Annotated in this window: 46 protein-coding genes and 8 pseudogenes (1 of these 54 running past the window's edge); 44 read left to right on the top strand and 10 right to left on the bottom strand. The window is 46.3% G+C overall.

What is annotated here, in order from left to right; all coding sequences use genetic code 11:
• The 8 genes and pseudogenes from aspA to L693_RS0120600 all read left to right on the top strand — a co-directional run.
• On the top strand, window positions 1-494 hold the final stretch of the coding sequence (gene aspA, locus L693_RS0120635) for an aspartate ammonia-lyase (protein ID WP_025719571.1). The gene continues 916 nt to the left of window position 1, outside the view; 494 of the gene's 1,410 nt are visible here — the last part of the coding sequence; the start codon falls outside the window, past its left edge; its stop codon occupies window positions 492-494.
• Between the two features lie 166 nt (window positions 495-660).
• Window positions 661-1,251: a restriction endonuclease gene (locus tag L693_RS0120630; RefSeq protein WP_025719570.1), complete on the top strand. Its 591-nt coding sequence runs from the start codon at window positions 661-663 to the stop codon at window positions 1,249-1,251.
• A 170-nt stretch (window positions 1,252-1,421) separates the two neighbouring features.
• Window positions 1,422-2,426 carry a BMP family lipoprotein gene (locus tag L693_RS0120625; protein ID WP_025719568.1) on the top strand — a complete coding sequence of 335 codons (1,005 nt, stop codon included), beginning with the start codon at window positions 1,422-1,424 and terminating at the stop codon, window positions 2,424-2,426.
• Window positions 2,427-2,452: 26 nt separating this feature from the next.
• Window positions 2,453-4,118: pseudogene (locus L693_RS0120620) on the top strand (methyl-accepting chemotaxis protein).
• A 242-nt stretch (window positions 4,119-4,360) separates the two neighbouring features.
• Window positions 4,361-6,637, top strand: a pseudogene (locus L693_RS0120615) (AraC family transcriptional regulator).
• Window positions 6,638-6,764: 127 nt separating this feature from the next.
• The gene (locus L693_RS0120610) at window positions 6,765-7,772 is read left to right on the top strand and encodes a tripartite tricarboxylate transporter substrate binding protein (protein ID WP_025719566.1); all 1,008 of its coding nucleotides are present in this window, start codon (window positions 6,765-6,767) and stop codon (window positions 7,770-7,772) included.
• 48 nt (window positions 7,773-7,820) lie between these two features.
• Window positions 7,821-8,789, top strand: coding sequence for a 2-keto-3-deoxygluconate transporter (gene kdgT, locus L693_RS0120605; RefSeq protein WP_025719565.1), 969 nt, complete (start codon window positions 7,821-7,823; stop codon window positions 8,787-8,789).
• 135 nt (window positions 8,790-8,924) lie between these two features.
• Window positions 8,925-9,278 carry a hypothetical protein gene (locus L693_RS0120600; RefSeq protein WP_025719563.1) on the top strand — a complete coding sequence of 118 codons (354 nt, stop codon included), beginning with the start codon at window positions 8,925-8,927 and terminating at the stop codon, window positions 9,276-9,278.
• A gap of 117 nt (window positions 9,279-9,395) precedes the next feature.
• Here the strand turns inward: L693_RS0120600 and L693_RS0120595 are convergent, their stop codons facing one another.
• Both L693_RS0120595 and fdhF read right to left on the bottom strand, forming a co-directional pair.
• Window positions 9,396-9,878, bottom strand: coding sequence for a DUF1641 domain-containing protein (locus L693_RS0120595; protein WP_025719561.1), 483 nt, complete (start codon window positions 9,876-9,878; stop codon window positions 9,396-9,398).
• A 13-nt stretch (window positions 9,879-9,891) separates the two neighbouring features.
• Window positions 9,892-12,834, bottom strand: coding sequence for a formate dehydrogenase subunit alpha (gene fdhF / locus L693_RS0120590; protein WP_025719560.1), 2,943 nt, complete (start codon window positions 12,832-12,834; stop codon window positions 9,892-9,894).
• Between the two features lie 692 nt (window positions 12,835-13,526).
• Between fdhF and moaA the strand changes: the two genes are divergently transcribed.
• The 8 genes from moaA to L693_RS0120550 all read left to right on the top strand — a co-directional run bounded on the left by moaA (window position 13,527) and on the right by L693_RS0120550 (window position 21,007).
• The gene (gene moaA / locus L693_RS0120585) at window positions 13,527-14,540 is read left to right on the top strand and encodes a GTP 3',8-cyclase MoaA (RefSeq protein WP_025719558.1); all 1,014 of its coding nucleotides are present in this window, start codon (window positions 13,527-13,529) and stop codon (window positions 14,538-14,540) included.
• Window positions 14,541-14,578: 38 nt separating this feature from the next.
• A complete protein-coding gene (fdhD, locus tag L693_RS0120580; RefSeq protein ID WP_025719557.1) occupies window positions 14,579-15,391 on the top strand; it encodes a formate dehydrogenase accessory sulfurtransferase FdhD in 813 nt (270 codons plus the stop codon).
• 45 nt (window positions 15,392-15,436) lie between these two features.
• On the top strand, window positions 15,437-15,685 hold the full coding sequence (locus L693_RS0120575; protein ID WP_025719556.1) for a MoaD/ThiS family protein: 249 nt from the start codon (window positions 15,437-15,439) through the stop codon (window positions 15,683-15,685).
• 58 nt (window positions 15,686-15,743) lie between these two features.
• Entirely contained in the window at window positions 15,744-16,448 is a 705-nt protein-coding gene (locus L693_RS0120570; RefSeq protein WP_025719554.1) for a molybdenum cofactor biosynthesis protein MoaE, read from the top strand.
• Window positions 16,449-16,487: 39 nt separating this feature from the next.
• Complete coding sequence (locus L693_RS0120565) at window positions 16,488-17,567, top strand: thiazole biosynthesis adenylyltransferase ThiF (protein ID WP_025719553.1); 1,080 nt, start codon at window positions 16,488-16,490, stop codon at window positions 17,565-17,567.
• 75 nt (window positions 17,568-17,642) lie between these two features.
• Window positions 17,643-18,464: a molybdate ABC transporter substrate-binding protein gene (modA, locus tag L693_RS0120560; RefSeq protein ID WP_025719552.1), complete on the top strand. Its 822-nt coding sequence runs from the start codon at window positions 17,643-17,645 to the stop codon at window positions 18,462-18,464.
• A gap of 27 nt (window positions 18,465-18,491) precedes the next feature.
• A complete protein-coding gene (gene modB / locus L693_RS0120555; RefSeq protein WP_025719550.1) occupies window positions 18,492-19,157 on the top strand; it encodes a molybdate ABC transporter permease subunit in 666 nt (221 codons plus the stop codon).
• A gap of 314 nt (window positions 19,158-19,471) precedes the next feature.
• Entirely contained in the window at window positions 19,472-21,007 is a 1,536-nt protein-coding gene (locus L693_RS0120550; protein ID WP_025719549.1) for a right-handed parallel beta-helix repeat-containing protein, read from the top strand.
• Between the two features lie 239 nt (window positions 21,008-21,246).
• On the opposite strand, the pseudogene L693_RS32175 reads toward L693_RS0120550, so the two are convergent.
• A pseudogene (locus tag L693_RS32175) lies at window positions 21,247-22,556 on the bottom strand (amidohydrolase family protein).
• A 158-nt stretch (window positions 22,557-22,714) separates the two neighbouring features.
• Here L693_RS32175 and L693_RS0120540 point away from each other — a divergent pair.
• Both L693_RS0120540 and L693_RS0120535 read left to right on the top strand, forming a co-directional pair.
• The gene (locus L693_RS0120540; RefSeq protein WP_025719548.1) at window positions 22,715-23,143 is read left to right on the top strand and encodes a MarR family winged helix-turn-helix transcriptional regulator; all 429 of its coding nucleotides are present in this window, start codon (window positions 22,715-22,717) and stop codon (window positions 23,141-23,143) included.
• Window positions 23,144-23,263: 120 nt separating this feature from the next.
• Window positions 23,264-23,611, top strand: coding sequence for a DUF2294 domain-containing protein (locus tag L693_RS0120535; RefSeq protein ID WP_025719546.1), 348 nt, complete (start codon window positions 23,264-23,266; stop codon window positions 23,609-23,611).
• 110 nt (window positions 23,612-23,721) lie between these two features.
• Here the strand turns inward: L693_RS0120535 and L693_RS0120530 are convergent, their stop codons facing one another.
• Window positions 23,722-24,150, bottom strand: coding sequence for a DUF4395 domain-containing protein (locus tag L693_RS0120530; RefSeq protein WP_025719544.1), 429 nt, complete (start codon window positions 24,148-24,150; stop codon window positions 23,722-23,724).
• A 199-nt stretch (window positions 24,151-24,349) separates the two neighbouring features.
• On the opposite strand from L693_RS0120530, the gene L693_RS0120525 reads away from it, so the two are divergent.
• Both L693_RS0120525 and L693_RS32480 read left to right on the top strand, forming a co-directional pair.
• Window positions 24,350-24,802 (top strand): AAA family ATPase, encoded by a 453-nt coding sequence (locus L693_RS0120525; RefSeq protein WP_025719543.1) that lies wholly within the window; start codon window positions 24,350-24,352, stop codon window positions 24,800-24,802.
• Window positions 24,803-24,906: 104 nt separating this feature from the next.
• Window positions 24,907-25,510, top strand: a pseudogene (locus tag L693_RS32480) (siderophore biosynthesis protein).
• 228 nt (window positions 25,511-25,738) lie between these two features.
• Here the strand turns inward: L693_RS32480 and L693_RS0120515 are convergent.
• On the bottom strand, window positions 25,739-26,227 hold the full coding sequence (locus tag L693_RS0120515; protein ID WP_025719541.1) for a hypothetical protein: 489 nt from the start codon (window positions 26,225-26,227) through the stop codon (window positions 25,739-25,741).
• 240 nt (window positions 26,228-26,467) lie between these two features.
• Between L693_RS0120515 and L693_RS0120510 the strand changes: the two are divergent.
• The 8 genes and pseudogenes from L693_RS0120510 to L693_RS0120475 all read left to right on the top strand — a co-directional run.
• A pseudogene (locus L693_RS0120510) lies at window positions 26,468-26,800 on the top strand (hypothetical protein); the annotation flags it as partial.
• Window positions 26,801-27,071: 271 nt separating this feature from the next.
• Window positions 27,072-28,541, top strand: coding sequence for a hypothetical protein (locus L693_RS0120505; protein ID WP_025719538.1), 1,470 nt, complete (start codon window positions 27,072-27,074; stop codon window positions 28,539-28,541).
• Between the two features lie 211 nt (window positions 28,542-28,752).
• The gene (locus tag L693_RS0120500) at window positions 28,753-29,634 is read left to right on the top strand and encodes a hypothetical protein (protein ID WP_025719537.1); all 882 of its coding nucleotides are present in this window, start codon (window positions 28,753-28,755) and stop codon (window positions 29,632-29,634) included.
• A 193-nt stretch (window positions 29,635-29,827) separates the two neighbouring features.
• Window positions 29,828-34,429: a fibronectin type III domain-containing protein gene (locus L693_RS0120495; RefSeq protein WP_025719536.1), complete on the top strand. Its 4,602-nt coding sequence runs from the start codon at window positions 29,828-29,830 to the stop codon at window positions 34,427-34,429.
• Between the two features lie 398 nt (window positions 34,430-34,827).
• A complete protein-coding gene (locus L693_RS0120490; RefSeq protein WP_025719535.1) occupies window positions 34,828-36,144 on the top strand; it encodes an ABC transporter substrate-binding protein in 1,317 nt (438 codons plus the stop codon).
• 39 nt (window positions 36,145-36,183) lie between these two features.
• Complete coding sequence (locus L693_RS0120485) at window positions 36,184-37,068, top strand: carbohydrate ABC transporter permease (protein WP_025719533.1); 885 nt, start codon at window positions 36,184-36,186, stop codon at window positions 37,066-37,068.
• Window positions 37,068-37,895, top strand: a complete 828-nt coding sequence (locus L693_RS0120480; RefSeq protein ID WP_025719531.1) for a carbohydrate ABC transporter permease — start codon at window positions 37,068-37,070, stop codon at window positions 37,893-37,895. Before L693_RS0120485 ends, L693_RS0120480 begins: the two co-directional genes overlap by 1 nt.
• A gap of 35 nt (window positions 37,896-37,930) precedes the next feature.
• A complete protein-coding gene (locus L693_RS0120475; protein ID WP_025719530.1) occupies window positions 37,931-38,518 on the top strand; it encodes a glycoside hydrolase family 32 protein in 588 nt (195 codons plus the stop codon).
• A 207-nt stretch (window positions 38,519-38,725) separates the two neighbouring features.
• Here L693_RS0120475 and sigK read toward each other — a convergent pair whose 3' ends face one another.
• Window positions 38,726-39,427, bottom strand: coding sequence for an RNA polymerase sporulation sigma factor SigK (sigK, locus tag L693_RS0120470; RefSeq protein WP_025719529.1), 702 nt, complete (start codon window positions 39,425-39,427; stop codon window positions 38,726-38,728).
• A 253-nt stretch (window positions 39,428-39,680) separates the two neighbouring features.
• Here sigK and L693_RS0120465 point away from each other — a divergent pair, with 253 nt between their 5' ends.
• The gene (locus L693_RS0120465; RefSeq protein WP_025719527.1) at window positions 39,681-40,151 is read left to right on the top strand and encodes a DUF523 domain-containing protein; all 471 of its coding nucleotides are present in this window, start codon (window positions 39,681-39,683) and stop codon (window positions 40,149-40,151) included.
• A gap of 92 nt (window positions 40,152-40,243) precedes the next feature.
• On the opposite strand, the gene L693_RS0120460 is transcribed toward L693_RS0120465, so the two are convergent.
• The gene (locus L693_RS0120460) at window positions 40,244-40,993 is read right to left on the bottom strand and encodes a YdcF family protein (RefSeq protein WP_025719525.1); all 750 of its coding nucleotides are present in this window, start codon (window positions 40,991-40,993) and stop codon (window positions 40,244-40,246) included.
• A 173-nt stretch (window positions 40,994-41,166) separates the two neighbouring features.
• On the opposite strand from L693_RS0120460, the gene L693_RS0120455 reads away from it, so the two are divergent.
• The 6 genes from L693_RS0120455 to L693_RS0120430 all read left to right on the top strand — a co-directional run bounded on the left by L693_RS0120455 (window position 41,167) and on the right by L693_RS0120430 (window position 46,480).
• Window positions 41,167-42,054: a DMT family transporter gene (locus tag L693_RS0120455; RefSeq protein ID WP_025719523.1), complete on the top strand. Its 888-nt coding sequence runs from the start codon at window positions 41,167-41,169 to the stop codon at window positions 42,052-42,054.
• Between the two features lie 302 nt (window positions 42,055-42,356).
• Window positions 42,357-42,848 (top strand): sigma-70 family RNA polymerase sigma factor, encoded by a 492-nt coding sequence (locus L693_RS0120450; RefSeq protein WP_025719521.1) that lies wholly within the window; start codon window positions 42,357-42,359, stop codon window positions 42,846-42,848.
• Complete coding sequence (locus L693_RS0120445) at window positions 42,841-43,899, top strand: hypothetical protein (RefSeq protein WP_025719519.1); 1,059 nt, start codon at window positions 42,841-42,843, stop codon at window positions 43,897-43,899. The genes L693_RS0120450 and L693_RS0120445 overlap by 8 nt, the downstream gene beginning before the upstream one ends.
• Complete coding sequence (locus tag L693_RS0120440; RefSeq protein ID WP_025719518.1) at window positions 43,886-44,407, top strand: hypothetical protein; 522 nt, start codon at window positions 43,886-43,888, stop codon at window positions 44,405-44,407. Before L693_RS0120445 ends, L693_RS0120440 begins: the two co-directional genes overlap by 14 nt.
• Before the next feature lie 131 nt (window positions 44,408-44,538).
• A complete protein-coding gene (locus L693_RS0120435) occupies window positions 44,539-45,315 on the top strand; it encodes an NAD-dependent epimerase/dehydratase family protein (protein WP_025719516.1) in 777 nt (258 codons plus the stop codon).
• Between the two features lie 202 nt (window positions 45,316-45,517).
• Entirely contained in the window at window positions 45,518-46,480 is a 963-nt protein-coding gene (locus tag L693_RS0120430; protein WP_049825233.1) for an ABC transporter permease, read from the top strand.
• Between the two features lie 170 nt (window positions 46,481-46,650).
• Here the strand turns inward: L693_RS0120430 and L693_RS31630 are convergent, their stop codons facing one another.
• Both L693_RS31630 and L693_RS0120420 read right to left on the bottom strand, forming a co-directional pair.
• Entirely contained in the window at window positions 46,651-47,055 is a 405-nt protein-coding gene (locus L693_RS31630; protein ID WP_025719514.1) for a hypothetical protein, read from the bottom strand.
• A 226-nt stretch (window positions 47,056-47,281) separates the two neighbouring features.
• Window positions 47,282-47,995 (bottom strand): annotated as a pseudogene (locus L693_RS0120420) (expansin EXLX1 family cellulose-binding protein).
• A 334-nt stretch (window positions 47,996-48,329) separates the two neighbouring features.
• On the opposite strand from L693_RS0120420, the gene L693_RS0120415 reads away from it, so the two are divergent.
• Window positions 48,330-49,046, top strand: a complete 717-nt coding sequence (locus tag L693_RS0120415; protein ID WP_025719513.1) for a metal-dependent hydrolase — start codon at window positions 48,330-48,332, stop codon at window positions 49,044-49,046.
• A gap of 95 nt (window positions 49,047-49,141) precedes the next feature.
• On the opposite strand, the gene L693_RS0120410 is transcribed toward L693_RS0120415, so the two are convergent.
• Window positions 49,142-50,221 carry a M42 family metallopeptidase gene (locus L693_RS0120410; RefSeq protein ID WP_025719511.1) on the bottom strand — a complete coding sequence of 360 codons (1,080 nt, stop codon included), beginning with the start codon at window positions 50,219-50,221 and terminating at the stop codon, window positions 49,142-49,144.
• A 184-nt stretch (window positions 50,222-50,405) separates the two neighbouring features.
• Between L693_RS0120410 and spoVAC the strand changes: the two genes are divergently transcribed.
• The 8 genes and pseudogenes from spoVAC to L693_RS28375 all read left to right on the top strand — a co-directional run.
• Window positions 50,406-50,909, top strand: a complete 504-nt coding sequence (gene spoVAC / locus L693_RS0120405; RefSeq protein ID WP_025719510.1) for a stage V sporulation protein AC — start codon at window positions 50,406-50,408, stop codon at window positions 50,907-50,909.
• Between the two features lie 69 nt (window positions 50,910-50,978).
• Window positions 50,979-51,661: pseudogene (locus tag L693_RS0120400) on the top strand (stage V sporulation protein AD); the annotation flags it as partial.
• Window positions 51,658-52,014, top strand: coding sequence for a stage V sporulation protein AE (gene spoVAE, locus L693_RS0120395; RefSeq protein ID WP_025682025.1), 357 nt, complete (start codon window positions 51,658-51,660; stop codon window positions 52,012-52,014). The pseudogene L693_RS0120400 and the gene spoVAE, both read left to right, overlap by 4 nt.
• A 228-nt stretch (window positions 52,015-52,242) precedes the next feature.
• A complete protein-coding gene (locus L693_RS0120390) occupies window positions 52,243-53,202 on the top strand; it encodes an AAA family ATPase (protein ID WP_025719508.1) in 960 nt (319 codons plus the stop codon).
• A gap of 3 nt (window positions 53,203-53,205) precedes the next feature.
• Window positions 53,206-54,453: a DUF58 domain-containing protein gene (locus L693_RS0120385; RefSeq protein WP_025719506.1), complete on the top strand. Its 1,248-nt coding sequence runs from the start codon at window positions 53,206-53,208 to the stop codon at window positions 54,451-54,453.
• Window positions 54,450-56,696 carry a DUF4129 domain-containing transglutaminase family protein gene (locus tag L693_RS0120380; protein ID WP_025719504.1) on the top strand — a complete coding sequence of 749 codons (2,247 nt, stop codon included), beginning with the start codon at window positions 54,450-54,452 and terminating at the stop codon, window positions 56,694-56,696. The genes L693_RS0120385 and L693_RS0120380 overlap by 4 nt, the downstream gene beginning before the upstream one ends.
• Before the next feature lie 143 nt (window positions 56,697-56,839).
• Window positions 56,840-57,370, top strand: a complete 531-nt coding sequence (locus L693_RS0120375) for a YqeG family HAD IIIA-type phosphatase (protein WP_025719503.1) — start codon at window positions 56,840-56,842, stop codon at window positions 57,368-57,370.
• Window positions 57,363-57,671, top strand: a pseudogene (locus L693_RS28375) (ribosome biogenesis GTPase YqeH); the annotation flags it as partial. The gene L693_RS0120375 and the pseudogene L693_RS28375, both read left to right, overlap by 8 nt.

Genomic DNA, 57,671 nt, shown 5'->3' with positions numbered 1-57,671 from the left:
GCCTGCCCGCTCGTCAGCCGGGATCATCCATTATGCCAGGCAAGGTCAATCCGGTGATGTGTGAGGTCATTAACCAAATTGCTTTTCAGGTCATTGGAAATGACCATACCATTTGTTTGGCTTCTGAGGCAGGGCAGCTGGAGCTGAATGTAATGGAGCCTGTGCTTGTCTATAACCTGCTGCAATCGCTGGAAATTATGAAGCAGGGCTTCAACGTCTTCCGCGTTCATTGTGTGGATGGAATTGAAGCCAATGTAGAACGTTGCCGTGAATATGTGGAGAACAGCGTAGGTATTATTACAGCACTTAATCCTCATCTTGGATATGAGGTTGTATCCCGTATCGCACGTGAGGCAATTACGACAGGAAAATCGGTACGTGAACTATGTTTGCTGTATAATGTTCTGACCGAGGAAGAACTGGACATTATTTTGGACCCATATCAAATGACTCAGCCCGGGATCGCTGGAGAGTCTTTACTGAAGCGTGAATAATTTTGCGGAGATAGAGTTTAGACAGCTTTGAGGCAAGACGAAGATAGGCCCCGTCGAATCTGGCGGGGCTTTTATGATGCTAACATGTGAACCAGGCGTAACACCAAGGACTTAGCAGTTAGGGATTATGCGGCTGCATGTTTTATTGTAGAAAAGGGGAAGAGGAATGTTGCTGGAGCAATTATCCGCATACAAGGAATTAGGGATAGGACTCATTGTAGTCCTCGTATTGCTTGCACTTATCATTAGGGGAGTCATACGGGGGCGCCGGAATCGGATTTTACGCGATCTGGACCCACGTAAAATCGGAATTCAGGACATTGATCGTATGGAGGACGGCTCGGAATTTGAGCTTTATTTGCAGCGGCTACTATCGGCCCTTGGTTATAAGGACATCTATAAAACAACTGGCAGCCGGGATTTTGGAGCGGATTTGGTTTTTACAGACCGTGAAGGCGCCAGAGTGGTAATCCAGGCCAAGCGCTATGGCATACAACATCCGGTAGGATTAGGCGCGGTGCAGGAAATTTACACCTCCATGCGTTATTATGCGGCAGACAAGTCTGTCGTGATTACCTCCGGGCGTTATACGGATTCCTGTAAAACACTTGCTGCTGTGAACGGAGTCAAATTATTAGATCGCAACGATTTGGTGGACATGATTGATTTGTTCAAGACGAAACGCCGCGAGGACGTCATGGATCTAATAGAAAGTAAAACTGAAGTGATTGCCTCCAAATGGAGTAAAACCAAATAGATTTGGGAACTGATTGTTAGGCGATGTTGTTCAAGCCTGGTGATCAGTTCTTTTATTTTCACATTAATAAAATAGAAGAACTGAATTTACAGAAATTATCATGGAAAAATATGCTATTACAACCGATATAAAATTGTTGGGGATTTCCAAATTATGCTGAGGTGATTGTCATGAAGAAGCGAGCTGTATTATTAACTTTTAGGTGGATTCCCATGGTCATCATTTTTGCATTACTGCTGGGTGCATGTGGGCAATCGGCAGCACAAACCAAGGCCCAGCCTATTAAGGTAGGGATCGTACTGTCAGACATTGGTCTGGGCGACCAATCTTACAGTGATGCTGCTTTTCGAGGCTTGATCAAGGCTCGGGATGAAGGGAAAATCGTTTTTGAATACCGGGAAATATCTGAGACCAAGACGTATGATGCTGCTTTTGAACAGCTTGCACAAGAAAAAGCTGATTTGATCATTGGATTGGGTTACATGGTGAAAGACAGTCTGGAGACCGCAGCCAAAAAATATCCAGACCGTAAATTTTTAATCGTGGATGAAAAATCGGATTTACCGAATGTGGCCTCCATCACCTTTAAAGAAGAAGAAGGCAGCTTTATGGCCGGAGTCGTTGCAGGTTTGACGAGTCGCACGGAACAGGTAGGCTTTATCGGAGGCGTGGAGTCTCCGTTGCTGAAAAAGTTTGAGGCTGGATATCGCGCCGGGGTCCAGTCGGTGAAGCCTGATGCCAATGTCACTGCTACATATGCGGGAGATTTCGGGAAGCCAGAGCTAGGCACGGAAATTGCACGTGATATGATCAATCAGGATCGGATTGATATTATTTATACAGCAGCAGGGCTTACAGGTGTAGGTGCGCTTCAGGAGGCACAAAAACAGCAAAAATTTGCTATCGGGGTCGACAGCGATCAGTTTTTTATTGCGGAAAAGGCGGTAGTTACCTCAATGATAAAAAATGTGGACGTTGCGATATATAAGACAGTTAAAAGCTTTGCAGATCATCAAAGAAAATTTACGGACAAGAATATGGTGTTCGGTCTTGCGGAAGAAGGCATAGGTTTGGCGCCCATTCGTATCGTGACACTGAATCCGGACCAGCAAAAGTTGTTGGAGGATTTGAGGGAAAAAATCAAGTCCGGCACACTTACTGTACCTACCCAATAATTTTTGCAAACGGAGGATGAATGCTGATGAAACTGCAAGGTAAACTGGTGTTGAACGCGATGGTTTCTCTGATTGCTTGCCTAGCTTTAGTGGCATATATTATTTTCGAACTAATCCGTATTAACTCACAAAGTAGTAATCTTGTTCCGGCTATGTTGAATGTCCAGCAGCTTAATGCTTATTTGATTCAGTCGGGGCAGGCCTTACAAAATTATTCTTCAACCATTTCTGAGAGCAATAAAGCCGATGTGCTAAACCAACTGACTCAGTCTGAAAAAAACGATTGCTGTGCTTTCACAGGACATGATGCAGACCGAAGCGCAGCAAAAGCGTTTGAATACGATTAAAACTAAATTCAGCGAGCTGAAGGCAGCAACGGAAAAAGCAATGAACACTCAGAACAGCCCAGAGTCCAAGCGGGAGGCCATGCGTGTACAAGGGATTCAAAACGATGTGTTTATGCTGGACCTGCTGACCAAGGCACGATATGACGAATACACAGAGGACTTGACCAAGAGCATACGTTTTACCTGGCAATTGGCCTTGGCAGGTGCAGTTCTTCTTATGGTGGCGGTCGGGCTATATAATACATATACCTCCAGGCAGCTTGCCCTCAGAACCCGCAGGTTAACGGATGCTGCGAAGCAAATTGCCGAGGGGAATTTGACTGTGCAAATCGCCCAAACGAAGGGACGCGATGAACTGGATGATCTGAACGAATCGTTCCGGGTCATGATTGGCAACTTGCGTAACATCGTCCTTTCCATTGACCAGGCGGGTAATCGTGTTGATCTAATGGCTCGGGATATTGACCAGCATAATGAAGCGATGAAGGAAATTGTGACCCAAGTCAGCACGTCAACAGAGGAGATGGCGATAGGCAGCCAGAAAATTGCCGAGGATCTGTCGACGACGGTTGGCGTTGTGGACGAGATGCAGCAGAAATTCGAGGCCAATCTGCTGGAGACGACGCAGTCGACTACGTATAGTGAGGATGCGTTGCGTGCCATTGAGCAGGGTACGCAGGTCATGAACGATCAACTGCGCATCGTTGTGGAAGATCGTTCAGCGATGGCTGAGGTGGAACAAACGGTCAAGGAGTTGGAGGCCAATGCAGCCGAGATTACAACCATGACCGGCTACGTATCTGAAATTGCCAGCCAGACGTCGTTGCTGTCCTTGAATGCTTCCATTGAGGCCGCGCGTGCAGGTGAAGCGGGAAAAGGCTTTGCCGTCGTAGCCAATGAAGTGAAAAAATTGGCAAATCAATCGGAGTCCGCTGTCAAGCAAATTTATACCGCTGTTGAGCGTATTATGCAGGCCATGAATAAGGTGAAGACTTCTGTGGCGCAAAGTCAGGAGCTGTTCCGTGAGCAGGAGAAGGCAACCTCCTCTACCGGAGAATCATTCACAGAGATTAGCGGCAAAGTGCAGCAAATTGCTGGCCAAGTCAGAAAGCTATCGACAGATATGAATGTTTCGCGAGAACTAAGCGTACAGGTGCAGCAAGCTATTGAAAATATGAGTGCTATCACTCAGCAGTCTGCCGCAGGAAGTGAAGAAATTACGGCATCCACGGTGGAACAGAAACGTTCCTTTGAGGAATCGGCTGAGAAGGTGAAAGAGCTTCGTCAGATTCGTGAGGAGATGCAGCGCGAGCTGGATCGTTTCCAGATGGAGAAGACGAGCTGATCAGTGGGGGATTGTCTGAGTTTTTGTTAAACAATGAATATAGGCAGTTGAAAAGAAGAAGTCTACCCTTGCCAAGGAGGACTTCTTCTTTTTTTGATTTTAAGGAGTGGTTTCTCTGAAGTTCCATTTTACAGAAGCAGGGAATTCCCTATCTGGTGTCAAATAGATTTAATTAGAGCTTGTTATTACATCTATATCCTGAGCAAGACAAGAAGGAAGCCCGGAAGGATGAAGTTACGGGAATGCTGCGACTTAAGCTACGACTAATGCTGAAAAATAAACAGACAAGACTGATTCTGGTGCTTACTCTATGCGTTTCGCTCGTAATCAGCGGGATTGGCCTGCTATCCTATTCAAGATATCGTGAAGGCTTGGATACCGAGTTGAACACACCTAATATAGAACTGCTGCAAATTAATCTGGATGTGACCAATCGTGCGTTTCGTGAGTCTGATAACATGGCACTTGATGCGGCTTATCATCCTGATGTGGAGGCCTTCGCTCGTGTCCAGGCAGATGGAAAATCGGTATCCAATCATGCCTCCATTATCAAACGGCTTCACAAATACTTGAAAGCCCTTTCTTCACACGAAGAGATTTGATTCAGTTGAGGTGATCTCATTGGAGAATCATGCTCTCGTATCCAGCAGTTACGGCTTCTTGCCTGATTGGAAACAGGCACCAGATACCACTTGGGTCCCCTGGATTCAGGACATTCACAGAAAACCGTTGCTGATTAAGCGGAGGTGGTATGGCACCGACCCCCAGCATGGAACCGTAGAGTTGCTTTCGCTCGCCAGGCCCATAGTAGAGGATGGACAGGTGATCGGTGCGGTACTGATCAATCTGGATTACGACCGTTTTTTCTCTAAACTTTATATTCATTTATCGAACTCGCAATACGTGTATGACCTGGAAGGGGAACTGATCTATCCCAAGCTGAGATCGTCTGTACCCTTAAAGGAAATGGAGGGGGTTTTGAAAGAACTGGACGTGAGTCCATATGCTTATGTAGAGATAGGGAGCATGGAATATATGGCGAACCAGACCTTTTCTGATGTAACGGGCTGGCGCTTGGTATCACTCGTTCCTATGGACAAGCTGCTAAAAAATGTAAAGCTGGCTCGCAATATGATGCTGTGGCTGGCCTTTATCTCTATACTGGCTGGGTGCTCAGCGGTCTATTATTACAAATTATGCGGCTTTTCGCCCCATGAAAAAGATTAATAGCCTGCTAAATTCGGGCCATAAAGGAACGCGCCAAGGAGGGTTGTACGACCTGGAACCTGTGATTAGCAAGCTGGTTGTAGAGTTCCACCGCAAATCACTGGTGGTAGAGCGAAGCCTGCCAGAGCTGCCCACGTGGGCCGCAAGTTTTCCAGAAGAGGATAAAATGCTGCTTAAGTATGCGCTGAACAATATCTTGCTGGAGACGCTGGAGCCTTACTGGAAAGCGGTAAGCGCCCCGGATGAGGAGAGTGGCTTTGTTGTGCTGCTACAATTCAGCGAGAGGGCATACGAAGCTGGTACGGAGGCTGCTGTCCAAGAGGGCATTGTGCTTTACAAAAGTGTAGCTAGGCTAATTCAGGTTGTCGGTGAGCATCTTCCTTTGACAATTTCTATTGGAGTTGGTCATGTAGTCAGAAACATTCAAGAGGCGCGGGAGTCCTTTATAAAAGGAAAAGAGGCCCTTAACTTGCGTTTGTATGAGGGATATGGACGTTCATATCCAAATATGGATTGCAACATATGCGTAGAAAAGGATAACACAGCGGATGTGCTACCCAAGAAGCAGGCTCAGGATTCAACGATGCTGGACGATCGGCGTATTGAAATGATTCGTGCTCTGGAGTCACAGGCACCGGGTGCAAGTGCCAAGTTGATGGGCCAATGGGTAGAAGAACTTCGTCTTCACAGGATAGACCCAGTCCAAGTTTACCTGTCTGTCCATGAATTGCTGGAAGATTTACTAAAATGGTGTGCGGCCCAAAGTGTGACACCGCCGGACAAGCTTGCCGATTACCATTGGAATCAGATTCTGACGCAGGATCTTCAAGACATTGAGGCATTGCTGGTCAACATTCTGACGAATATGGAAGAAAAATGGAATGGTCGCAGACGATCCAAGGATTTTGTACGTGTGCAAGAGATGATTGATTATATGGAGCATCACCTGCATGTAAACATAGGGCTTCAGGAGATTGCGGATCACGTTCGCATGAGCGTGTCTTCGGTAAGCAGCATGTTCAAGGAAGAGACGGGGAGCACCGTTTACGACTATTTGACTGGACTACGTATGAAAAAAGCATGTACATTACTGTGCGAAACCCAGCTGAAAAAATAGTGAAATTGCAGATCAGGTCGGGTATCGGAATGAGAACAGCTTTATTCGTGTATTCCGCAAGCATAAACAGGTGACCCCGGGAAAATTTCGGGAAATCAGCAAATGTTCCAATGAATATGCAGATCGACCAAAAGGTCAATATGCTGGTGTTTTAGAAGATAAATACGAAGATTAAGCGATAGCTGTGGCCCTCCACGTTGCGGTACATTGGCTTCATGTAAGCGAAAAACATGCCGAAAACGTTGGGGGGGAAAGCGGGTCTATGTTGGGCCCGGTCTATTTTTTGGAAAAGAGGGCACGTAATGAAGAAAAAGTCATTGCAAAAATATGTGTTGGTTGCGGCAGGAGTAGCTATGCTTTCTGCCTTGAGTATCAGTGAATATGTGGATCACCGTACCCTGCTGGATCACAGCAGTACATTTCCTGCGAAGCCCATTACGCTTGTTGTTCCTTATGCGGCGGGGGGCGGTATAGATATTACTGCTAGAGCGCTGGCAAAGGCCGCTGAAAAGCATCTCGGTCAGCCGATCATTGTCGTTAACCGGACAGGCGGCGGCGGCTCCGTTGGGCTGATGGAGGGGGCCGAGGCGCAGGCGGATGGCTACACCGTAACGTATCTGGTTGCGGAGCTGACGACGTTACCCCATTTGGGGCTGCTGCCGCTCACCTATGAGCGCTTTAAGCCGCTGCTTCAAACCAATATGGACCCTTCTGCTATTACGGTCAGGGCGGATGCGCCATGGAAGACAGCGGAGGCATTTCTGGAGGATGCAGGGGCCCATCCCGGTAAGCTGAAAATGGGCAATGCAGGCACAGGGAGCATCTGGCACCTCGCTGCCGCTATGCTGGAGCAGAAAAGCGGAGTCCGCTTCACTCACATCCCTTATGAAGGAGCGGGTCCAGCTGTTTCTGCTTTGATGAGCGGCTTCGTGGATGCTGTACCCGTTAGTCCCGCAGAAGTGAAAACATATGTGGACCAAGGGAAGCTTCGCATACTGGCGATCCAGGCAGACACCATTTCGGAAGCGTTTCCAAATGTGCCGACCCTACAGCAGGCCACTGGGCTGCGTGTACATTTTATTGGCACTTGGAGGGGGCTGGCTGTACCCAAGGAAACACCGGATGAAATTGCCCGAACGCTAGCAGATGCACTGATCAAGGGCACGAAGGACGAGGAGTTCAGGGAGGAAATGCGTAAGCATGGATTAGGATTGCGTGTCAAGGATGCAGAGGCATTCGCACGGCAGCTGAAGGAGAGCCATGATACCTTCGCAAAACTGATTCCCGATCTCGGCTTGAGCCGCAAGTAAACCGGTCTTGTTTTTGCATTGGCAAAAACGAAAGGGCTGAACGAAGTTATGAAAATTAAACAAAATATTGATAAAATTCCAGGGGGCATAATGCTGGTGCCGCTGTTTATCGGCGCACTATTTCATACGTTCACTCCATGGGCAGGAGACTACTTTGGATCTTTTACCAAGGGGGTGATGACGGGGACAGTAACGATTTTGGCCGTGTGTTTTTTTTGTATGGGTGCTTCCATTGATGTGCGGGCAACGGGTACGGTATTGCGTAAATCAGGCACGCTCGTATTGACTAAAATCGCAGTCGCCTGGGTGGTGGCGATCATTGCGTCCAGACTGCTGCCTGTGGGTGGTGTGGAAAGCGGGTTGTTTGCTGGTTTGTCCGTGCTGGCGCTGATTTCCGCCATGGATATGACGAACGGCGGGCTGTACGCCTCGATTATGCAGCAATATGGCTCCAAGGAAGAGGCAGGAGCATTCGTGCTGATGTCCCTGGAATCAGGCCCATTGGTGACGATTTTGGGCAGTACCGGATTGGCCGTTTTTGAGCCGCAGACATTTGTCGGCGCGGTATTACCATTTTTGGTCGGATTTGCATTAAATAATCTGGATCACGATTTTCGCAAATATTTTGGTAACGCAACGCAGGCCCTCATTCCATTTTTCGGCTTTGCACTTGGCTGCTCCATTGACCTGAGTGTCATTGTCCAAACAGGCGTGCTTGGTATTTTTTTGGGTATCTTTGTCATTATTATTACAGGTATTCCACTGATTCTGGCGGATAAATATATCGGCGGCGGCAATGGTACAGCAGGAATTGCAGCCTCCAGTACGGCAGGTGCAGCGGTAGCTAACCCGGTTATTGTCGCCAGCATCAAGCCTGAGTTTCTGCCTGTGGCGCAATCAGCAACGGCATTAGTTGCGGCTTCGGTGATTGTGACTTCCATTTTGGTGCCTATTCTGACGGCTTATTGGGCTAATTATATGAAGCGCAAGGGCGAATCCCAGGCTCAGGGCCTGTAAATCCGGGTGCGAACGTACCTAAATAAAGTTTCCATTACCCGGGAAATGCTTTTGCGGATAGACTACATTTCCTTGCATCACAAAACTTGTCCTAAAACGCTCCTGCAAACATACATATGTAAGCAGAGGAGCGTGATGGATTTGGAAAACAAGGTACGTCGCTACTATCAGTTAAAGCAGAAGCAAAAAGAAATTGAAGGCGAGCTGAGTGATCTGCGTAATGACATTACAAATCATTGCGCCCAACAGGGAGTGGCAGATTGGGAAATTGGCAGCTACCGGGTCAAGGTTGTGCAGCAGCATCGTAAGGAATATGATCACACCAAGCTGTATGATGCACTACCTGATCCACAGCTATGGCGCTTGTTTTCCAAGCCGGATACTGCGAAGCTTACCAGCTTGCTTAAACTGAAGGTCATCGCCGAGGAGCAAATAAAGGATGCTGTTTCTCTGAAAACGGTGACGCTGTTGCAGGTAGACAAAAAATAAATAAAAGAGCTGACCCCGTTTTCGGAGCCAGCTCTTTATACCTTATACTAAGATGTTCCCTGTCAATAACTATCCAGCCATTAATTCTCTGGTCGCTTCAGCTACATGCTATATTAGCTATTTATTGGATAATCCTTTTCCCATTCCTTTAAGAAAATGAATGCCAAAGCCCATCGCCCGGTTTACATCCGGGTCATTTAGTGCCTTCATAAGATCGCGCAGCCGAGTCTTTTTGTTCTGCTGTAGATGCCCTTCGGCTTCGTTCAGTCCTGAAGTCACGCAGCTTGCCAGCTTGTTCATCAGCTCGGGGTCTACCTCGGACAGCATTCCAGCAGCACTCATCAGATTGTTGATGATATTCGTTACAGGCTTGCGTGTCGCTTGTCCCACAGCGATTTTGGCGATGCTTTCTTTGGCTTTTAGCATAGACTGTGCTGCTTCGAGAAGACCGCTGTCGTGCAGCTCACGTACAATTTCGAGCGTCTTCTGCAATGCCGCCCCGTTGTCCGCCAGATCAGCAGTAAGCTGATCCAGCGATTGCTTTTGTCGTTCTTCTGTTGTCAAAACACGTTTTCTCACAATTGAAATAGGCTTAGCCATGGGTCCGACCTCCTTATTTTTGATCCACCAAATCGACGTAACCGGGACGATTCCACTTACGGTCCACTTCAACCCCATCTTGCGGATGCCGTTTTTTGTAACGTGGATTGATACGCGGTAGCGGATTTTGACCGTCTGCCTCCAAAATTTCCATCCGAACCTTGGCTTGTTTATAGGCAGGTGTGCGGGTAATCACGTCGAATGCTCCGCCGGTTAGCAGATTTACAGCTCCATCATGGCTGGTGGAGTGCATAGGTACATAAATTTCAGTTCCCTGTACCCGATCCGTGACCAGAACACGCAGCTTGACCGCGCCATATGGCGATTCCAATCGAACGAGCGATCCGTTCTTGACTCCGCGCTCCTCAGCCAATTCGGGTGACACCTCCACGAATACTTTGGGTAGCTTGAGCTGGATACCTGCTGATTTGGTTGTCATATTTCCTTCATGGAATTGCTCAAGCAGTCGACCGTTATTTAAGGTCAGATCGTATTCAGTCGGGTACTGTTTCGGGGGTACATATTCGAAAAGCCCCAAACGCGCTTTTTTATCCGGAAAATTAAATCCATTGGTATGCAGCAGCGGTGTATTGCCGCCATCTGGTGATCCCCAGTGAAAGCTGTTCCAGCCTTCCAATACATCATAATTACATTGGGAGAAGAATGGGGTCAGCGACGCCATTTCCGCAAAAATTTCACTCGGATGGCTATAATCCCAATCAAAGCCCATATGCTTGGCGAATTGGCTGAAAATCCACCAATCCGGTTTGCTGTCTCCTACAGGGCGAAGCGCCTCGTACAATCGCTGTACACGACGTTCGGTATTGGTGAAGGTTCCGTCTTTTTCCAGTGAAGGTACGGCTGGCAAAATGACATCAGCGAATTCAGCTGTCTTGCTCAGGAATACATCCTGTACGACCAGGAAATCCAGATTCGCCAGCATGTCCTGGGTGTGGTTGGAGTCCGCATCCACCCATGCCATCTCTTCTCCAGCGATATACATCGCCTTGAGCTCACCAGTTTCAATGGCCTCCAGCATTTGTATGTTGTCCAGTCCGCGTTGATCCGGAATTTGTACGCCGTAGGCCGCTTCAAACTTGGCACGAACGGCATCGTTTGTCACCGGCTGATATCCTGGGAAAATGTCCGGCATGGTGCCCATGTCAGCAGCACCCTGAACATTGTTATGTCCGCGAAGTGGATAAGCGCCTGCACCCGGACGCATAAAGTTGCCAGTCACCAGCAGCAGGTTGGCAATCGCAATCGAAGTGTAAGAGCCTGCGATGTTTTGCGTCACTCCCATGCCCCAGCAAATGGCTGTGCCGTCGGCTTCATGAATCATGGTAGCCACTTGAATCAGCGTCTCTTTGGAAATGCCAGTTTCCTGTTCGGCAAATTCCAGTGTGAAGGTCTCCAGCAATTTCAAATATTCAGGATAGAAATTTACATGTTCTTCAATGAATCTAGCATCATGCCAGTTTTGGTCGATGATGTATTTGGCTACAGCAGATAACCATACATAATCCGTACCTTGCTTCGGTCGGATGAACAGATCTGCGCGATCGGCCATTTCGTGCTTGCGCAGATCCACTGAAATCAGCTTTTGACCATGCAGCTTATGCGCGCGTTTGATGCGGGTAGCCAGCACCGGATGTCCTTCTCCTGGCGCACAACCGACCAGTATGACCAAGCCTGCTTGAGCAATGTCTTTAATCGTACCGCTGTCTCCGCCGATGCCTCCGGTGTATTGCAGCCCCCATGATGCAGGAGATTGGCAATATCGTGAGCAGTTATCGACGTTATTCGTCTGGAAGACCTGACGTGCCAGCTTTTGCATCAGATAATTTTCTTCATTGGTAAATTTGGACGAGGAAATAAAGCCGAGCGCCTTGCCGCCGTAGATTTCTTTAATAGCTCCCATTTTGCTGGCCATCAGGCTCAGTGCTTCTTCCCAGGTTGCCTCCACAAGTTCGTCCCCTTCACGAATTAAAGGTGTGGTCAAACGCTCATCGCTGTTCACAAAATCCCAGCCAAACTTCCCTTTGACACATGTGGATATGCCGTTGACAGGCCCCTTAGAGGTAGGTTGTACCTTTAAAATTTTGCGGCCTTTCGTCCATACCTCAAAGCTGCAGCCTACGCCGCAGAATGTGCAGACGGTTTTCGTTTTTTTCGTACGGGTTTCACGCATCGCTGCTTCCACCTCGGAAATGGCAAATATCCCGCTATAGCCTGGCTCCACTTCCTTGATTAGATCCACCATCGGATTTAATAAATCCTTATTCATACCGCTCATGAAGCCTGCTTCTCCCAGCATGGATTTCTCCATCAAGGCATTGCATGGGCAGACCGTTACGCATTGGCCACAGCTGACGCAGGAGGAATCATTAATTGCGACTCCGTCATCCCATTTGACGCGAGGACGTTCAGCTTCCCAGTCCAGAGACAGCGTTTCATTGACCTGAAGGTTTTGGCATACCTCTACGCACTGGCCGCATGCTATACATTGATTGGGATCATAGCGGTAAAAAGGATGGGACATATCCACTTCCGTCGGGTCGACTTTCGGTTGATACGGATATTTTTGATGTTCAATTTCCATCAGCTCTGCTGTATTATGCAAAGTACAATTACCGTTGTTGTTATCGCACACCGTGCAGTAGAGAAGATGGTTTTCCAGCAATCGGTCCATGGCCTCTGTTTGAGCCGCTTTCGCGCGATCCGAGTGTAAATGAATATTCATTCCATCCGCAGCCAGTGTCGAGCAGGAACGCATCAGCTTTCCGTCCACTTCGACGATACAGGTGTCACAAGTGCGGATCGGATCAACTTCGGGAACATAACACAGTTGGGGATGGGCAATGTCGTTTTCGTTAATGATTTCAAGAATTGTTGCACTGTTTTTCGCTTTCAGTTCCTGTCCGTTTAATGTAATTTTGATTGTATTATCAAGCACGGTTCAGGCTCCTTTCAGATTTTAATTTTAAAAATTAGGAATAAAAAACTCCACCATAAACACAAGTGCTTATGATCAAGCACTTGTGTTTATGGTGGAGTAGTACCCAAGCTCTAAGTCCTGGAGGCCAATCCGCCATGGGAGTATGTATTAATAACAAGCAGCACGCACCGTTTGTATATCAATAGCCTATTCATCATTTAGATATGTCATTTTCTGCATGTCATCTGGTGTAACTATAGCGTAAAATTTAAGATAGTTCAACGGTACATTATTAAAATTTTTAATTGAGGATGATTATCGCTTGAAAAATTCAAAAGTCATTGACAAACGTTCGGGGATTGCTAACAATAGGAGTGTAATCTATTGCAGAGCATTCGTGAATGGAGTGTACGTGGGTAATCGCGTATATTTTATTTGTCGCAGCGCTTGTTAGTTTGATTTTTCTATATCACATGATGGAGGATTCGTAAAATCCTGATGTAGATAAATTAACCGGCATTGGCAGATTCTTCGAGTTTCAAAGGCGAAGAAGTTTTTGCGATGCCGGTTTTTTGGCTATTAAGCTGAAATCAAGGCTCATATCAAGCACCACTGCATAGGCGGAGGGTGCTTGATCGCTGTTGCCCAGATTTCTGGAATGAAGCATCCGTTGTAGAAGTCTATAACGATGACAGATTGAGGTGAACGTAATGGCAAACCGCAGCGACGATCAATGGAATCGTCCGTTACGGGACTTGAGAATATCCGTTATAGACCGATGTAATTTTCGGTGTCGGTATTGTATGCCGGAAGAAATATTTGGGCACGACTATCCGTTTTTGCCAAAAGAAAAAATATTAACCTTTGAGGAAATTACACGCCTTTCCCGTATTTTTGTCTCGCTTGGCGTTACGAAGCTGCGCATCACGGGCGGTGAGCCGTTGCTGAGAAAGGACTTATCCTCGCTCATTCATTCGTTAACCGGGCTCGAAGGGGTCGAAGATATTGCAATGACGACGAACGGCGTATTTTTGCCTAAATATGCTGCGGCACTTCGAGAGGCTGGACTGACGAGAGTGACGGTTAGTCTGGATTCGCTTAATGATGACCGCTTCCGCCGAATGAATGGGGGCAAAAGCAGCGTAAAGGCCGTGCTGGATGGTATTGATGCTGCGGCTCAGGCAGGGATGCAGGTGAAAATAAACATGGTCGTGCAAAAGGGCTTTAATGATCAGGATATTGTGCCTATGGCCGACTATTTTCAAAGGAAAAAGCATATTTTGCGTTTTGTTGAGTTTATGGATGTAGGCAACACCAATGGCTGGAAATTGGATCAGGTCGTTTCCAAGCAGCAAATTCTTCATACCATTCATGAGCAAATGCCGCTGGAGCCCGTCCCGCCCCAATACACGGGCGAAGTGGCGACGCGTTATAGATATCGGGACAGAGACGGGGAAATCGGCATTATTTCGTCTGTTACGGACGCCTTCTGCTCCACATGTACACGGGCGAGAATTTCTGCCGAAGGCTCCTTGTACACGTGCCTGTTTGCCTCTCAAGGGTACGAGCTTCGTGCGATGCTGCGTTCCGAACAGTCTGATGATGAGATTAGAGCTTACATTGAGCGTATTTGGAGAGGGCGTACCGACCGCTACTCAGAGGAACGGTTGACCCATACGCAGCAAGTGTCGTCCAAAATTGAAATGTCACACATCGGCGGGTGAACCGAAGAGCGCCTGCCAGAAACAAGGGAGTTGAGCACATGGAAAAGCCGGCTGAGGTAAAACGCGAGATTCTGCGTTATCACGACGGTCAAATCAAGCGTTTTGAGGACATTGTGGTGACGGAGCATCCGGTGACAATCAAAATCAATCAGCAGGAATTTGCCACCATGGTTTGTACACCGGAGTATGTGGAGGATATGGCAGTAGGTTTTTTGGCCTCTGAAGGCGTCATTCAACAGTACGATGATATCGAAGATATTTGGGTTCAGGAGAAGGAAGGGTTTGTTCATATCAAAACCCGTCGGATGAACGAGTTTTATCAAAACTTTCATTCCAAACGGTATATTACTTCCTGCTGCGGGAAAAGCAGACAGGGCTTTTACTTTGTGAATGATGCTAAAGTGGCCAAAAGAATGAATGACACCCATGTGACGCTGTCGTTTGACGACTGCTTCCGCCTGATGAATTTAATGCAAAGTTCGGCACAAACGTTTCGGGAGACCGGCGGGGTTCATAATGCCGCATTATGTGACAAAAACGGGATCATTCTATCGAGAATGGATATCGGCCGCCACAATGCGCTGGATAAAATTTATGGATATTGCTTGAAAAATGATATTGTATTACACGATAAAATTATTGTATTCAGTGGACGCATTTCGTCTGAAATCCTGCTGAAGGTCGCGAAGATTGGCTGTGAAGTCGTTTTGTCCAAGTCGGCTCCCACTGAGCTTGCGCTTGAATTGGCTGAGGATCTGGGGATTACTACAGTCGGTTTTATAAGAAGTCATTCGCTGAATGTGTATACGCATCCTGGGCGGATTGATGAACTCGTTGAATCTAAAATATAATATGGAAATCCTCAATATGTACCTGAAAAGGGGTGAACATGTGAAATGAAATATCATATTCAAGTATTTGCAGGTCTTGCGGAACTGCTGGGAGGGCCGATGATTACGGTGCCTACTGATCAGGAAACGATGACCATTACCGCGTTAAAAAGCTTGTTGTCTGAGCGTTTCCCTGAGGCTGCCGCCCAGTTGCAAAGCTCTTTTGTTGCCAGAAATCAAGCCTACGCCGCTCTGGAGGATGTAGTAAGCATACATGATGAGATTGCGATCATTCCACCGGTTTCAGGAGGGTAGAATTTCATTGCAGGCTGGTTAAATTCGACAGATTAGATACAAAGGGGGCCAGATGCATATGCAGTACCGTATTCAACTATGCACGGCTATGGCGGAGCAACTTGGTGACGTAATCACGTTGGAGTTTTCACAGGAAACGGTGACGATTGCAGACATTCGAAAAGGGCTGTATGAGCAATATCCCGAAGTGGCTTCACAGCTACAGGGTTCTTTTTTTACCCACCATAAAAGGCTGGCTTCTCCAGACGAGCTTGTTCTTCCATCAGATACCATTGCTCTTCTTCAATCGGCGCCCGGAATGGAAACGGTCATTTCCAAATGTGGATTATTCGCGATCACATACGACCCGATTGATGCCGATGAAGTAGCCTCCAAGGTGCACGACCCTTCTCATGGAGCCTCGTTGACCTTTAATGGGACGACTCGGGAATATACGCAAGGTCAGCGAACTGTGCTGCTTGAATATGAGGCGTATGTCCCGATGGCGATGAATACGATGAAGCAAATTGGTGACGAAATTGCAGCGCGTTGGCCGTCTACACGTACTGCAATTACACATCGGCTTGGCACAGTGAGGATTGGGGAGACCAGTGTGGTGATTGCTGTTTCTGCTGCACACCGCGATACTTGCTACGAAGCCAGCCGCTATGCCATTGAACAGTTAAAGCAAATCGTACCGATTTGGAAAAAGGAAGTGTGGGAGGACGGCTCAGAGTGGAAGGGGCATCAGCTGGGTGGCTGGAACCCTCATAATACCCAATAGCTTCCGAATGAGAACGAGGACAGGGGGCGTAAATCAACGATGTCAGAAATGAACAAGGACCAGAAAACGGATGCTGATGTACAAGCGCATACGCATGCGTCTCATGCCCGTTATTCCAGACAGGAACTATTCTCGAAAATTGGAACGGCAGGCCAGCGAAATATCCGCAGTAAGCACGTGTTAATGGTGGGTGCTGGTGCACTGGGGACCGCCAATGCGGACATGCTGGTGCGAGCGGGCATCGGACGGCTGACGCTGGTAGACCGTGATTATGTAGATTGGAGCAATCTGCAACGCCAGCAGCTTTATGACGAAGTGGATGCCCGTGAACATATGCCCAAGGCGGTGGCCGCTCAGAAGCGATTGCAGCAAATCAATTCGGACGTGGACATCCGTGCGCTAGTCCGGGACGTATCGTTAGAGGAAATCGACGATATCGCAGCAGGGGTGGACCTTATCGTAGATGCCACCGACAACTTTGAGACACGTCTGCTTATGAACGATTACGCGGTCAAGCACCGAATCCCCTGGATTTACGGAGCGTGCGTAGGCAGTTATGGGACAACCTTTACCATCGTGCCGGGGCAGACACCATGCCTGCATTGCCTGCTCGGAACTGTACCACTCGGCGGTGCGACCTGCGACACGGTTGGTGTGATTAGCCCTGCTGTACAGATGGTAGCGGCTTACCAAAGCGGCGAGGCATTGAAGCTGCTCACCGGGGACGATTCAGCCTTGCAGAGCAAGCTGGTTTCCTTCGATCTGTGGAGCAATCAGCATCAAGCGATCCATATAAGCGCCATGAAGAAAGCCGATTGCCCGACATGTGGTGAGCATCCGGTGTATCCCTTTTTACAATCGGAGCATCAGGCTAAAACGGCTGTCTTGTGCGGACGAGATACGGTTCAAATTCGCCCGGCCCCGGGGGCTGTACGTGATCTGAACGAAGCGGCCCGCCTGTTATCCCGTCAGGGGGGCAAGGTGGAGCATAATCCATACTTGGTATCCGTTGTTATCGGGACGCATCGAATCGTTCTTTTTCAGGATGGACGCCTCTTAATCCATGGCACGAAGGACATCGCCGAGGCGAGATCTATTTATCACAAATATTTGGGTTAGCCAAATAGATTTGAACCTTTATGTGATGTAGATCGTCATCTCATTTCGGAATTTACAGGACAGGGGAAGAACAAGTTGAAAATGAAATTCGGGTACATATTCACACTCGTTGGATTGTTGGCATGGGTACTGGCTGGCTGCTCGTCTCCGGCTGCTGTACAGTCTACACCGTCTGCACCCAAAACAGAACTGATCGTATCTGCTGCTGCCAGTCTTCAAGATAGCCTGAATACACTCAAGGACCAATATGGAAAGCTGCACCCAGATATCAAGCTGACCTTTAACTATGCTTCATCCGGCACATTGCAAAAACAAATTGAACAGGGCGCACCCGCTGACGTATTTATTTCGGCAGGCATGAAGCAAATGAAGGCCTTGACCGATGCTTCTTTAGTAGAAAAGGATAGCGTATTACTTCAAAATAAACTGGTTGTGGTTGTTCCGCAGGATAGGGCGAAAAGCACGGATAACAAAGGCATTACGCTCAATGATTTGGCGGGCCCTTCTTTCCTGAAGCTGGCGGTTGGGGAGCCTGCTACAGTTCCTGCCGGACAGTATTCCAAGGAATCACTGACAAAGGCCAGACTATGGGACAAGCTGGAGCCCAAGATGGTATTCGCCAAAGACGTAAGACAGGTATTAAACTATGTTGAAACAGGCAACGCCGATGCTGGACTTGTGTACCTGACGGATGCCAAATCATCCGATAAAGCTGTTGTTGCGCTGGAAATACCAGAGGAATTGCACGCACCAATCCTATACCCGGAAGCTATTGTCAAAGCAACTAAACACAGCAAGGAAGCAGGCGAGTTTCTTGATTTTCTGCGTACAGATGAAGCTATGAGTGTGTTCAGTAAAGATGGGTTTTCAGCTCCTTCAACAACGACTGGAAAATAGAATCCATATATAAAGGAGGGGGTCCCGTTGGATTGGTCGGCTTTCCTGCCTCCAGTTATCGTATCCGCTAAAGTAGCACTCGTCGCCAGCATTTTTGTCTTTCTGTTAGCTGCCGTTGTGGCTCGGATGATGGCAAATTGCAAGCTGCGAAGGGGAATTAGCGTGATCGAGACGGTTTTACTTCTTCCGCTCGTTTTGCCTCCCACAGTGGTCGGCTTTATTTTGCTCATTGTGCTGGGAAGAAAAGGCTGGATCGGTATAGCCTTCGAAAGCTTTTTCCAGCAGACAATCGTGTTTACATGGGGAGCAGCAGTAGTGGCCGCCGTGGTTGTTGCCTTTCCATTGGCTTACCGGACGATCAAAGCAGGCTTTGAAGCCGTAGATCCCGAGGTAGAACAGGTTGCACGTGTGCAAGGTGCCAACGAGTGGCAAGTGTTTCGCCACATTACGTTGCCACTTGCCTACCGACCGCTCATCTCAGGATACATTCTAGGCTTTGCCCGAGGGTTGGGGGAATTTGGCGCTACAATGATGCTTGCGGGTAATATTCCTGAACAAACTCAAACCCTGCCTACGGCGATCTACACCGCATCGGAGGCTGGGAATATGACACTCTCCTGGAGCTGGGTAGCCGTTATCATTCTATTCTCTTTTATTATGCTTATGCTTTCAAATCGGCTGGTAAAGGATTAGCCTGATTGGAGTAAGAACATACGCAGTTTGCCGATGGGGCAGGCTGTGTTTTATTTTTCGTGAGAAAATAAAGTTTTAGACTCATTCGCTCTCGCTCCACTTTCGATAAAGCATATTCGAACAGTGGGATCGCTGCCATAAATAAAATACAAGCGTTCTAAAGAAATCATGTGCTACCTCGCTATGACGCCACGCCTGGTATCAAAGAGTGATTGATACACGGCTCACTCCTTTTCTACAGCAAATCTGGTTGGACTAGCCTCAATGAATTTATGGTATAATTTACAAGTCCAAACAAGGGGAGGTATGGAATCATGAAGAAATTGGGGGGAATTTTGTGGGTAGGTTTAGCGATGGTTTTGGGGCTTGGTCTGGCGGCCGTAAATGTGCAGCCCCGGGCCGCCTCCGCGGCCGGCACAAAATATTATGTGGCCACGAGCGGCAGCGACTCCAACGCCGGAACGACCGACGCACCGTGGAAGACACTGCAGCATGCGGCTGACGTGGCTCCCGCGGGAAGCACGGTCTACGTCCGGGGCGGCGTGTACAATCAGAAACTGAAGATCACCCGCTCAGGCTCTGCTTCGCAGGGTCCCATTGTGTTCACCAGCTATGGGACGGAGACCGTCATCATTGACGGCACAGGACTTTCGGTCAGCGGGACTGAAGGGCTGATCGAACTGGCCGATGTCAATTACGTTACCGTTCAAGGGTTTGAAATCCGCAATTTTACCACTGCTTCCAAGAACGCTGTGCCTGTAGGTATTTATGTCCACGGTTCGGGCAGCTTCATTAATCTGTCCAACAACAAAATCCATGACATCAAAAACACGGTCACCCCGGCTGGCAAAGATCGGCTGGGTCGGGACGCCCACGGCATCGCTGTTTACGGCACGAAAGCTCCGGCTTCGCTTCACGACCTTACGATCAGCGGCAATGAGCTGTACAATCTCGTGCTGGGCTCCAGCGAATCGCTCGTTTTAAACGGCAACGTGGATGGCTTTGCGGTGACCGACAACCTCATTCACGATAACGACAACATCGGAATCGATCTGATCGGCTTTGAGGGAACCGCCCCGAATACCGCTTACGATCAGGCGCGGAACGGGTTGGTGAAGGGCAACCGGGTGTACAATAATTCTGTTCGAAATAACCCATCTTACAAGAAAGACGACAACTCGGCCGGCGGAATTTATGTGGATGGCGGCAAGGACAGTATTATCGAGCAGAACTACAGCTACAACAACGACATTGGCATCGAAATGGCCTCCGAGCATGCCAGCAAAGCCACCAGCAATATTACGGTCCGCAGCAACGTGATATATAACAACCGGCTGACCGGCATCGCCATGGGCGGTTACAATGAGGAGCGTGGCTCAACGGTAAACTGCAAGATCGTGAACAATACGCTGTTCAAGAACGATACATTTGACGACGGAAGCGGCCAGCTTTTGGTTCAGTACGATACGCGAAACAACGTGATCAAGAACAATATTTTCGTGGCTAGCTCCACGGATGTGTTGATCTCCAATGAATACACCAAAAATTCCGGCAATGTTGTGGATTATAATTTATATTTTGCTCCCGGCGGCAGCTCGGAAGCTAATTGGAAATGGAAAGATAAGGAATATACAGGTTTCTCCGCTTATAAAAAGGGGACCGGCAACGATGCACATTCTTTGTTCATCGACCCCAAATTTGTGAATGCTACGGGAGACGATTTCCATCTTCAATCTTCGTCACAGGCAATTGATGCCGGTGACACGGACCGTGCCATCATCGGAACGCTGGATATTGACGGGAAGCCTAGAGTACAGGGAGCCGCTTTTAACATCGGCGCCTACGAATAAGCCCCATATTCAATGAAAAACAGTGCGTACCGACGCTATGCAGTGCGCACTGTTTGTATGTTTCTTACAATGTTCCTTGCAATTAAAACACCTTCAAAGGGAATCCCCATGTCGTAAGATATGAGGATAAACTTTGGAGGTGTTTTTGCGTTGGCAACAAGATTAAGCTATCCTCGGGAAGTAAAAATGGAAGTCATACAAATGAGATCAGTAAATTGTTCCTGTTCGAGAGATTCTGATTAACATAGTTGTTGTACACCTTTGAACCATACGGATTTGATCGACAAGGTATCCGAGATGTTGGTTGTCGGATCACCGTTTACTAGTATAAAGTCAGCGAGCGCACCTTCGGCAATACGGCCGCGATCGTTAAGCCCAAAGCAACGGGCCGGTTTCGATGTAGCCGACTGAAGCGCTTCTATCGGAGTAAATCCGGCCTCAACCAGCAATTGCATTTCATGATGGACGCTAGCTCCATGAGCAAGGCCGCCAAGATTCGGAACAGGAACGGGAGCGACATCCGTCCCGACCAGAATATCCACACCGGCACGGTGAAGATCCATCACATTTTTAAAGCTATTCTCCAAATTGCCTTGCCGGAAAGTATGGAAGCTTGAGTTCAAAATATCGGTCCATTCCGGACTTAATTTGGAATAAACACGTGGATCATTCGCCAATTCTGATGCCGGATTCCCTAGAATGGATGAGTTCAATACCAAGCACGGTATAACAAATGCGCCTGAATCCGCTATGGACTTCACCAACTCGGATGTGTATTCGGGCCTGTCGAGAAATAAGTGACCCAATCCGTCGACTCCAGTATCAATGGCGGTTTGCGAAGAATGAGCCGTCAAGACGTGGGCTATGACAATTTTATCGAACTTATGGGCTTCTGCTACGGCTGCTTTTAGATCTCGTCGCTTAAAATAGGCAGTCCAGGGGCACCTAAGACTGTCCCTTCTTCAATCATGATTTTAATATAGTCGGCGCCACTCTCCACTTGGGTATGCACATGTTTGATCGCTTCTTCGACTGTCGTCACTTGGGGCACTTTTTCGTGATCGTGAGCGTAAGCGGCTAGCATAGCTTCCCGGTTTTCCTTTGGTAACTTCTCCAATTCCTTTAAAACGAACTCAGGAATTTCATCCTCATCCTGCAATAATTCATCCGGATGACCACCTGGAGCGGTGATCGCTGTGCCGGCAGAACGGACTTCGGCGACGTCATTCACGTTTTTTAACTGGATCTTGCGCCCTCTTTCTGTAAAACTGCCGTTCATTTCGAGTTCTGTCGTGACGCCGAATTTTAAAGCATCTCGTAACCCACCGATTGAAGTGTGGACATGCGCATCAATCAGGCCGGGCAATAATGTCGCATTTTCCCCGTCGATGATCGTTGCATGCGTCGGAAGGTCTCCGCCTACCGAAATAATGGCTTCCCCATGGATGATAACATTTCTGGGCTCAATAACTTTTTCTCCATCGAAAATACGTACATTCGTAATCGCTGTAACTTTTTCTAACGTAGAGCTTTGAGTTACATTCTTCATGTCGTTCCTCCTAAGTGTTTGGTTTTAAATAGTTAGAATTCTAACTGTTAGTTTTATGACTGTCAATAAACTAATTTTTTTGTTTGACAAACAGTTTAGAGATTTATATAGTTTATTTACTGACAATTAGACTTCTAATAATTTGAGGAGGAACGATTATGAAAACCCAAAAGGATACGGTTTATCTGGATTTGTTTCAGATTATCGGTCTTAAGTTAAAGAAAAGAGCGGACGAGAGTATAAAAGAGTTGGGATTAAATGCTCAACAAGGAAAAATGATTAGATATATCTACGAGAATCAAGAAAATGATTTAATTCAGAAGGATCTTGCCGATCGGTTTCATCTGCGCGGAGCCAGCATTACAAGCATGCTTCAAGGTCTTGAGCAAAAAGGATTCATCGAGCGCAAAATCCCGGCCAATAATGAACGGCAAAAAAATATTTATGTTTTACCAAAAGCCATTGAGCTGATTGAAGCTTTTAGTGACTCTTTTCAAAAGGTGGAGGACGAAATTGTTCAAGCCCTGACCGAAGAGGAAAAGCAAATTTTAGAGGAAATGTTAATCAAAATTAATGAACGCATATAATTGCAGATAAAAGCATGTTCCAAAAATCACTTTCGCTTGCTCTCTGTTTTATATGATAGGAATCGGTTATGATGGAAATAGTAACAGGGATTTTAGTAGATTTTAGGAGAGCGGTGCGATATGAGAAGGGAAACGGGTTTTAACGAAATTATTCGAAAAGTACGCAAAGAGCTGTTTGGGAAAGGCCCGGAACGCATACATACGACCTTTGTAGATAATATGGCCATCACGATGCTGTATGGAAATTTGACCCCATCCGAAAAGTTTCTGGCGCAAGAGCCTTCCGGGAAAGAGATGGTGCATGCAGCCCGAACCAAAATGGTTCAAAAAATCTATCCCGTACAGTTCAATAAAGAACTGGAGGATTACATGGATTCACGGCTGCTGCATCTCTTTTCAGATATTAAAGTGGAAGAAGATATAGCCATCTCCGTTTTTGTGTTTGAAGATAACATTACTGCAAAATAAAAAGAAGGCGGAACCGACATCGAATCCATATTGTTGGAGAGGTTGGCTGCACCTTCGATTTAATTAACGATGTCCTAATTGGAATGGAAATAATAGAGAGATTTTTCTGTTTATACGTCTTTTCTTCTTCGATATTGATATTGGGACCATTGGTAGAGAACAAAACATCCTATGCAAAAACCAAGGATAGCCATCAATGCCGCCACCAGGACCAGGGCCGAGAATACATAAGCGACAATACTCCACTGGATCATAAATCCTACCCAAGCGACCAGTAGAAAAAAGACAGCAAGAAGCTGATTAAACCTTTGCTGTTCTCGGTCCTCCTGCACATACGAGGAGGGGCTTTTCTTCAAAAAAAGCTTGGCTATTCGCATTACCGGATTGAAGTTAAAAAGGACACCGAGCAACCCCGCGATAAGAGGAATAGCTAGCACCCCATATCCCCCTGTGATCCAAGCGAAAACTACAGATAAAACAATTATCCATTGATTAGCCCTTACTAACGGGCGTGGTATTGAGGCTGCAGCTTGACTCATATATATCATCCTTTTCTTATCGGAATAAAATAAAATTTTAAATTATTATAGCCTAACATTTAGGGAATAGATACTATGAAAAACGGAGAATTTTGCAAGTCCATCTACTAATTTCTTCTTGTCTTGCTTAATTCCTACTTTTTCACAGAATAGAGATTATATTAACTAATATGTATACTTGGACAAGGAAGTGTGAGATTTGGAGTGTGTCATTTTTATAGGAATTCAGGCTTCAGGCAAATCGACATTTTATAAAGAACATTTCTTCAAAACACATATGCGAATAAACCTTGATATGCTTAAAACACGGAATAGGGAAAACATTTACCTTCAAGCCTCCATCGAAACAATGCAGCCTTTTGTTGTAGACAATACGAATCCAACGGTTGTGGAACGGAAGAAATATATAGATGCTTGTAAGAATAAGGGATTTAAGATTATTGGTTACTATTTTGAACCCAATTTTGTAGAATCCATCAAGCGTAATGAGGAGCGCACAGGCAAAGAGTATATTCCTGAAATCGGTATTAAAAGCGTTATGAGTAAACTAAAGGCTCCGAGCTACGAAGAAGGGTTTGATGAACTTTATAGCGTGACTTCCAGTGAAGGAACGTTTCAGATCGAAAAGCAGCCAGAGAACTACACAAACTAGGGGGAGTATCTATGAATATACCTGAGAAATACATCAAACATTTTCCAGCATATGAGGACGTATTTGTTGGCGATCTTAAACATTATCGGAAGCACTTTTAGCCGATTTGCTCGATTAATCTTCAATTTTTATTCCCGGAGCAGGAGAAGTGGCTGCATTTTGTTTCCGCAAAAGAAATTCACGAAGGCTGTGTGGGTGAGAATAAGCAATTTCATACTGCTTTTACCAAGGAAGATATGTTGGGATTCGATGTAATTGACGTTAAATACAAATTCGAAGCGAACTGGATTACTTTAGACTTCACTAGAAAGAGTAGTTGAAAGCCACCTATGAAACGCTGAAATTAGCGGGAGATAAAGCATTGGGAATACCAAAGAATCTGTAGATGAACTCACCCGTGATTTTGAGGAAAAGAAGTTCAATGGTTGGGGGTTGAGTTTCCCTGAAGTCAACGGCATTTTGGATGATATCGCATTTCAGTCTGATGAGGCTCAAAGCTATATAAAGGAATATGGTGAATCGATCGAAGAGGTGCTCCGGTTCGAGCAAACCAATTTGCCCCATGTGCCCAAACGTTCCAATGGTGAGACTTTTACCTATATCGGTTCCTTCACTGGATATTATTTTCAAGCGTTTGGGGCGGATGCCGTCTATTTATTCTATGATAGAGAATTAAGTAAAGCGGTAATTTGCTTCGAATATTCATAAATGCATAGAAAAAAACTCCCTAGAAAGGGAGTCAGGCTGTCGAGAAACCCCCTGTTTTTTTAATGAGGTTTAAAATGGCCATTTTGATCAAATAAAAATGGGTCCTCAGATCGTTTTAAATCGATTTTTGTTTTAAAAGTTGAGTCTCCCCAAATAAAAAATAAAGTGTCGAGAAAGTCCGTTGGACTTTCTCGACACTCTGACTCCCTAGAAAGGGAGTTTTAAAACTTATTTTTTATTCAAAGTAACATCATGCTCTTTGGCAAGTGTGTTGACTTGTTCATTAAAATCTCTGAGTAGCTTTCTACCCTCAGTGAGCTTGGTGTTACCTTCACTGACTAAGCCCATATCCTGTTTTTCCAACGCATCGAGCATCATAATGAGGGCATCTTTTTGAGTATTAACGGCCTTGATGTAAGTTTCGTGGACGGCTCTTACCTCAGGCGTTTCCGTCTTTACAGCTTCTACTTTATCAACATATTTGGTGTATTCAGGGATAATATCATCTTTTAAAGTATTATATAGTGTTACGTCATCAGTGTAATTATTTCCGGTCGCAGCTGTATACTTATCAGTTACTGTTTTTTCCTCTTGTGCCAATGGAAGCATTCCATCATTCACATAGGTGATTAGATCTTTTTTTACCGGATCGGTAGAGCAGGCTGCCAAAATGGAGAAGCAACATATTACTAACATAAACAGGCTAAGTTTTTTCATCTGTATTCCCCTTTTTTATGTATGTTATGGGTAATTCGATTCATTTAATAGTCAGAAGGAACTATCCATATTATTTGATTATATCGTATAAATAAGAGAATGGTAGGATTTTTATGGTAAAATAGTGTCGAAATTAAGTTGATTGATCTGGTTTTTAACATAAGTGCAACAGGAAAGTTAATCCGGTAGCGAACCCCAAGCGCACATAAAAACCCCGGATCATTCGCACCTTAAGCGGGGCACGGAGGCAGCAGCCTGATCGTGAATGGTGTTGTGAAAACGATGGATGGCCAACTGGTTCCCAATGCTCCTGTCACGGTTGTTTGGCTGGATAAGAACTGGACCGAGGGCAGCGGTAACCGTACGAGAACGGCTTCTGCGTACACCGATGATAGCGGTAGATTTAGTGTAACGCTTTCTCTTCCGCAATCGACAGGAAAAAATGTGGATTATATAAGTGAAATTGGTTCCACACACTATTATGATCTTACAGGAGTAGCGGCTCAGGTCGATGGAACTTCGATTAGTGCAACGGACATTGTTTATCTGTTTGCTTACAGCTTGAGAAATTAAGATAAGCTTTAATATAGTTTTGATTCATGAGAGTCGCCTTTTTTGAATGGTTAGCTGAGGCTTTCCATTTCAGAAAGAGCGACTTTTCATGTTTATTCACCAAGGATAAGAAAATGGTCTTGTTTTCATAGATTACAAATAGAAAATATTTTGCATAATATATTCCAATAGAACCAAAAATGATTTATGATAGAGCCAACAGCCTAGAAAGCGCCCTGGTTTATCCGGGGATAGCGGGAATTCCTTAAACCATTCGAGAGGGGATTTCAGTATGAAGAGGTTCAAAAAGGCTATTGCAGTGATGTTGAGCATGATGCTCCTGTTTGCTTTCGGAGTGACTGCGAATGCGAGTGAAAGCACGGAGGCTGTATCGGATCAAGCGATTAAGGCGGAATCTCAGGTTCAGCTAACAACTGACAAAGAAGACGTAATTAAGCGTTTAACGCGGGCAGACAAGCTAGACAGCGTAACGTCTTCGGTTTATGTCATTCAAGAAAATCTCAACTTCAAGACCCCAGACACAACTTCATTGAAAAGGGAAACCATTTCTTCGCTGAAAGCAAGCCCAATGGCTGCATCAGCCACAGCTTCCTCTGCTACGTATTCCGGTACGATTACGCAAGAGGGGGGCACACAATTTTTATATCCGATTTATTTGCAGCCCGGTGAACTGTTGCAGGCCCAGTTAGATGGTCCATTTTCAGCCCAGCTAGACTATGACTTATACTTGTACGAATTTGATATGACGACAGGTGATATTAATCCCAATGCCATTGACGCTTCCACCTATGGTACTTATTTTAACAATTATGAACAGGGGGCTGCATCACTTCCTGAAAACGTAGGCACCCGCAACGCTGCTGGATATGAAAAGGCTTACGCGCTTGCAGTCCATGCCAAGAAGGGATCTAGCATTAATGATCCTTTCTATCTAACGGTCGACACAAGCTCCAGCTATGATGCCTATGAGCCGGATGAGAGTGCTTTTCATGCCTATAATTTCACCTTTAGTACGGGCGGCTCATCGCTTAATTCGCGCTCTATTCATTCCGGTATTGATAACGACTGGTATCAAATCACGATCCCTGCCAGCCGAAATTATGATGCTTTGAATGTAAAACTTGACAATACTTCGGAAAGCTACGGCTACAACGCAGAAGTTTATGGAGCTTTAACAGGAAACCAAATGGTGCTTTTACCGCAAACGAATCACAACGTTACCTTAAATACAGGAACCTACTATGTGCGAGTATACACAACAAATCAGTATTCACCTGATCATTTGTATACACTCACACTTAAGCCGGTACTTCGGGCCGGAAAAATTGAAATTACCGGCTATGATTCCAGCAATGGTCCTAATGATTATCCGAGCTACTCATATGGTCGTCATTATCGGGTTAATCAACGCAGTAACCTTACCGTAAAAGGTGTTGTTAGGACAACTGATGGTTATGCAGTGGCAAATGCGCCAGTGGATGTAACCTGGTTGAACCAGAACTGGACTGAAAGCAGCGGGAATCGCACTCGTACAGGCACTGGTTATACGGATCAGAATGGAGCCTTTAGTGTAACCCTTTCCCTGCCATCTTCAACTGGAAGTATTGCGGAATACCTGCCTGGACCAATCAGTTTTACACATTACTATGATCTTTCAAGGGTAGCTGCTCAAGTGTCAGGTACTTCGATTATAGACACAGATATTGTATATCACTTTGCCTATAGTGTTTATGGCGGGTGATGGATGGGTTCATAAAGAAATCTCCACAATTACTTGTTATTTGAATACTTTATATTTAAAGCCAAGGTAGCTTTTTTCAATATATGTTCATTTTTGGACAAAGCATATATTCATTCCATATATGCTTTGTCCGATATATATACAAACAGGGTTACATTACATTATACATACGCCTTAGATGCCTGTTACAAACATGACAGGAGGAAGTAGGATGAATTTTGGGCCTCTTAGAGCACAACAAGCGGTTCTTAACTCTAGTAGCTTACGGATAAATCCGTCAAGCAAGCAAGGAGTTCCATCCCCCCAGCTACATGAAGAAAAACAATCTGGATTGATCGTTCAGGACACTGTGGAGATTAGTGAAGCCGGCAGACAGCTGGCCGAAGGAGCTATTGTGTCACATGCTGCCAAGTATTTTGGTACAACACAGATCAATGATTCATTAAACCGGGTTTTGGAAGGTCAACCAGAAGAAGTGTCCAATTCAGTGTACAATATGATTCAATCCAATTTTATTGTTGACGGGACGGTAACGGATGAGAATCAGCGAGCTGTGTTGCTGGAGATGGGAGTTTCCCAATCCAAGTATATCGCAGATCATTATATGGAAGGCGATAAGGCCAAAGAATTTCTGGAGACCATGAACCAGATAGCTGGAATTGCTTTGACACGATCCATAGATTCAGAGACCGGAGATATTAGCTACACGACTCCAACAGATCGCCCGTTAGGCGCACCTGAGGATTATGTCAAGCTGTCGGAAGTGATGAAGCAGGCGGATCCTCAACAATATGCGGCATTCATGAATGACATTAAAGGTGGGGGAAATGGACTAAGCCAGCTGTTAAATTTTGCGCAAAAGGTTCCTCAACACACCGATTGGATTGAGCAATATAAAGAGCGTGCGGGACAGACTGCGGAGTTGTTGAATAACGCGCAGTTAAAAAATCGGTTTGACAAAGCTGATACGACTTCGGCTTCCGCATTTATGAACAGTATGCAAAACCTTCTTACGGAATCTTCGGCTACTCAGGACTCTTACATGCAGAATATGCGGGGATTTTTTCGGAACTTGGGTGTTCAGGTAGATTAAAACCTTCAAATAATTTTACAGTTCTGTTTACATCCTGCTAGGAACGAAGTATAATAGCTTCAAAACATACTCGTGAACTTGAGGAAGCACCTCAAACTTAGGCATTAACGCCTTCGTTTGAGGTGCTTTTTCTATTTTAGCCGAAGCGAGTCTGTAAAGCTCTTTGAAAATAAAATAAAGTAAGGAGAAGTGTATGCATCGAAAAAATAAGCGAAAGGTAAGGAAGTACAGCAAGTGGGTGTATGGATTGTTGGCTGTTCTACTCCTGTTAACGATGATTCCCATATTTCCGGAAAGGGTATCAGCCGCTACTCAAGAGATCATTGGAGGCCCTTTTTGCCAAAACAACTTGCCGGGTGGGGGCGACATATGGGGGTCCTCGTCAGGAAATGGGATAGGAGCAACGGAAGTTTACAGCGGCATGGGTTCGGCAAGATATAAATGTGAGGGCAGTGTGCAGCCAACCAATCGTTTTGTTGATATTGGAAGATCTATTAGAACTTCTGATTATAGGGTTTTTGTTTACATTGAAGGGTCTTACCACACAGATTTATATGCATCTAATGCCGCAGCTGGAAGCAGTTGGAGGCCTGACGGAACGAATTTATATACATGGACTAATGTAACGAAATTCTATGCAGATAGCTTTTATCAAGGAAAATGGGTAGAGATTACTGACTCTATTACATTAAGGGATATTCGGTATTTTAGAGCCATGGGGTACAATCAGCAGACAAGTAATGAAATATCCAGGTTTGGCATCCGTCTCATTCCCAAATCGGACCTGATGCCTACACCGCCCCGGATTCATGCAGGCGCAGAGGGACAGGCGGTTACAGGCTGGACCAAAGAACCTGTAACTGTTTGGATCAACGGGGACGTGGCCCCCGAAGGGCTAAAATACTATGAATATAGTGTGAATGGAGGAGCATTCCAGCCATATACAGGACCCTTTACTGTATATGACCATGGCGTAAATACGATCTATGCCCGGACAGTGGACGTAAATAACCAGTACAGTGGCCTTTCCGCCGGGAAAGTTCGAATAGACAAGATGCCGCCAACCCCACCAGTCATAAATGCAACAGGGAACAGTAATGACTATGTCCTTTCATTGCAGCCGGGAACAGATGATTATTCTGGATTGGCTCATACTCAATTTCGTATGACGGGTGTTGTGAATCAGGATTGGCAAGACTATCGTGGAGTGCTTCATGTGAATAAGGACGGCAAAAGCACGGTTTATGCACGCTCCATAGACAGCGTTGGTAATGTGAGCCAAGAAGTAAGCAAGGAAGTCACCATTGATAAAAAGGGGCCGACTGCTCCTGTCATCCGGGCTAGTGAGGCAGGTCCAACAATCCATGATGTAAATATTTCCATTGATTCAGGAAGTGACCCGATAAATGGAATTAAGCTGACACAGTACCGCTTGAGTCCGACAGGGGAGTGGCAGACGTATCAGGGTATGGTGACATTAACTGCTGAAGGGAATTACGAGTTATCAGCACGGACAATCAATAACCTGGATGTTCCTGGTCCAGTCGTGACTCAATCGGTCATGATTGATCGAACCAAACCAACGCCTCCAGAAGTTACATTTTCCGAGGTGACGATGCCTACCCGGTACACCAATAAGCCAGTGCAATTTTCTCTATCAGGTGCGACGGATGTTGCTGCAGTACATTATGAATATCAATGGGGTTCTAGCGGTTATGTGCCTGGAGCATCGGGAATATTAAATCGCTCCGGTATCGTAAAAGTGACTGCTCAAGCTGTAGATGCAGCTGGAAATCGAAGTGATCCGGTGTCGGCAACGTCTTATATTGATTTGGAACCCCCGACAATCCAGTTGACGCCGAATTCGCGTGAATGGAAGGATTCGAGTATTGATGTGGAGATACGATATGCCGACCAGCATTCGGGGATCGAGCCAGCAACAATGCAGTATAGAATCACAAACAGTCCTGATTCACCTGAAAATTGGGATACAGCAGCCAATACGGCAATTCGGTTGAATCTTTTAAATGAAGGTGAATGGTATGTTCATGCCAAGGTCAAAGACCGAGCGGGTAACATTTCTCAAACGGTCAGCGGTGCACTTCGCATTCAAATGCAGCCCGAGCCGGTTGTGCTCTCAGCGACATCCATACGAAACACAGAGGCCGATTTGCAATGGACTCTTCCATCTGGCTTTAATGATGGTTACGTCTATTCTATCCGGAATCTAACAACCCATGAGGTTTGGGATGTTGCGCATCCGACAAATTCTTTTACCAATAAAAAGCTGCAGGGAGGACATCAATACGAATATGAAGTGCGTTCCAGTAATCATGTGGGAGGCAATGCGTATTCCAATCGAGTGCGCGTTTTAACACTACCTGATGCGCCTGATCTTATTCAGTTAAGAACTGTCTCTCGTCATCCAGCAGAGATCATGGCCGACTTTACGCCAGTTGCTTCTGCTAACAAATATAATATTGTAGCAACGGACGTAAGTACGGGAGAAGTCATATTTAGGGATACGGTTACACAGGATGTATATAATCCAATTACGGGAACGGAGCCTGGTAAATATTATGATGTTTCTGTATCAGCTTTGAATGAGACTGGAGAGGGGGCGGCAAAGCATGTATCTTTTTTAAGCCTGCCAGACAGCCCAGCCGGATTCCAAAATGTAACTGTAAGAGAAGATAGAGTTGAATTGAAATGGAATGATGTAGTCACAGCCACATACTACGCGTTAGATCGAGACAAAGTATCGGTTTATCATGATGTGTATACGGAATTCACAGATAATGATCTTGAGGCGGGAACAGAGTATGTTTATCGTATTTCGGCTGAAAATACAACGGGATTCGGAGATTATGCTCATCTGGGAGTCATCACATTACCGGCTCGGGTAACTACGCTGGCAAGTGTGACGAAGGATGTATATTCCGTTGGTGTAATGTGGCAAGATGTGCAGGGGGCTGAAGGATACATTTTGAGTGTTAACGATAAGCCAAATGTGCAGATTCCCCGGGGTATCCATTCTTATACTTTTGAGGGCTTGCCAGCGGGGAGGCCTGCAAGTATTCGTATACGGGCCTACAATCGGAGTGGTATAGGTGAAGATGCGACTATCAATGAATTGACGCTACCTGCTTCGGCAGTACAGCTTGCAGCAGTAGATGTTCGGCAGCACGAGGCCACATTGAAATGGGAGCCTGTTGACGGAGCAACTCAATATAAGGTAACAATCAACGAGCAAGATTATTACAGCACCGAACCACGCGTAGTTGTATCTGGATTGGAAGGTGGGAAAAACTATAATTTTCAAGTGAGCAGCGGTAACAGCAGCGGTTTCAGTCAACCGGCGTGGGAAGAACTGCTGACACTACCGCCCCAGGTGCAACATGTAAAAGTTACAGAACTTGGGAATGGCCGGATTTCATTGAGCTGGGATGGATCAAATAGCGCTTATCAATATGCTGTAATCCGCAGAGATACGGGAGAAGTCTTTGACACCAGAAATGCTCATATTGCACTTTCAGGTATCCAACCCGGTATGATTTACTCGTTTGGTATTCAAGCCATGAATACGAGCGGTGCAGGTGACATAGCTCCGTTCACGTATCGTGCGTTGCCAGATGAAATACCAGATAGCAGGTTGATTGTGAAAGACGTAACTGATACAAATCTGGTTGTTACGTGGAAAGAAGCTCTAGGCGCGGATGCTTACAATGTATACCAAAATGGAGTGCTTATCAGTCATACGACCCATAATGAGTTTAAATTAAACAAATTAGATAGTTCTACAGTGTATCGTATTACCGTTAAGCCAGTTAACACGAGTGGTGAAGGTAAGCCGACCGAAGTTGAAGTGGAAACACTGCCGTCTCCAGACTTCAAATTATCGAAGACAGAAACAACGAATAATGAGTTTATCATCCATTGGGAATCAGAGCATCATAATGATATTTTCGTTCTCATCAGTGAAGGAGGAACAGAACTATACCGTGGTAAAGAGCGAGGCTTTATCTGGAGAGAACTCAGAGAGAAGCAGTTGTACACAGTTCAACTCTGGGCAGAAAACAGTCAAGGAAAACGCACAGAGGCAAAACAGGTGAACGGTAAAACTACAGGGAAACCTGTGGACACAGGTGGCGGAGCAGGAGGGGCGGCGAGTGTAAAACCGAATCAGTCTGTTGTAGATCAACCTGTTGTGAAGGAGCAAATAGAAACAGGGTTCGTTCAAGCCACGTCAGTTGAGACGAAGTCCAATCATTTTAGTGACATTGATCGGATATTTAATAGAGAGAAAATAAATGCACTTGCTGATTTGGGTGTAGTGAAGGGGACGACCCACACGCTTTTCGAGCCAAACAGACTTGTAACACGAATGGAATTCACCTCGATGCTTGTCCGTTCCCTGAAATTACCACTCGAAACGGATGTGACTTTAGGCTTCGAGGATATCAATCCATCCGCCTGGTACCTTGATTTACTCAAAACGGCGATTAAAGATCAGGTCGCTCGCGGGTTTAGTAATAGAGAATTTGGTCCGGATCGGGTCATAAACCGTGAGCAGGCGGCTAAAATGGTGAATAACGTTATCAAGGCTACACCACAACATGAAAGCAGTGTATACTCAGATACCTCTCAAATTGTGGAGTGGGCCAGAAAGGATGTACTTGGTCTAACCGAAATTAATTTAGTACAAGGATATCCGGATGGAAGCTTCCGTGCCAAACAGGAAGTCACACGTGCAGAAGCGGCTGAGATGATTTATAACATGCTTCAAATGAAATAGCAGAATGAATGTGAGTAACTGTTATAGTTGAGACAGATGAAATTAATAAATGAGAATTTTTATAAAAAACAGTTTTGAGATAGAGTGGGGACCTTGATTGTCAGAAACATTGATGAATCAAGGTTTTTCTACTTTATTTGATGATGAAACGATAAAATTTATTAATAACCTCGGGAGAACAGGTGCAGATTGTTAATCTGCTGCCTGTTGAACTGATTGAGCGTTCAATGACTTGACTGAAATCTGTTCCTCTAACAAGGGGAGACGGATTTTTTTTAAGTACATGTAAAAGTTTAATATGTCAAACAATTGACACAAGTCAACCCTTTGACATACAATTCAATTGTAAGCGCTTTATTTAGATGATCAGAGCAACTAAGAACAAGGGGGATGACAAAGTGAGGAAATTCAAAAGAGTTCAATGGATGGTAATGCTGCTTCTTTTGGTTATGGTAGTGTCCGCATGCGGAAGCTCCGGTAATTCGGCTTCTGGAGGAGGATCAGCGGATTCGGGAAATGTGAAAATTACGCTTTTGAATTCCAAAGGTGAGATCCTTACACAGCTGGGGGATGCCGCCAAGGCATTCCATGAAGACAATCCGGGCATCACGGTTGAAATCCAGCCGGTTCCGACCGGTGGGTCACCTTTTGAGCGTGCCTCTGCATTGTATGCATCCGGAAATCCACCGACCATGATCATGCTGGATACAGGCGATGTCGATAAATTCAAGGACCGTATTCTTGATCTGAGCGGAGAAAAGTGGAATGCGGACACTGTTGAGAACGCAACTACAGCTACGACATTTGATGGTAAGAATTACGCATTTCCGCTGGCTGTTGAAGGCTACGGATTCATTTACAACAAAGCTGTTGTTGATAAAGCAGTAGGTGGAAGCTTTGATCCCGCCACAATTAAAACCCGAAATGACCTTGAAAAACTGTTTCAGCAAATAGAGGCATCCGGAAAGAAAGCACTGGTGATTTCTCCAATGGACTGGTCCCTGGGCGCTCATTATTTGCCTCTTGCTTATGCTGGCCAGAACAAAGACATGGCTGAAGTGAACAAGTTCATAGCGTCACTGAAAGCGGGCAAAGCCCACTTGGCTAACAATCCGGTATTTAACGGACTTATGGATACATTTGACGTCATGATGAAATACAATATCGATCAGGCTTCCCCGCTGGCAGGGACTTATGAACGCGGACCAGAGCTGCTTGGCAAAGGTGAAGTTGGCATCTGGTTCATGGGCAACTGGGCATGGCCGCAAATCAGTGGTTTTGATACCGCTAACAAAGAATATGGTTTCCTGCCTGTACCGATCAGCAACAATGCCAATGACTACGGCAATCAGGAGATTTCGTCCGCTGTATCCAAACGCATTGTTATTGACAAAGAGAAGGCTACGCCGGAGCAGCAGGAGGCGGCGAAGAAGTTCCTGAACTGGATTGTCTACGAGAAGAAAGGCCAGGATTTCCTCGTGAACAAAGCGAACATTATCCCGGCGTTCAAAAATATTACATTACCTGCGGCCGACCCGCTTGGCAAGTCCATCCAGGATTATATCGCAAAAGGCAAGTCAGAGCAGTCGATGAGTACACTGCCTGCTGACCACTGGTCCAAGGTAGGTTCTTCCATGCAGAAATATCTGGCGAAACAGGGCGACCGCGCAACACTGGTAAAAGAAATCGAAGACTATTGGAAAAACGTAAAATAAGTTTTTTCGAAACCACCCGGAGTAAAGAGGGGGATCATCATGATTGTTGAAAAGGGAGTGTGGAACCGACTCCGGTCACGGCTGCTGTTTACTGGTCCAACCTTGTTGGCCTTCATAACGGTAATGATCATTCCGTTTTTGTACGGCATCTATTTGACGTTCACGAACTGGGACGGTATTTCCACGACACTATCGCTGGTGGGTGTCCAAAACTACCTTGCCGTTTTTCGGGATACTGAGTTTTGGAAATCGTTCGGCTTGACGCTCAAATATGTGTTTTATACCGTAGTTCTTATCAATGTTATCGCTTTTATGCTGGCCTATGTGCTGACAAAAGGATTAAAGGGACAGAGTATCTTCCGGGCGGGATTTTTCCTGCCCAACCTTGTTGGCGGCATTGTACTCGGTTTTATCTGGCAGTTTATTTTCAACAACGTACTTGTCTACTTGGGACAACATGCTGGCATTCAGTCACTCAGCACAACTTGGCTGGCTGATCCCGACAAAGCTTTCTGGGCACTCGTGATTGTAACCGTGTGGCAGAACGCGGGTTACATGATGGTCATTTACATCGCGGGACTGACCGGTGTGCCGAATGATATTATGGAGGCTGCAAGCATTGATGGGGCGAACAGCTGGATTAGACTGCGGAAAATGGTCCTTCCCTTGATGGTTCCTTCTTTCATCGTATGTATATTTTTGTCCTTGCAGCGCGGATTTATGGTCTATGACGTGAACCTTGCGCTCACGAAAGGCGGACCGTTCAGCAGTACTCAAATGGTGTCGATGCATGTGTATGAAAAGGCTTTCCTTTCCCGTGATTATGGTGTGGGGCAGGCGGAAGCATTCGTACTATTCCTGATGGTTGCTCTCATCACCCTGCTTCAGGTTTATTTTAGCAAGAAGTTGGAGGTGGAGGCATAATGACAAGTCAAAAAGCCGTTTCCTTCATCATCAAGTTCATTGTGCTGACAGTCGTGCTCATATTGTTCATCGTGCCATTCGTTTTTCTGCTGATCAATTCTTTTAAGGAAAACATAGCCATTACCTCCAATCCGTTATCGCTTCCAGAGATATTCAATATGGCTAATTATGTGAATGCGTTTGATAAAATGAATTACGTCGATGCTTTCACCAACTCTTTGGTCATAACAGTGTTAAGTGTCTTGTTTATCTCACTGTTCGCGGCGATGACGGCTCATTATTTTGTCAGAAACAACACCAAGTTCAATCAATATACGTTTATGCTAATGGTTGCTTCCATGATTATTCCGTTTCAGGCCATCATGATTCCATTGGTGAAAATTTACGGCTCACTTGATCTGCTGAACAACAAGTGGTCACTGATTTATATGTATATAGGTTTTGGCAGCTCGCTGGCCGTCTTCATTTATCATGGATTCGTGAAAAGCATTCCGAAGGAGTTGGAGGAAGCGGCGCTGATTGACGGCTGCACGCGAATTCAGACATTCTTCCGGATCGTGTTTCCGGTATTGATGCCTACGACAGCCACCATTTCCATTCTCAATGTGCTGTGGATCTGGAATGATTTTCTACTGCCTTCCCTTATTTTGGTTGATCCGGAGCAAAGGACACTTCCGTTATCCACTTACAACTTTTACGGAACCTATACAGTGGATTACGGTCCGCTGATGGCAAGTTTGGTACTAACGATATTTCCTATCATTATCATCTATTTGTTCGCCCAGAAATATATTATTCAGGGTGTTATGCAAGGTTCGATTAAATAATTCTAGGGGAGGAGGTCTTATCAAACAAACTAGAATTGGCTCCTGATGGTGAGTTCGACCGGGACGGATGTTTCTCGGGCAGTGCGGTTGAGCAAGGCGGGAAGCTTGTCCTGATGTATACTGGGCATGTTGTAACCGGACCCGACAAAGATCAGGATTACAAGCAGTCACAAGGAATCGCAGTATCGGAAGACGGCGTAACGTTCGAAAAGTGGGAGGGCAACCCGCTCATCGGTTATGACGCTATACCGGACACGGCCAGCCGCAAGGACTTTCGTGACCCTAAGGTGATCAGGCACGAAGATCAATATTACGCCGTTATTGGTTCTAATGATGCCAATGGGAACGGGCTTGTACTGCTTTACCGTTCTGAAGACCTGAGAAGCTGGACGTATGTCAATGTACTGGCTATGAGTGACGGACGCTTCGGCGACAATTGGGAGTGTCCGGATTTGTTTCCGCTTGGCAACCGACACGTATTTATGCTGTCCCCGCAGCGGATGGCTGCGCAAGGGGAAGCTTACCGCAATCTGTATCCTGGACTGGAATCAACGGGTATTCGTGCGTTTGCGAGTGGAAAGTGTACGATTGCCTCGTTTCAGAAATGGGATATCTCCATTTAGAACTGCATGATAAAAACAGGAATCTGACCGTTGATGGTCAGGCTCCTGTATTTCATTATCTACTGTCTCTCAAAGAAGAGAATGGTTGCTCACTTCATTCTCTTCTTTATCTGTTCCTATGGAATCAGGGTAGGATTGGTTTTTGCGTGTTTCTTCAGGAACGCTACCAGCATCGTGTCCTTCCCAGTATGAAAGCTTCCTGATTTATTACCCCTTCTGCTTGTAAAATTCATGATACAATTTCATTAGTGCACGCTTCTCAATCCGTGATACATACGAACGAGAAATCCCGAGTTCTCGGGCAATTTCGCGTTGTGTACGTTCATCTCCTCCGGCTTCCAGTCCGAATCGACCAATTACCACTTCTTTTTCACGCTCATCTAAAATATCCAGATTGCGATAGATTTTACTCTTTTCGATTTTAAGCTGTACCTTATCTACAATATCGTCTGTATCGGTACCGAGGATATCAATTAAGGTAATTTCATTCCCTTCTTTGTCCGTTCCTATAGGATCATGCAGAGATACGTCTTTGCGTGTTTTTTTGAGAGATCTTAAATGCATTAGAATTTCATTTTCTATACAACGGGCTGCAAACGTTGCCAGCTTTGTGCCTTTCCCGGTCTGAAAGCTTTCGATAGCCTTAATCAGTCCGATCGTGCCGATGGATATGAGATCCTCCAGATCTTCGCCTGTATTATCAAATTTTTTCACAATATGAGCCACCAGCCGCAGGTTATGCTCAATGAGTGTGTTGCGGGAATGTGCATTGCCTTCGGCAAACAGCTTTAGGTGTCGTGCTTCCTCTTTCTCGGTCAATGGCTGCGGAAAGGCGTTGTTTTTCACGTAAGAGACGAGTAACGTCAATTCCTTGATGAACAGAGCTATAGCGCTAAATAGTCCGGGCACGGATGACACCTCCTGAGGTAGTTGCGAACTTACCAGCCTTTGTTACTTACCGGGCTTGCGGTCTGTTTATTGTATGTGGGCAGGTGCCCATCCGTGCCTGTACTCTTAAAACTGCTTCATAACAATTTACGGATTTATCCTATTTGAGTACATTCCCGAAGTTTAATTTTCGTACAATGACGCAAGGAGAAAATTTGTTTATACTTAAACTACTTAAGCTGCGAACAGAGCAGTGGGCTCAAGGAGGAAATCAATGATTTTAGTCAGCTCGTGTTTGGCAGGCATGAAGGTACGATACAACGGTACGGATAGCCTGGATATACATATTCAGAAGCTGGTAGATGAACAGAAGGCTATGACGATTTGCCCTGAGCTGTTGGGGGGCTTTATGACTCCGAGAGAGCCTGCCGAAATTGTTGGAGGGACGGGAGAGGATGTGCTGAACGGTACAGCCAAGGTGATCGAGTTCTCGGGTAACGACGTTAGTGATATGTACATTAGAGGTGCATACGAGGCTTTAAGCATAGCTAGAGAGGTTAACGCAACTCTTATCGTTTTAAAAGAAAACAGTCCGTCCTGCGGATCAGCAGCCATCTATAACGGGGCATTCGAAAACCGTAAAATTGCGGGTAATGGAGTAACCTCGGCTTTGCTAAAAAAAGAAGGCTTTAAGGTGATCTCGGAAGAACAAATATCGGAAATTTTCTTACCAAAGGAAATGTAATGGAAAATCAAGCGTCTTGACAGCTTGCAGGATTATACACCCTGCGGGCCAAGACGCTTGTTCGTGTGTGCTGTTACACCATAGGCACCCCATTATTTAAGCTTTAATGCCAAAATTCCTAGATATTCCTTGAGGGCTGTTGCGGTTGTAGACATGGCTCCGGCAGACGGCGAGAGCTTGGCGGCATACAGTGATAAATTTTCACTTGCCAGATAGTCGGTCGGATAAGGTGTGACCAGCATGCCTGCACGCTGAAATTCCAGCGCAGCACGTGGCATGTGGAAAGCAGAGGTCACCAGAATGGGTTTTGTGAGCTGATGCTGTTTCAAAATTTGAGCTGTAAATACGGCATTTTGCTGTGTGTTCAGGGAACGGTTTTCGATCAGGATATCCTTTGCCGGAATACCAAGTCCGAGAAGCTGCCTTTGGGCAATATCCGCTTCATTACCACTGTCGCCAAACACTTGTCCACCCGAAAAAAGAATCGGCAAGCCTGTTGCTTCGTGCAATCTGGCTGCAGTGAGTAGTCGGTTGGCTGCAGAGCCTAGCAGATTGCCTTGTCCATTGATGTCCGGGGTCCCCGCTGTGGCTCCGCCTCCCAGCACGACAATGACATCGCCTTGAATGGTGCGAGGCTGTGGATACTGCTTTTCCAGACTGCTGATTAGCGAATCTCCAACCCAATTGGTGGAGGAAGCATATAGCAGCAATGTGACCACAAGCAGCACGATAGCAGGTTTACGTGTACGTTTCCATAACCAGACTACAAGTCCAGCCATAGCGAGAATAAACAAACCGGGAGGGAGCACGAAGCTGTACAAAAATTTGATGATATAAATCAAGTGCAGACAACCTCCTATCCTTATAAGCTCTATCTTTCTTTTTGGTATATTGTAACATAGACAACTGCATGGATTCCTCAACCCGAAAAACGCACATATTTTGTTTGATAAAGTTGTTTTATAGGGGTAAAATATAAAATCTAATGATTTTTTCATAGAGGAGCGAGAGCATCATGGGAGAGTTGACGACAGCCAAGCGAATGATGATGATCGCGCTGCTGGTTGTATTATGGGGCATTTCCTGGCCCATCTATAAAGTGGCATTGCAATTCACGCCTCCACTTCTGTTTGCAGGGCTACGTACACTGCTGGGAGGTTTGCTGCTGGGGGCGATTTTAGCGCCTCGCTGGAATCGCATCCGTTGGAAAGAAAATTGGCGGGTGTATGCCATTTCCGGTATTTTTAATGTGGTACTTTTCTATGGTCTGCAAACGGTGGGGCTGATGTACGTACCATCCGGGCTGTTTTCTGTGCTGGTATACCTCCAGCCCGTACTGGTCGGCATTTTTGCCTGGATGTGGCTGGGTGAAGCGATGTCTGGACTCAAGGTAACTGGATTGGTTATCGGATTTTTGGGCGTTGCAGCAGTCAGTGTAGGAGGCTTTTCAGGACATGTGGCTGTGGCGGGTGTGATCATCGCGATTATTACAGCCGTCAGCTGGGCTTTGGGAACGATATATGTGAAAAAAGTAAACCAGCGTGTGGATTCGCTGTGGCTGGTTGCCTTTCAATGTACACTGGGAGGCATCGTGTTGACGGGAGTCGGAACGGTGACGGAAAGCTGGTCAGATATTGTATGGAATGTACCGTATTTGTCAGGGCTAATATTCGGTACGGTGCTGGGAATTTCGCTTTCCTGGCTGCTGTATTTCGCACTTGTTAATTCGGGAGATGCGAGTAAGGTGGCGTCTTATACGTTCTTGGTGCCTGTGATCTCGGTATTCGTCAGCTCGTTGGTGCTGGGGGAAGCGATTACGGCTTTCCTGCTCATCGGTCTGGTCTTAATCGGGCTTAGCATTTATTTGGTTAATCGTAGAGCGAAAGTAGTGCGACAGGCTTGAATATAATTACGATAGAGAAGTAACAAGTGAGGACTCTGCAAAGGTGGCAGGGTCCTTTTTTATATGCAGCAGGAAGCACAGTAAAGTGAACGTTTGACTTGCTGACTCCTATGGGGTCTAAGCGATGCATTTTAGGGGGTGCATTTTTTATAGTATAGGAAGGACAATCCAAAAAGATAGAGCTCCATAAAACGATTTGCCCAGGAGTACCGTCTTTCCTGTAGCTAAAGATCAATCTGGTGTAACCGGATGGATTCAAGGGAGAAAACATGTAGCACATTGGAAATGGAGGCAGTACAGGAGTGGAGGAAAATCTATTTTTTCAGAAAATATCAGCGCAAAAAAGAAGAATGTTCGGTATCGCATTTAGCTACTTGCGGAATCAAGCGGACGCGGTCGAAGCGGTACAGGAGACCACCTGCAGAGCATGGATGAAGCGCAAGCATGTAAAAGATGCGAACAGTTTCGATTTCTGGGTGACCCGTATTCTCATCAATGTCTGTATTGATGAACAGAGGCGCCGTAAAAGGCTTGTTTTGACGGAAGGTCACATTGATATCCATACGAATGAGATGGTTAGTGACAGCATGCTTGATGTGCAAAATGCGCTCGCCAAACTGAAGCCCAAATACAGGCATGTTCTGATTCTGAAGTATATGCACGATATGACGATACCGGACATTGCACTTGTTCTCGGAAAGCTGGAGGGAACGATAAAAAGTTGGGTGTATCAGGGATTAAAGCAATTGAGACGCAAAATGGGAATTGCAGAAGGAGGGCTTAACCATGCGTGAGGAAGAAAGTTTATTAATGACGGCCAGTCATGAAATGAAGATTGCGGAAAAAAGAATAGATGATAGTGTTCTGGACTTTGCGATTTCGCGGGGGATTGCGGAGGGACAACGAAAAAAGAAGGGATTAAGGAAAAAAGGAGGATTGCTGGGAACAGCCATACTGGGAGCGGCAGCCGTGTTAGGCTCCATTTTTGCCGTTCATCATGGTATGGTACCCCTCGCAGGACAGTCGGCAGCTCATTCGGGCAATCACACCATTCAACTGGATTCAAAGGAATTCAGCGGCTTTCAATTACTGGCCGAGCGGGAGCCAGCCATTCGTAGCGCTTTCGAACTCAATGCGGTACAATCGCTGGAGATCGCTCAAGTACAAGGAAGCTGTAAACTCACGATAAACGGTTTTTATGCCGGAAGTGATCGGATTACCTTGCTTTTCAGCTTTGAAAATAAAGGCACAACGCCCGTCGATTTGGATCATTTTTCCTTGGTGGATCGTTCAAAGCCAGCCTTAGCCCGTTTTGCTAAAATCGACGTGTCATCCATCAATGGAACACGCTCGGCAATGACGAAAGGATCACTCCGTCAGTTTGGGCCCGGCATCAGCTATGGGATCATGGAATTTTATGTAGCAAAGAAAGCGGATACGCTGAAATTGCAGTTGAACGCAACGTCGACCCCTACACGGACGAGCAAGGATTTACCGACAAATATCAATTTCCCTAAAAATCCGGTTCATTTTGCGTTTAAGGACCCAGCCCTTCTTGATGGTAAAACCCAAAATAAAAGCCGTTTTAGCCTCAATTTTGAGCTTGCACCTCAATCGCTGGTGTCTAACGATCGCGTATTCAGCATCAATAATACAATGGAAATTGCCGGTCAAAAGGTTGACGTGGAAAAGGCAGTTGTGTCCCCGGCCGGGATAAGCCTCGTTTATCGTTATGATGAAAGGAATACGTTTGATATTCATGAGCTGCTGAATTCAAACCTGGTGTTAACATCCAAGTCAGGGGAAAAAATACCTATTTTCCTCGACTCTGATGCCGACGTTTAGCGGTTCCGATGGTCGGATTACGACACTGTTCAAAGATTATGATGGTGCGGAAGATCTGCATATACAATCGATCCGCTTCAAAACCTCAGGAATCCGCGGGATTGAAAAAGCGAAGTCAACATTAGTTGTCGACATGAATAAAAAACAAATTCTTGCCGGTCCGGATGATTCCGTCTCGTTAGTGACACTCCCGGCAGAAAAAAAATCAGGGCTTGCTGCGGGAGCTCAAGCTCAGGTACTTGCACTGAAGCTTACCCATAACGGCCAAAAACACCGTACGTTTTCTCTCGATCCCATTTTTACGGATGGCAATCATGCCGAACACAAGCTTACTGAAGGATATGACTGGTCAAACGAAGTATATGTATATAAATCACAGGAAAAATACGATACCAGCTTCTTCTACTACACTGTGGATAAGCATTATCCACAGCCGCTTACCTTCCGCATCCGTGATTATGATCGTAAAATTTCTGATCCGCAGGAACTCATAGCTCCGGTTGAGTAACCAGCCGGACCGTTAACCTCTTTAACAAGACAGCCAGTTGCCTTGTTAAAGAGGTTTCCTACCTAAGGAGTTGGTTAAGATTAAGATATGGATGACAGCATACAGCCAATCAAGGAAGGGAGCAGCAGACCATGAAACGCAAATTGTTGATAACGGGGGCGACGGGTACAATTGGGAAAGTAATATATGAAGGGCTGAAACGCGAAGGGAAATATGTAATCACCGCCGCTGACTTGAAAAGGGATGATGAGGCAGGAATTGTCGAAATGGACATACATGATGCAGCACGACTGGATGATCTGACACGTGGAGTGGATACGGTACTGCATTTTGCATGGATCAAGGATGAAGGGGATTTTCTCGGCAAAGTGCTGTCTGGCAATGTAAGCGGAGCCTATAAGCTGTATGAAGCGGCGGTACAGAATGGGGTGAGGCGTATTATTTTCGCCAGCTCCAATCATGCGACAGGCTTTTATAAAGTGGGTGAGACCGTCAATGTGGAAGATCCCTGCCGACCGGACAGCTTTTATGGATTGAGTAAGTGCTACATTGAGCTGTTGGGCCGACTGTATGCTGATCAGGGTAAAATATCCTCATTTAACATTCGTATCGGCAATTTTCCCGGGGATGATCAGCCTCATTCGGAGCGTGCCGCGCATATTTGGATTTCCGAACGCGATATGCTTCATCTGACCATCTGCAGTATCGAGGCTCGCTCGGACATGGGCTATCTTAATTTGTACGGCACATCCGCCAACACCGATAATTATTATGATATCAGCTACCTGGAAGAGCTAATCGGATATAAGCCGCAGGATAATGCCGCCGAACTGCTGGAGCAGGCACAGAAGAACGGATTTCGGGTAAAACAGGATGAAACCACCTTCCAGGGTGGGCAAAAGGAATAGAATGAGGCGTCTAACTGGCGCCTTATATTACACAATACTTCACAAATATCCGAATTGTTCACTCCTTGGGACACTCCTTTGTTCATGAAGCATGGAGGGTTTCACTTTTCATTTTGAATGCGCTTACATAAAATAAGGTCATACGGCGGCGATGCTGCAAACTATGCTGTCGGTAACGTATACAGAGGGGGAGTGACTCACATTGAATCAACCTTTACCTAAGAGTTCCGCTATGCTTACCACAGATTCCCGTCTGAACGAGAGGAGGCTGGCAAGCGGTAAGAAAAAAGGATTTTTCCATGAATTGATTCGTAATCGGATATTATTTCTGATGCTGCTGCCGACCTTGGTGTTTTTCTTCATTAACTCTTACATTCCAATAGTGGGCATCTATTATGCATTTACCCAGTTTGACTTCAATACCAGCTTGTTCGATGCCAAGTTCGTCGGACTTCAGAATTTTCAATTTCTATGGCAATCCGGTACGCTGACGAAGTTGACATTGAATACGGTTGGATACAACGCAGCATTTATTTTATTTGGCAATGTGTTAGCGATTGTTCTCGCTATTTTGCTAAATGAGCTGCGAGGGCGTTACTTTAAAAAAATCGCTCAATCCGTGATGTTCCTGCCTTACTTTGTTTCTTTCGTTATTCTGAGCGTGATCGTGTATAACATATTTAATTATGATAACGGTTTTCTGAATACGCTGCTGCTGCAATTCGGTGGTGAACGCATGGATGTATACAACAAACCGTGGGTATGGATTTTTCTGATTATCCTGTTCTACCTGTGGAAAAATCTCGGTTACAGCATGGTAATCTACCTGGCAGCGATTACGGGGATCAGTGACGAATATTATGAGGCGGCGAAAATGAATGGAGCCAACATTTTTCAGCGAATCTGGTACATTACCGTCCCTATGCTCAAATCGACGTTTGTCGTGCTGCTGCTGTTTGCGCTCAGCAGTATTATGAAAGGACAATTCGATCTATTTTATCAATTAATCGGCAACAATGGGGTGCTGTACAATACGACGGATATTCTGGACACTTATGTGTACCGTTCGTTGAAAGTAACCTTTGATGTGGGGATGGCTTCGGCCGCAGACACGTTCACAATCACGGCCGAATTCATGGCTTCATTGGAGCTGATTGCGTCATAGCATAAATACGTATAAGCTGCGATATCTATGCTTGCTTGCTCTGCTCCAGCTATGGAGTCCGAGGAAGATAGCAGCGGATACGTGCGCGAGATAGGTGTGAATGGTTTATAGCCCTGGTAATGATCCAGTACGCGAATGATATCTGTGTCTGCCAGTTCATTTTTGCTGAATCACCCATTTTGGCCTCGTGTGGATACAATGTAAAAAGTTCCGCTTTTGGGATTATACACATAGATGGATTCAATATACGGCATCGAATTGAGATAATTATTTAATTCACTCATGGCAGCGGTTACATCATATACATTGGGCTTGGGATAATACAACAACTTGGACAGGGTACTGCTGCGATACATTTGAAACGCCAACGATTGAGCGATAGATGTCATGTTAATGACCTCTTTGCTTCTCAATGACAAGCTGCCGTGATTGGCCTCGAATGCCTGCTCCTTTTCCACTCGAATATAGTAGAAATAATACACAGTGGTAGATATCAGCAACGTAAGCGTGATACATAACGTGATGCTGATCAGCAATTTGCTGTGAAGCTTGTGATGCTTTTTGAAATTGCTCATGTGGACAGGCCTCCTGTCTGTGTGCACATAGCTGTTGAGTACACCCTTTTTATGTATTCATTATACGTGTGTTGCTGTGAACAGGACAGTGAACAAACCGATTTTTTGTGAACAATAGCGACTTTTTCGCGAAAAGGCCAGGAACACCGTACGCAGATTTGCTTGCGTCGGTTCCCGGCCGGGTTTGTCAGTTCAAATGATAGAAGGAAAGATAACGGTTGTATAATCAGTCAGGGAATTGCATGTTACCTTTAACGATATAGGCTCCGTCTGAGCCATTTTCTGCTAGAGCTGGAATGGTATCGTTCAGTACGACACCACGAATGTCCGTAATCCGGATTTTGAGAGGTTGGTTGCCTAAATTAGTGCCTAAAAAGTGGTTATAGTCCTATTTTTCAAGATTGAGCCATTGTCCGTTCTGTTGGACTTCCATTTTCAAGACCGGGTATTTATGATTGCGTACTTGAATGGCTGCCCACCATCTGCTGCTGCCTTCTTTAATGCGATAGGAGACATTGCCAGTAACCGGAGCCTTGACAACCTTCCACGAAATATTGATTTTTCCATCAATTTGATTGCCGATTTGGTTGAAAGCATTCGGGGACAAATCAAGCGCACCGCTTGGACCTTCAGGGTAAAGATCTGTTACATATACGGTCGTTTTTCCTTTGGGGCCTTGAACTTCCAAATAGGCACCAGCTAATGCAGCCTTGATTCCGTTATAATCTAGCTGTGTGCGGTTAAGAGCTGTAATTTTGGCATCCGAAGGGATGGGATCCAATAATAAAGCCCCTCCCGAGTAACCTGATCCTGTATAGGTGGCATATTCCGTATATGTATCATTCCAAGCAGCTGAAGCGGGAAGAGCGAACAAAACAAGACTGAGCAGTGATGTCAGACCGACAGTTTTAAACTTGCGGAATGCAGATTTTTTTTGCATAATCATTTCCTCCTTGTTCATTTAATGGATTTATATAGTAAATATAAACACTATATTACATAATATTTAAAATTGTACAATAGGCCTTTAAGGAAAAAAGAAGAATATATAAGTTCTTTGTCAACATTGGTACAGGCCAAATGTTGTGTTTTTGGGAGGGAGTGCCTGCACTAGAGAGCGCATGTTTGGAATAGGACTTTTGGAGGATGTCTTATAAATAGAATAAGCGAACTATTGTTCTCTTTTTGTTTGTCATATACAATCGAATCATGCTGATTCTAATAGAGTCATGTTGAGCTCTGTTGTATGCTGCAACGAAAGGATGTTATGCACCATGATGGGAAGAGCCCATTTGATTATTGGAACCGGGGTCTCCCTGTCGGTATTAGCTTTGAGTGGACACGAAGTGACACCAGCTGCGGTGGCTGCTGCTGTGGTCGGTTCACTGTTGCCGGATATTGATGAACCTAACTCGATGCTCGTGAGTCGTGCGTTGCCTACGAAAATGCTTAGACTCGTACAGCTTCTGATGATTGGGGCTGCCGGCTGGGTATTTTTCACCCATATGGCCCCACCGCCGTGGAATCTTGTTCTCGCTTTGCTGATGATTAGCGCTTCCTTTATGCCTTCACGAACTATGCGCAAGGCCATTATCTTTTTAATTGGGATTGGCTTAGCCTGGTATGGAGAAGCATATGCGCCATGGAATTACATTGCCGGGTGTCTACTGATCATCTGTACGCTTGTCCCGCACCGGGGATTGACACACACGGTCTACGGGACAGTGGCATGGGCTGCGTTGCTGTATGGCACGACCCGTCTGCATGGCGATAGCATTTGGCTGTCGGGAGGTATGGCGTACTTGCTGCATTTGCTGGCTGATTCCTTGACGAACAACGGTATTAAACCTTTGCCACCCTTCAAATGGAAGCTGCGGTTTAAGCTGATGAGTACCGGAACCCGCAAGGGGGCAAAGGTAGAGAACGTCTGCATCGCTTTAACAGCTGTACTTGTCGTTATTGCTTTGCTTCGTTATAAGCATTTAATTTGAGACTTCTATGCTGGTCTATCAAATCAAAAAAACAGTCAATGCACGTATACGTGTTTTGACTGTTTTTTAATAGGATGAAACTCTATATTACATCTTCAGCCTTGTTCAATAATCGTATTCAGCGTGGTACGATCCAGATTTTGCACCAGCTTGATGATCAACTCTTTGGCTGCATCGTAATCATCAGTGTGAATAATAGATGAGGAAGTATGGATGTATCGTCCGCAAATGCCAATGACGGTAGAGGGTACGCCAATTCCGCTCAAGTGTACCTGCCCTGCATCTGTTCCCCCTGTAGAAATAAAATATTGATATTTTATTTTGTGTGTTTCCGCCATGTCCTGTACATATTCTACAATCCCGCGATGTGTAATCATACCTGGATCAAATACCCGCAGCAGTGCGCCTTTGCCCAGCTGCCCGTATGTATTCGGATCACCGGCCATATCGTTGGCAGCACTGCAATCCAGTGCAAAGAAAATGTCCGGCTGAACAAGATTGGCCGCTGTGCGTGCACCACGGAGTCCCACTTCCTCCTGGACAGTAGCTCCTGCATACAACGTATTAGGAAGTTTGTTCTTTTCCTTATGCAATGCCTCCAGCAGTTCAATCGCCAAGCCTACACCATAGCGGTTATCCCATGCTTTTGCCATGATTTTTTTAGGATTCGCGAGTGGCGTAAATTCACAAATCGGTGCAATGGCCGTTCCAGGTACGATCCCCAGATTTTGCGCTTCCTGACGGCTGTCAACGCCGATATCCAGATACATATGCTTGATCTCCATGGGCTTGCTGCGTTGAGATTCATCCAGCAAATGAGGCGAGACAGAGCCGACTACACCGATAACTGGCCCATGAGGGGTCAGCACCTGAAGACGTTGTGACATGATGGCCTGACTCCACCAGCCTCCAACCGGCTGAAAACGAATCATTCCATTTTCCGTAATGCTGTTCACGATAAATCCAACCTCATCCAGATGGCCAGCCACCATTACACGTGGTCCGCTTTCCTCTCCACGTAGTACGCCAAAAAGACTGCCCAAGCGATCTTGCACAATTTCATCCGTATAACCGGATATACGATCTTTAACCCACGCCCGCAGTTCACGCTCGTGCCCGGGAATGGAAGGGAACTCCGTTAAGGTTTTAAACAATTCCAAAGTTTTTGATTCCATGATGTATTTCTCACTCCTTTATTAATTAACCAGTGGTCGTCATGTGTTCAGTATGAAGGCATTTTTACGGAATGTCCACGATATCATTTTCCTGACATAACATTTCTCCAAAAGCTCCTAATGAAAAAGACCCAAGCAATCCGAACCGCCAAGCGCGGAACTTACGAATAAGGGGTGGTGAATAATGCCAGCTAAATCCGGGCAGCGCGGTTTTCGTACCAACACGTCTCCGCTGTCCATAAATGAGAAGGACTATCAGAGTGTTTCCCAAAAGCATGAACCCTCCAGAAAAGTATTCGCCAATTGTGTGCGTGCGTTTCTGGTTGGGGGCGTCATCTATGTGATTGGGCAGGCGATTCAAGAGGCTTTTATGGCAGGGATGCACCTTTCTGCCAAAGATGCTTCTGCGCCGACCTCATCCATGATGATTTTGCTATCAGTCATATTAACCTGCATCGGGGTCTACGATAAGATTGCCCAATGGGCGGGAGCGGGAACCGCTGTACCCATTACAGGTTTTGCTAATTCGATGTGTTCGGCGGCATTGGAATATCGTTCCGAGGGGCTGGTGCTCGGAGTGGGTGCAAATATGTTTAAGCTTGCAGGCTCGGTTATCGTATTCGGGGTTGTGGCCGCATTTGTCGTGGGTGTTATATATGCCGTCCTTGGTTTGGGGGGGCATCATTAATGAAAAGGCAGGCAGGACAAACCTGGAAGTTTGAGTCGAGACCGCGCATTATTGGGAGTGCAACCGTTAATGGAAAGCTTGGCTTTGGCCGCGCTTATTGTGGATTCAGAGGCGGGCGACTACGTGTTGGCGGGTACAACCAGTCATAATTGTACGGCAGAGAAGCAGTTCCGCTATCCTAACGAATATGGATCACAGAAGCCGCCATCGGCTCAGTATACCGTTACTGGCTCAGGCGCCGTAGTGCTGGGACATGCCAAGACAGGCACGGTGGTCGATTGCGCTACTATTGGACGCGTTATGGATATGGGCATCAAAGACCCTTTTAACATGGGCGGAGCTATGGCTCCAGCGGCGGCGGATACTCTGCTGTCTCACTTTCGGGATACAGGCCGGGATCCTGGTTATTATGACCTCATTGTAACGGGGGATCTGGCTTCGGTGGGGCTGCCGATTGCTAAGGAGCTGTTAAAAAAGATGGGTTCGATATGAATCAGACGGAATTTAATGATTGTGGTTTGATGGTTTACGATATTAATAAGCAAAAGAAAGTTATTGCAGGGGGCAGTGGTTGCGGATGCTCGGCTGTGGTAACCTACGGGCATCTGCTAAAGCGGATTGAAAAGGGAGAACTGCAGAAGGTGCTGGTTGTAGCAACCGGGGCTTTGCTGTCTCCTTTGTCCACACAGCAGGGAGAAAGTATTCCCTGCATTGCACATGCTGTAGCTTTCGAAGCGGGAGGACAAGTATGATCTATCTATGGGCTTTTTTAGTTGGCGGTGCTATTTGTGTCGTGGGCCAATTGATGATGGATGCATTTAAAATGACGCCTGCACATACGATGAGTACGTTGGTGGTAGCAGGTGCCATTGCGGATGCGGTCGGAATATACGATCCGCTTATCAAATTTGCCGGAGCAGGGGCAACAATTCCAATTACCAGCTTTGGCAACTCACTCGTACACGGCGCGTTAACTGAATTGGAAAAAGACGGATGGCTTGGTGTCATTACTGGGATCTTTAGTCTGACAAGTGCAGGGATTTCCTCGGCGATTATTTTCTCATTCTTAGCATGCTTGTTTGTTCGTCCAAAAGGAAGCATATAAAATTAGCGTACTTAGGGATAAGTAATACTTTGGGATAAGTAAAGTAATCATGTGTGTTACTTAGCCCTTCGGTCTGATGACCGGAGGGCTTTTGATGTGCTGTGCACACGGGATGATGCTAAGAAGGATACATTTTGAAGGATATGGGAAAGGCGATAAGTGTACTCTGTGCCCGCCTTCATGTACAATAATAGGAAACATGTTGCTATCTAGGAGGTTTACTCAGTTATGCCCGTACGTCAAGAATCTGCGCAGATTGTATCTGCAATCCGTTCGAATCTGGAATCATGCATATTAGGAAAATCCTTTGAAATAAAATTACTGCTTACAGCTATGCTGGCGGGTGGGCACATTCTGATCGAAGACGTTCCGGGTACGGGAAAAACGCAATTGATCAAGGCTCTTGCCAAATCCATGCGCGGTGATTACCGCCGTGTCCAATGTAATCCTGATATCCTCCCAAGTGATATTACGGGGGTTTCCATATTTCATCCACGGGATGAACGCTTTTATTTTCGTCCCGGTCCTGTGATGACCAACATTTTGCTGGCGGACGAAATTAACCGGGCCACGACGAAGACTCAATCGGCTTTGCTGGAAGTGATGGAAGAGCGCAGTGTGACGGTGGATGGGGAAACGCATATGTTGCCTCATCCTTTTATGCTGTGTGCGACACAAAATCCGATTGATTTTGAAGGCACATATATGCTGCCGGAAGCGCAGCTAGATCGTTTTATGCTCAAAATCAGCCTGGGCTATCCTGACAAGGAGACGGAGCGAAGCATGCTGCTTCATCATCAGGTGGGTCAGCCGGCAGACCGTCTGAAGGCTGTAGCCCATATGGAGCAAATCGCTGCGATCCAACAGGAAATCCGAGAAATCTATATGGACGAGGCAGTAACGTCCTATTTACTTGATATTGTGCGTGCCACGAGAGAACATCCATCGGTGCTGCTGGGAGCCAGCCCGCGGGCGGCGCTTGCTTTTGTAATGGCCGCCAAGGCATATGCTTTTTTGGACAACCGTGATTATGTGCTGCCTGATGATGTGAAGGCGCTGGCACCGTATGTGCTGACGCATCGTTTGTTGCTGCGTCCAGAGGCGCGTCTCGACAGTTCTAACGCCAAGTCCGTGCTTCAGTCTGTTCTTCGGCAGGTTCATGTACCCGTACGAATGGAGCGTTCTTAAGGAATGAATATGGTCAAAAGAAAGCACAGGCTTTCCCGCCTGTCAGGCCGCATCTGGCTTCTGATAGGCATATGGGTGGTTTGCCTGCTGTATTTGTTGTTTCAGGGTGGCAAGACGTCGGTTATGCTGTTATCCATGGTAACGCTGCTGGGCGTTTATTTATGGATCGTTGGTCTGAGCGGGGTTCGCCGTGTCCAGGGCTCCCGGCAGCTCTCACAAGGCTCGGAGTTTGGCGAGCTGCTGCATGCAGGAGATCAGGTGCATGTAATGCTGAGTCTGCGTATCCCCGGCTTTCTTCCGTTGCCGTATATCATTGTCCGAGAGGTCCTCAAGCGACATACGGGTGAATCCTGGTCGTTTGAAGATAGCGTCATTCCCAGTCTGAAGGGGGGCGGACAGCTTACATTTCAGACGCCTGCTTTAGAGCGGGGAAGCTATCATTTTGAGGAAACTGAATGTGTCAGTGAGGACATCTTCGGCCTGCTAGAGCACAAAGGCAGGTTGAACGCGCGCGGTGAGTTTCGAGTCCTGCCCCGAACGGTATTCATTCCGTATTGGCAGGTGAATGACCGTCGTTCAAGGATGTCCGGGCCGCAAACGGTTCAAACTCGGACACGGCGTGAAACGACGCAAATTAACGGTGTGCGGGACTATGTATATGGGGATCGTTTTTCACGTATTCACTGGAATGCGACTGCTCGTACAGGCAGCTGGAAATCCAAGGAATTTGAACACGAAACGGTTCCCAAAACCATGCTTGTACTGGATCTGCAGACGAAGCATTATATAAACGCCGAACAGTTTGAACTGGCTGTGTCCTCTACCGCTTCATTGCTGGAATATGGCGGACGGGAGCGAATGGGGGTCGGTCTGTGCACGGCCGGAGAGAAGGGAACGGTTTTTCAGCCCAGTGAGCAGATGATGGAACGACAACGGATGATGCATCACTTGGTAGACATACACGTGACTTCACAAGGCAGCTTGATGGCTGCTGTGGAGAGCAGTGTGCGCCAGTTTCCGCAAGGCTGCTATTTTGTGCTGGTCAGCCCGTTGAAGGATCAGCGAGCGTTGGAGCTTCTTCGCTGGGCGGATACCCGGGGGATGACTCCTTGCCACGTCCGTATCGGAGAAGGCTCCACTGAGAAAAAAGCTGAAGAATGGATAAGCATGCTTCGTACAAGGGGAATACAGGGCTATCATATTCCGAGCCTTGAAGAGCTCCCGGCTGTGATGGGAGGAGGGACACTGTGAAGAGCTGGTTACAATCATTGAAGGGTTCCGGGGCGCTGGCCTTTACCTTTTTGTGGATTATAATTATTGCTATGCAATGGGTGTCCTTTGCTTCCGAATTGTGGATGGAGGAGACAAGAACACTTGTATTAATGACCATTACGATGCTGGCTCTGGTGAAAATTTTACTGCCATTCCGACCATGGATTGAATTTATCATTAAGGCGGCGACGCTCTTTTTTATCTTATATCGGACACTCGTGGCCTACTCAATCATGATCCCTTTCGGGGGGGTAGCCAACCGTTTGGATCAATTCATATCTAATATGTCCCCTTATATTTGGTTTTCTCTTATCGCTTGGCTGATCATTGAAATGGTGCCGCTCATTGTTACGACAAAGCAGCGGATTATCGTATTTGTAGGTATCAATATTGCTGCACTGACGGTGCTCGATTCATTCACCCCAACGGTCCTCTGGGAGGAAGTGGCCTGGATCGCCTTTGCCGGTATGGGCTGGCTGGTAACGCAGCATTTGCAGTATTTTCGTCAGCATTATCCACAAGGCTGGAGGCATATTCGCCGCTATCCATATAAAATCGCAGCCAATATCGCGGTCATTTTCGCACTGATTATCATGGTTAGCGTGAATATGCCTGAGGTACAGCCCACCTTGACGGATCCCTATACGGCGTGGACTCAGCACAATAGTGCTAGTACCGTTGGGATCAACAATGGAGCTGGGGCGATGAATCAGCGGATGAGCACTGCTTCGGGTTATAGTCGCCAGGATAATCGGTTGGGTGGAGGTTTTAATTTTGATTATTCTCCCGTTATGACGATTACGACCAATCAGCGAAGCTATTGGCGGGGAGAATCGAAACGGATGTATTCGGGTACAGGCTGGAGTGACGCGGGCAACGATGATCAAACACTGAATGATGTGTCAATGGCTGCAGAGCTGGAAAACACACAGGAAACGCGGCATTCGACCGAGCAGGTCGTTCAGACGATCACGATGCAAAATGATCAGAGCTATCCGGTGCTGTTTGGCGCCTATTCGATACATCGTGTTCAATCTGTTGACAGAGATTCACAGTCAAACGGGTTACACTGGAACCCGGAACAGGCAGAACTGCTTTGGAGCCCAGGCTCCCGAAGAACTGCTTATCCCAAAACGTATACCCTTGTATCCCATGTGCCTGTAATTCCCGAGAAAGAGCTGCGCAAAAAAACCTATAGTGATCTATATGGGGCAAACAAACAGGAAGCTTACTTACAAATTCCAGATGAATTGCCGCAGCGAGTGCGCGATTTGGCTAAAAACATAACAGCAACAGCCAAAACACCGTATGAAAAGGTCGGACTGCTACAGCGGTATTTACAGCAAAATTATGCATATACCAATAATCCGAACCTTTCACGAAAAAGAAGCAAGGATTTTGTAGATGCCTTTCTGTTTGAAATCCGGGAGGGCTATTGCGATTATTATTCCACTTCGTTAGTCGTGATGGCTCGCTCGGTTGGGGTTCCAGCCCGTTGGGTCAAAGGGTATGCGCCTGGTCAGCAGACGTTTTCGGATGAAGCAGCAACGAGCGATGGTGACGAAAATATGTCCTCTTACTCTGTAACCAACGCGGACGCTCATTCCTGGGCAGAAATATATATGGGGGAGTATGGCTGGGTTCCTGTAGAAGCTACGCCGGGCTTTGATATGCCGTTGCTTACGGAACAGGAGGATACAAAAACGCCTGATACTCCCGAGGTGAAAGATCAGCCTGAACCAGACCAGTCTGAACAAGCACCTCAGAATCATTCAGAAGAGGGATTAAAGATTCATCCGGTCATCATAGCTATAGCTGCTGCAATCCTTGTGCTGTGGGCTGCATATATTATCTGGCGTACTCGCGCAGATATCCACTTTTACCTGCTGCGCTTGCGCAGAGGAAAGCCGCTGACTCCAGATGAAAAGGTGATTGTCGAAACAGAGCACTGGTTACGATACATGCGAAGAAAGGGGTTTGCGCGTGCCAGTCACGAGACGCTGCGAGAATCGGTTGGCAGATGGTCGATCGAAGCACCGGAGCGTGCAGCTCTTTTACAGCAGTTGCTCGGACGGTTTGAGCAAGCGCGTTATAGTCCCTTTTCAGTGACTGCAGAAGATTGGCGTCAGGTTCGAGAGCAAGCTTCCCTGTTGCATAAAGAAGGAAGGACGAGACGAGGAGCTGGACGAAAAGCTGCGCCAGATCAAAAGGATAAAGACTAGTTATTTTCTCCAGGCTCGAATGCTGCCTATTTATAAACTTTATTTTAAGCTTGGTAAAAAAGCTGTCCGTTTGTTGCGGATAGCTTTTTACTAAGCCATAGTAATATGGTATAGTTTGTCGTATGAAACTGAGGTGACCGACGTTGTTTGAAATGCTGATGCCCAAATTACGGGTGAATACCGTCTTTGATATTGATCTTGAGGGCTTGTATGCTCAAGGATATCGCGGCATTATTACGGATCTGGATAACACGCTGGTCGGCGCAAAAGCGCCGAATGCGACTCCCGAGCTGGTGGCCTGGTTCGAAAAGGTCAAACAGGCGGGTTTTAAGCTTGTCATCGTGTCCAATAACAATATGAACCGTGTATCCATGTTTGCTACACCTTTGGACATTGAATTTATACACGCTGCACGGAAACCCTCCAACTCGTCTTTTCGCAGAGCCATTCGTATGATGGAGCTTACTCCGGAAGAGACTATTATGGTCGGAGACCAAATGTTGACGGACGTATTAGGTGGCAACCGACTGGGATTGCATACGGTGTTGGTGTTGCCGATATCCATCCATGATGAAGGAGTCATGACCCGCTTTAATCGGCGGTTGGAGCGAATCGCGCTCGCAAGGTTACGTAAGAAAGGCTTATGGCTTGAGGAGGAAAAGAAGAATGACTGAAAGACCTGATGGCGGAACTGCTGTCAAATGTAGCGGCTGCGGTATTACCATGCAGACCACTAGCCCGGAGCATCCGGGATATATTCCGGAAAAATTGCTTACAAGGGAGCCTGTCATCTGTCAGCGCTGCTTCCGGATCAAAAACTATAATGAAACGTCTTCGGTGGCAGTAGATCAGGACGAGTTCTTAAAGCTGCTAAGCCAGATAGGGGACAAGGACGCGCTCGTCATCCACATTGTAGATATCTTTGATTTTGAAGGCAGCTTGATTTCTGGTCTGCAACGTTTTGTAGGCTCCAAC

This window comes from Paenibacillus sp. 1-18 (assembly GCF_000520755.1).
GTDB lineage: Bacteria > Bacillota > Bacilli > Paenibacillales > Paenibacillaceae > Paenibacillus > Paenibacillus brasilensis.
This window is presented reverse-complemented; position numbering and strand designations above follow the sequence as displayed.

Excerpts from the sequence above, each read along its gene's own strand:
- L693_RS0120535 (WP_025719546.1), top strand. The coding sequence starts at position 23,264 with ATGAGAAGGGAAACGGGTTTTAACGAAATTATTCGAAAAGTACGCAAA.
- L693_RS0120465 (WP_025719527.1), top strand. The coding sequence starts at position 39,681 with ATGATTTTAGTCAGCTCGTGTTTGGCAGGCATGAAGGTACGATACAAC.
- fdhD (WP_025719557.1), top strand. The coding sequence starts at position 14,579 with ATGGAAAAGCCGGCTGAGGTAAAACGCGAGATTCTGCGTTATCACGAC.
- spoVAE (WP_025682025.1), top strand. The coding sequence starts at position 51,658 with ATGATCTATCTATGGGCTTTTTTAGTTGGCGGTGCTATTTGTGTCGTG.
- spoVAC (WP_025719510.1), top strand. The coding sequence starts at position 50,406 with ATGCCAGCTAAATCCGGGCAGCGCGGTTTTCGTACCAACACGTCTCCG.
- kdgT (WP_025719565.1), top strand. The coding sequence starts at position 7,821 with ATGAAAATTAAACAAAATATTGATAAAATTCCAGGGGGCATAATGCTG.
- L693_RS0120625 (WP_025719568.1), top strand. The coding sequence starts at position 1,422 with ATGAAGAAGCGAGCTGTATTATTAACTTTTAGGTGGATTCCCATGGTC.
- L693_RS0120410 (WP_025719511.1), bottom strand. The coding sequence starts at position 50,221 with ATGGAATCAAAAACTTTGGAATTGTTTAAAACCTTAACGGAGTTCCCT.
- L693_RS0120435 (WP_025719516.1), top strand. The coding sequence starts at position 44,539 with ATGAAACGCAAATTGTTGATAACGGGGGCGACGGGTACAATTGGGAAA.
- L693_RS0120485 (WP_025719533.1), top strand. The coding sequence starts at position 36,184 with ATGATTGTTGAAAAGGGAGTGTGGAACCGACTCCGGTCACGGCTGCTG.
- L693_RS0120550 (WP_025719549.1), top strand. The coding sequence starts at position 19,472 with ATGAAGAAATTGGGGGGAATTTTGTGGGTAGGTTTAGCGATGGTTTTG.
- L693_RS0120455 (WP_025719523.1), top strand. The coding sequence starts at position 41,167 with ATGGGAGAGTTGACGACAGCCAAGCGAATGATGATGATCGCGCTGCTG.
- L693_RS0120565 (WP_025719553.1), top strand. The coding sequence starts at position 16,488 with ATGTCAGAAATGAACAAGGACCAGAAAACGGATGCTGATGTACAAGCG.
- L693_RS0120445 (WP_025719519.1), top strand. The coding sequence starts at position 42,841 with ATGCGTGAGGAAGAAAGTTTATTAATGACGGCCAGTCATGAAATGAAG.
- L693_RS0120505 (WP_025719538.1), top strand. The coding sequence starts at position 27,072 with ATGAAGAGGTTCAAAAAGGCTATTGCAGTGATGTTGAGCATGATGCTC.
- L693_RS0120540 (WP_025719548.1), top strand. The coding sequence starts at position 22,715 with ATGAAAACCCAAAAGGATACGGTTTATCTGGATTTGTTTCAGATTATC.
- L693_RS0120630 (WP_025719570.1), top strand. The coding sequence starts at position 661 with ATGTTGCTGGAGCAATTATCCGCATACAAGGAATTAGGGATAGGACTC.
- L693_RS0120495 (WP_025719536.1), top strand. The coding sequence starts at position 29,828 with ATGCATCGAAAAAATAAGCGAAAGGTAAGGAAGTACAGCAAGTGGGTG.
- L693_RS0120390 (WP_025719508.1), top strand. The coding sequence starts at position 52,243 with ATGCCCGTACGTCAAGAATCTGCGCAGATTGTATCTGCAATCCGTTCG.
- L693_RS0120415 (WP_025719513.1), top strand. The coding sequence starts at position 48,330 with ATGATGGGAAGAGCCCATTTGATTATTGGAACCGGGGTCTCCCTGTCG.
- L693_RS0120515 (WP_025719541.1), bottom strand. The coding sequence starts at position 26,227 with ATGAAAAAACTTAGCCTGTTTATGTTAGTAATATGTTGCTTCTCCATT.
- L693_RS0120500 (WP_025719537.1), top strand. The coding sequence starts at position 28,753 with ATGAATTTTGGGCCTCTTAGAGCACAACAAGCGGTTCTTAACTCTAGT.
- L693_RS0120610 (WP_025719566.1), top strand. The coding sequence starts at position 6,765 with ATGAAGAAAAAGTCATTGCAAAAATATGTGTTGGTTGCGGCAGGAGTA.
- L693_RS0120595 (WP_025719561.1), bottom strand. The coding sequence starts at position 9,878 with ATGGCTAAGCCTATTTCAATTGTGAGAAAACGTGTTTTGACAACAGAA.
- L693_RS0120600 (WP_025719563.1), top strand. The coding sequence starts at position 8,925 with ATGGATTTGGAAAACAAGGTACGTCGCTACTATCAGTTAAAGCAGAAG.
- L693_RS0120480 (WP_025719531.1), top strand. The coding sequence starts at position 37,068 with ATGACAAGTCAAAAAGCCGTTTCCTTCATCATCAAGTTCATTGTGCTG.
- moaA (WP_025719558.1), top strand. The coding sequence starts at position 13,527 with ATGGCAAACCGCAGCGACGATCAATGGAATCGTCCGTTACGGGACTTG.
- L693_RS31630 (WP_025719514.1), bottom strand. The coding sequence starts at position 47,055 with ATGAGCAATTTCAAAAAGCATCACAAGCTTCACAGCAAATTGCTGATC.
- L693_RS0120575 (WP_025719556.1), top strand. The coding sequence starts at position 15,437 with ATGAAATATCATATTCAAGTATTTGCAGGTCTTGCGGAACTGCTGGGA.
- L693_RS0120385 (WP_025719506.1), top strand. The coding sequence starts at position 53,206 with ATGAATATGGTCAAAAGAAAGCACAGGCTTTCCCGCCTGTCAGGCCGC.
- L693_RS0120530 (WP_025719544.1), bottom strand. The coding sequence starts at position 24,150 with ATGAGTCAAGCTGCAGCCTCAATACCACGCCCGTTAGTAAGGGCTAAT.
- L693_RS0120440 (WP_025719518.1), top strand. The coding sequence starts at position 43,886 with ATGCCGACGTTTAGCGGTTCCGATGGTCGGATTACGACACTGTTCAAA.
- L693_RS0120570 (WP_025719554.1), top strand. The coding sequence starts at position 15,744 with ATGCAGTACCGTATTCAACTATGCACGGCTATGGCGGAGCAACTTGGT.